Below are 56,711 nucleotides of genomic sequence, written 5' to 3' on the forward strand. Positions count from 1 at the left end.
TGGCCATCGAGGTGCTCACCGCGGCCCGGGCGCTGGACCTGCGTGCGCCGCTGCAGCCGGCCGCAGCCACCGGCGCGGTCCGGGACGCCATCCGAGCCGCCGGAGTGCCCAGCCCGGGCCCTGACCGGCACCTCGCCCCCGAGATCGAGACCGCCGTCCAGCTCGTCGCCGAGGGCGACGTGCTCACCGCCACCGACCTGCCGCTGCTCTGAGCCGGGAGCCGCTCGGTGATGTGAGTGGAAGGACTTCGTGATGACCGGATGCTCGGCACGGCAGCATCCGCTCTGAAAGGGGCTCCAGGGACACCTGAGCCCCAGCCCACCGATCGGGTGGTCATCGGACGACTCCGGGAGGTCCTGTGGGAGCGTCTCCAGCGTGAAGGGCGCAGCGGACCTGCGGAATTGGCGCCTGTGGGCCCAGCTGCTCACGATCTGGGCGGTGATCGTGGGGACTGCCTTCATCCTCGGAGGCAGCGACTACGGCTATGGCGCAGTCGTCGGTGGTCCGGCGGGGCTGCTGGGAGCCTCCGTGGCCGCCTACGCCCTCCGCCATCGCGGGTCGGTGAATGGGAGAACGGACTGATCTTCGCCTTGCTGCGATGTGCCTCGAAGCGGGCTGCTCAGGGCATCTCGGGGACCGTTCTGCAACTGCCGAGCCAGCGGCCTACCGGCCGAGCCATCGCTGAGCCCTGCCCCGAGGGCCCGCCACGGACCCGAGGATCTGATTTCGCCCAGGTGCGGCCGCGCCGTCCAGCGGGTTACGGCTGTGACCGAGCGGGCCGGGTTGATCTCACGCGTCGCATCTTCCCCCGGTGGCGCACGGTCAACATCTGACGAACCGGACCGGTTCGTCTCGTCCGTTATGACCCCGTGACATTCGTAGTTGCTCCACTACGGTCGGTAGCAGCAAAGACCTGCACCGTCGCCCAGCGCGACCAGCAGCGTCCCGTGAACCGCCTTCGTGAGGAAATCTCGTGACCTTGGCCCAGCGCTCCCCCGCTGCCACCTCCCCCGTCCGCTCGTCCGCCGCGCCTCTCCCTCGCCAGGCCGGCTACGGCCAGCAGTTCCGCACCCAGCCTGCAGGAGCCCGCCAGCCCGGCGGCGCCCCGCGCCCGCTGGCCGCGCGCCCCATGCCGGCCCAGCCGATGGCCCTGCGCCCGATGACCGAACAGCCCGCTCCGCGCGCCGCCGTCGCCTTCCTGACCGTGGCTGAAGTCGCCGCGATGATGCGGGTGTCGAAGATGACCGTCTACCGCCTCGTGCACGGCGGCGAGATGGCCGCCGTCCGCGTCGGCCGTTCCTTCCGCGTCCCCGCACCCGCCGTCCGGGCCTACCTCGACAACGCCCGCACCGACGCCGCCTGACAGCTGCACCGAGGCCACGTTCGGCATGCCCCCGCCTGGTCTCCAACGGCGACGTGCTCACCGCCGCCGGGCTGCCCTTGATCTGAGGCAGGTCGGCCGGACAGTGGAACGGACCCGTCCGGTGACCTAGCGTCGGGGCGATGAGCCGCTATGGAGCCCGGGACGTGGCCGTCGACTTCGGGTTCAACGCCGCGTTGGTGTTGCTGGGGGCGCTCATCGTCTGGCTGACGGGGTGGTCCCGGTTCGGGGTGTACGTGGTCGTGCTGACCGTTGGCTGGTCGCTGCGGGCGGCCGCGGAGTACTGGCTGAGGCGTCGACGGGTCCCGGTACCGGACCGGTCACCGACCTCGCCGAGTGAGCGCCACTAGTCCGCGAGCAGCTGGTCGCGGACCTCTCGGCGGAGCACCTTGCCGATCTGGGAGCGGGGCAGGTCGTCGACCGCCACGATTCGCCGCGGCACCTTGTAGCCGGCCAGCGACGCGCGGGTCGACTCCCGGACGGCGTCCAGGTCCAGCTCGCGTTCCACCACCACCGCGGCGACGACGTCCTCGCCGTTCTTGCCGGGCAGGCCGACGACGGCGGCGTCGGTGATGCCGTCGACCGCCTTCAGCACGTCCTCGACCTCGGAGGGGTAGACGTTGAAGCCGCCGGTGATGATCAGTTCCTTGATCCGGTCGACGATCCGGACGAACCCGTCGTCGTCCACCTCGACCACGTCGCCGGTGCGCAGCCAGCCGCCGGGCAGCAGCACGGCGTCGGTCTCCTCCGGCCGGTTCCAGTACCCGGAGAACACCTGCGGGCCCTGCACCAGCAGCTCGCCGCGCTCCCCCGGCGCTCGGTCGACGGTCGGGTCCTCGGGGTCGACCACCCGCATCCGGGTCGACGGGAACGGCAGTCCGACGGTGCCGGTCCGGCGGGTCGGCCCCACCGGGTTGCCGATCACGATGGGCGAGGCCTCGGTCATCCCGTAGCCCTCCACGACCAGCCCGCCGGTCACCCGCTCCCACAGCTCGGCGGTCTCCAGCGGCAGCGGCATCGCCCCGGAGATCGCCACCCGGGTGCCGGACAGGTCCACGCCCCGCTCCTCGGCCGCAGCGGCCAGCCGCTGGTACATCGGCGGGACCCCGGGGAAGAACGTCGGCGGTCGCTTCTTGGCCGCGGCCAGCACCTGGTCGACGTCGAAGCGCGGGAACAGCACAAGCACCGCACCCAGGCGCACGGCCGCGGCCAGGCACAGCAGCACGCCGTAGGCGTGGAACAGCGGGAGGACGCCGTAGAAGACCTCCTCGCCCGCCCGCAACTGCGGCACCCAGGCGAGGGACTGGGTCACGTTGGCGATCAGGTTCCGGTGGGTGAGCACCGCCGCCTTGGGCGCACCGGTCGTGCCGCCGGTGTACTGCAGCAGCGCCACGTCCTCGTGCGCCGGACCGGGGTGTGCGTCGTCCAGCGGGGTCGCCCCGGCCACCACGGCGTCCCAGGACGTCGTCCCGGGAGCCGGCTTCGTCATCGCCGCTCGGGTGGCCCGGGCCTTGGGCACCGGCAGCCGCAGCGCCAGCCGCTTGACCAGCGGCAGCGCCCGGCTGAGGTCGACCGCGAGGACCTCGCGCAGCTCGGGGGCGTCCAGTCCCTGGACGACGGGGGCGACCACGTTCCAGGCGATCGCGACGGTGGCCCCGTGGTCGCGGAACTGGGAGCCGAGCTCCTCGGGGGTGTACAGCGGGTTGTGCTCGACGACGACCGCACCCAGCCGCAGGACGGCGTTGAACGCGACCACGTGCTGTGGGCAGTTGGGCAGCACCAGAGCCACCCGGTCACCCGGTCGCACCCCCAGGTCGTGCAGCACCGTGGCCGCGCGGGCGACGGCGTCCCGGAGCTCGGCATAGCTGGTCGTGGCGCCGAAGAACTCCAGCGCCGGCCGGTCGGGGAACCGCTTCGCCGCCGCGGTGAGCAGGTCCGGCACGGTCTCCCGAGGGACCTCGACCTCGGCCGGGACGCCCTCGGCGTAGCTCCTCGTCCAGGCCGGTGCCTCCGGCGTCCCGCGGTCCGGCTCGGTGACCATGTGCTCCTCGTTCGCGACGGCGCACCCGGGGTCGGCGGCGGGCCGTCCGTCCCGCTGACCGCCGCGGGTGCCCGGCGGTCAGCGGGAGGGTGTCAGAGCGGCTGGACGGAGTCGGCCTGCATGCCGCGATCACCGGCGCTGGCGGTGTACTCGACCCGCTGGCCCTCGTCCAGGCTGCGGTAGCCACCGTCGTCGGCGATCGCGGAGAAGTGCACGAACACGTCGTCCCCGCCCCCGTCGGGCTCGATGAACCCGAAGCCCTTCTCGGCGTTGAAGAACCGCACCGTGCCCTGGCCGCCGGCCCCACCACCGCGGGGAGCCCGCGGAGCGCGCGCACTGCGGTCGTCCCGGCGGGGCCGGTCGTCGCGCCGGTCGTCGTACCGGGCCGGCGGGCGGCCGCCGCCCAGCGGGCGGACCGAGTCGGCCTGCATGCCGCGCTGGCCGGGGCTGGCGGTGTACTCCACCCGCTGACCCTCGTCCAGGCTGCGGTAGCCACCGTCGTCCTCGATGGCGGAGAAGTGGACGAACACGTCGTCCCCGCCCTCGTCGGGCTCGATGAACCCGAAGCCCTTGTCGGCGTTGAAGAACCGCACCGTGCCCTCGGAGCCGCCACGCCCGCCGCGCGGGGCGGGTGCGTCCCGGCGGCCGCGCTCCTCGCGCTGGGGTGCCCGGCCGCCGCCGAGCGGCTGGACCGAGTCGGCCTGCATGCCGCGCTGGCCGGGGCTGGCGGTGTACTCGACCCGCTGGCCCTCGTCCAGGCTGCGGTAGCCACCGTCGTCGGCGATGGCGGAGAAGTGCACGAACACGTCGTCCCCGCCCTCGTCGGGCTCGATGAAGCCGAAGCCCTTCTCGGCGTTGAACCAGCGGACCGTGCCCTCCGAGCCGCCGCCACCACTGCGGGGGGCCCGCGGCGCGCGGACCTGCCGGGGGTCGTCGCGGTGCCCGCGCTCCTCACGGGCGGGCCGGCCACCGCCGCCGCCCAGGGGCTGGATGGAGTCGGCCTGCATGCCCCGGTCGCCGGAGCTGGCGGTGTACTCGACCCGCTGCCCCTCGTCCAGGCTGCGGAAGCCGCCGTCGTCGGCGATCGCGGAGAAGTGCGCGAACACGTCCTGCCCACCGTCGTCGGGCTCGATGAACCCGAAGCCCTTCTCGGCGTTGAACCACTTGACCGTGCCCTGCGGCATCCTCTAGCTCCTGCACATCTCGTCGTCCCAGCTGGTACCTACCTGTACCAGGGTCCTCCAGCCTGCCTGCTCTGACGACCCGGCCTCCTCACCGGGGGTCAACCGCGGCGGTCGGCGATGAACCGGAACCGGTCGCGGGTGGCGGCGACCTCGGCGGCGTCGACGTCGGCCAGCACGATCGTCTCCACCCCGGAGGCGGTCGCCAGCAACTCGCCCATCGGGCTGATGACCCGGCTGTCCCCGGCGTGCTCGGTGCCGTCGCCGGCCGTGCCGACCCGGTTGCAGCCGACCACGTACGCCTGGTTCTCGATCGCCCGGGCCTGCAGCAGCGCCGACCAGTGGTGCCGGCGCGGGCTGGGCCAGTTCGCCGGCACAAGGTAGACGTCGGTCTCCGGGGCGGCGGCCCAGAACACGTCGGCGAAGCGCAGGTCGTAGCAGATGAACGGGGTGATCCGCAGACCGCCGACCTCGACGGTGACCGGGCCGGTGCCGGAGCGGAACCGGGTCCGCTCGTCGGCGAAGGGGTGCAGCTTGCGGTAGCGGTGGGTGGTGCCGTCCGGGCCGGCGAGGACGAAGGAGTTGTGCGGCAACTGCTCACCGGTCTCGATCTCCGGGCAGGTGCCGGCCACCCAGACGCCGTGCTCGGCGGCCTGGCTGCTCAGGAACCGGGCCGAGGGCCCACCCTCCGGCTCGCCGATCCCGGGGGTCATCGAGAAACCGGTGGAGAACGTCTCGGTGAGCAGCACCAGCTCCGCCCCGGCACCGACCGCACGGGCCACCTGCGGGGCCAGCCGCGCGAAGTTCGCGTCCCGGTCCTCCCAGACGATGTCGTGCTGCACCGCGGCGATCTTCACGTGCGCATCTCCCCCACCCGCCCCACCGACAGCCTCCTCAACCGCTGCGCCGCCTCGGCCAGCACCTCGTCCCGCTTGCAGAACGCGAACCGCACCAGGTGCCGACCGAGCTCCGCGTGCTCAGGTGAGTAGAAGACCACGGTCGGGACGGCGACCACCCCGGCGCGCCCGGGCAGTGCCCGGCAGAAGGCGATGCCGTCGCCGTCGGGCTGCCGTGGGCGGACGTCGACGGTGGCGAAGTAGGTGGCCTCGGGGCTCACCACCGGCAGCCCGGCGTCGGCCAGCCCGGTCACCAGCAGGTCCCGGCGGCGCTGGAGCTCGGCGGCCATCCCGGTGAAGTACGTGTCGGGCAGCCGGAGCCCGGCGGCGATCGCCGGTTGGAACGGCCCGCCGTTGACGAAGGTGAGGTACTGCTTCGCGGTGCGCACCGCCGACACCAGCGCCGCCGGGCCGCAGACCCAGCCGGTCTTCCAGCCGGTGGTGTTGAACGTCTTGCCACCGCTGCTGACCACCAGCGTGCGCGCGCGCATGCCGGGCAGGGTGGCGATCGAGACGTGTTCGGCACCGGCGAAGACCAGGTGCTCGTAGACCTCGTCGGTGAGCACCAACAGGTCGGCGGCGTCGGCCACCTCCGCCAGCATGGCCAGTTCGGCACGGGTGAACACCTTGCCGGTCGGGTTGTGCGGGGTGTTGAGCAGCAGCAGCCGGGCCCGCGGGGTCACCGCCGCGCGCAGCTCGGCCTCGTCGAAGGTCCACCGGCCCGTGGTGACCTCGCCGGAGGATGCCGGCGGCGGGCGGAGCGGCACCGGGCGGAGCACCCCGCCGGCCATGGCGACCGCGGCCGCGTAGCTGTCGTACATCGGCTCGAAGAGCACCACCTCGTCGCCGGGCTCGAGCAGCCCCAGCAGCGCGGCGGTCAGCGCCTCGGTCGCCCCGGCGGTGACCAGCACCTCGTCGGCCGGGTCGTAGGTCAGGCCCCGGAACCGCTGCTGGTGCTCCGCGATCGCGGCCCGCAGGTCGGGCTGACCGGGACCCGGCGGGTACTGGTCGTGCCCGGTGCCGATCGCCGCCCGGGCGACGTCGAGCACCTCGTCCGGGCCGGGCTCGTCGGGGAAGCCCTGGCCCAGGTTGATCGCACCGGTGGCGACGGCCAGCGCGCTCATCTCGGCGAAGACCGTCGTCCCGAAGCCCTGCAGCCGGGAGGCGAGGTGCGGCGCGGAGGTCACCGGCTCATCCTGCCGTGCTCATCCTGTTGTGGTCGTCATCCGCCGCAGCACCTCGGCCAGCGGGGTGGCCGGGCGGCCCAGCAGGTCGGGGACGTCGCTGCTGACCGGGGCCATCTCCCCCGCCGCGATCGCCGTGTACGTGGAGACCCAGGCGTCCACCAGCCACTCGGGTGCCTCGAACTGCGCCCGCGAGGCGTGCGCCTCGGCCACGGTCTCGAGCTGGTAGCGCACCGGCCGGCCAGTCACGGCGGTGATCGTCTCGGCGATCTCGCCGAGGGTGAGCGCCGCCGGGCCGGTGAGGTCGTAGCTCGCCCCGGCATGCGACACCGGGTCCTGCAGCACCAGGGCGGCGACGGCGGCGATGTCGTCCAGCGCCACCACCGACGCCCGGCCCTCACCGGCAGGTCCGCGGATCACGCCGTCCTCGCCGGCCATCTCCGGCATGTCCTCGGCGTAGAGACCGTCCCGGAGGAACGTCGTGGCCAGCCCCAGGGAGCGGGCGTGCTCCTCGGTGGCCCAGTGGTCGCGGGCCAGCAGGAACGTCGCGTCCGGCGCGGCGCCGAGGAAGGAGAGGTAGACCAGGTGCCCGACCCCGGCGTCGGCCGCCGCGTCGAGGAAGCTGCGGTGCTGCTCGACCCGGTCGGCGGACTCGCTGCCGGAGACCATGAAGACCGTGCCGACGCCGGCCAGCGCCTCGCGGACGGCCGCCCGGTCGCCGTAGGGCGCGGTCGCGACGGTCGTATCGGGCAGCTGCGGTGCGCGGGCCGGGTCGCGGACCAGCAGGCGCTGGCGCAGCCCGGCGTCGGCGAGCAGCCGGGCGACCCGGCCGCCGAGCCGTCCGGTCGACCCGGTCACGGCGAGGGGCGGGAGCTGGGGATCGGTCACCGGCCGATCCTCGCCGATGACGGCCCACCCTGCCGCCGGACCGGCGACCCGCAGACGCCCCGACGGCGGCCGGCGGGCCGGAGATCAGGGCGTCAGCAGTGCCTTGACCGCGCGCCGCTCGTCCATCGCGCGGTAACCCTCGGCGGCCTGGTCCAGCGGCAGGGTCAGGTCGAACACCCGGCCCGGGTCGATCGCCCCGGACCACACCCGGTCGATCAGGTCGGGCAGGAAGCGGCGCACCGGGGCGGGCCCGCCGTGCAGCCGCACCATCGTGGAGAACAGCTGCCGCCCGGTGATCTCCACGCCGTGCGGGACGCCGACGAACCCGACGCCGCCACCGGGGCGGGTGGAGCGGATCGCCTGGTCCATCGACTCAGCCGTGCCCACGCACTCGAGGACGGCGTCAGCCCCCACCCCGTCGGTGAGGTCCCGGATCCGCGCCACCCCCTCGTCGCCGCGCTCGGTCACGATGTCGGTGGCACCGAACCCGGTGGCCAGCCGCTGCCGCGGTTCGTGCCGGCTCATGGCGATGATCCGCTCGGCCCCCAGCTGAGCGGCCGACAGCACGCCGAGCAGCCCGACGGCGCCGTCCCCCACCACCGCGACGGTCATCCCCGGCTGCACCCCGGCGGCGACGGCGGCGAACCAGCCGGTGGCCATGACGTCGGAGAGGGTGAGCAGGCTGGGCAGCAGCTCGGGGGCGGGGACCTCGGGGGTGGCGACGAGGGTGCCGTCGGCGTGCGGCACCCGCAGCAGCTCGGCCTGAGCACCGGTGATCCCCACCCGGTTCACGCACGCGCTCTGGTACCCGGCCCGGCAGTGCGCGCAGGTCCCGTCCGAGGCGATGAACGGCACGATGACGAACTGGCCGGGCCGGACGGTGGTGACGTCGCTGCCGACCTCCTCGACGATCCCGCAGTACTCGTGACCGATCGGGGACGGCTCGGTCACCTCGTTGATGCCGCGGTAGGGCCAGAGGTCCGAGCCGCACACACAGGTGGCGGAGGCCCGGACCACCGCGTCGGTGGGCTCCACGACCCGCGGGTCCTCGAGCTGCTCGACGCGGACGTCGCCGGGGGCGTGCAGGACTGCTCCGCGCATGGGGGCGGTGTTCCTCTCGGGGGTCGGGTCGGACCCGTCCTCCTTGCCCGCCCCCGCCGGGACGAACCGCCGGTCAGCCCGCGCGGTCGGCCGACAGCTGTTCGACCAGCTGGTCGGCGACGGCCCGCATGCCGGCCGCGTTCGGGTGGTACGGCGCGACCCCACCGCCCAGCAGGTCGCCGAACACCCAGCCGGTGACCCACGGCTCGACCGAGCCCACGGCGTGCTCGCGGGAGGCGGCCGAGGCCGCCACCAGCTCGGCCCCGCTGTCCCGCGCGGCCGCCGCGGCCGCCGCCTCCAGCCGCCGGCCGACGTCGGCGCACAGCAGGCGGTGCTCCTCGTTCATCGGGAAGGCCGCCGTTGCCTGCTCCGGCACGACGGTGAGGTAGTCGACGAGCACCACCCTCGCCCGGGGCGCCCGCCGGCGGACCTCCTCGACCAGCCGGGCCAACCGGTCCGGCAGCGCGGCCAGTGCCGTGCTCACCGCGGCGGGGTCGATCGGGGTGCCGAAGAACGCCCGGGCCGGCAGCGGCGTGCCCTCCGGGTCGGCCTGGAAGGAGCAACGCAGCAGGGTGAGCAGGTACTCGACGTCGTTGCCACCGACGGTGACGGTCACCAGGTCGGTGTCCAGGTCGATGGCGTCGATCTGCGGCGGCACCGTCCCGCCGGCCAGCAGCGCTTGCGGTCGGGTGAGGACGTCGTCGATCGTCGCCCCGCCCGAGCTGACGTCGACCAGGTCGTACCCGAGCCGCCCGGCGACCAGCTGCGCGTAGTTGCGGCCCGACCGCGCGCAGCCGGGGTGCAGGATCGGCTCGATGCCCGGGCCGGCGGCGAAGGAGCTCCCCAGGGCGACGTAGCGGGTCACCGGGCGGCCCGGGCCGCCGCCATGAGCCGCTCGAGCTCCTCGACGGGGATCTCCGCACCGAAGTCCGCCACGAACCGGCGCATCGGCATCGACCCGATCATCTGCAGCATCCCCGCGTGCATCTCCGCGGCGCCCTCGGGCATCGTCGCCAGGAAGCCCTCCAGCAGCTGCGGGCCGGCGACCGGGTGCTCGAACCACTCGGCGACCGACGACTGCAGGGTCAGCTCCCGCACGACGACGTCCCCGGCGAGGTCGATCGTCCGCTCGTCGACGACGTCGGTGGCGCTGCGGCCGATCTGCACGGTGTGCTCCCCCGGAGCGACGACCCAGGCGTGCTCCCGGACGTCCCAGTACGCGAACGCCCGGCGGTCCAGCTCGAACGCCACCGACGTCGACTCCCCCGCCGCCAGCGAGACCTTGGTGAAGGCGCGCAGCTCGCGGGCGGGCCGCCGCACCGGTCCGGCGGTGGTCGCGACGTAGACCTGCACGACGTGCCGGCCGGCCCGCTCGCCGGTGTTGGTCACCGTCATGGTCACCGTGACCGCGTCGTCGCCGACGGCCCGCACCTGCAGGTCGCTCGTCTCGAACGTCGTGTAGCTCAACCCGTGCCCGAACGGGTACCGCACCGGGCGGTCGACGGTGACGAACTGGCGGTAGCCGACCATCACGCCCTCGCCGTACCGGACGTGGCCCTGCTCCCCCGGGAAGTCCAGGAAGCTCGGGGTGTCCGCCAGCCGCAGCGGGATGGTCTCGGCCAGCCGGCCCGACGGGTCGGCGGCGCCGGTGAGCAGGTCGGCCAGCGCGCTGCCGCCGGCCTGGCCGAGCAGGAAGCCGGCGAGCACGGCGTCGACGTCGTCGTGCCAGCCCTCCAGGGAGACCACGCCCCCCGAGGACAGGACCACGACCGTCCGCGGGCTGACCGCGGCGACGGCACGGATCAGTTCCACCTGGGCGGCGGGCAGGCCGATGTGCGTGCGGTCGAAGCCCTCGGACTCGTCGCCCTCGGCCAGCCCGGCGAAGACCACGGTGACGTCGGCGTCCCGGGCCAGGCCGACGGCCTCGTTCCGCAGCGCGGCGGCGTCCCCGGCGCCGTCGAGGGTGAAGCCGGGGGCGAACGCCAGGTCCGGGTGCGTCGCCCGCAGCGCGGTGAGGGCGTCGTCGACCCGGGTGGCGTTGACGTGCGAGCTGCCGCCGCCCTGGAACCGCGGGGTCCGGGCGAACTCGCCGACCACCGCGAGCCGCTGCCCGGGCGCCAGCGGCAGCGCGCCGCCGTCGTTCTTCAGCAGCACCGCGCAGCCGGTCGCGAGCTCGCGGGCCAGCGCGTGGTGGGCGTCGGCGTCGAAGCCGTCGGTCGGCTCGGTGACGTACCCGGCCAGCGCCGCGACCCGGCGCACGCTGCGGTCGACGACGGCCTCCTCCAGCCGGCCGCCGCGCACGGCGTCCACCACCAGGGCGTTGCCGGCGCCGGAGTCACCGGGCATCTGCAGGTCCAGGCCTGCCTCCAGGGCGGCGACCCGGTCGTCGACCGCGCCCCAGTCGGAGACGACGGCCCCGGTGAAGCCCCACTCCTCGCGCAGCACCTCGGTGAGCAGCCAGCGGTGCTGGGAGGCGTAGACCCCGTTCACCTTGTTGTAGGCGCACATCACCGTCGCCGGCTGGGCCTCGGTGACCACCCGCTCGAAGGCCGGCAGGTAGATCTCGCGCAGCGTGCGCTCGTCGACGTCGGCGCTGACCTGCATGCGCTGGGTCTCCTGGTTGTTGGCCGCGAAGTGCTTCACCGACGCGCCCACGCCCGCGCCCTGCTGGCCGCGGACGTGCGCGGCGCCGAGCACCCCGGCCAGCAGCGGGTCCTCGGAGTAGTACTCGAAGTTCCGGCCGCACAGCGGCGACCGCTTGATGTTCACCCCCGGCCCGAGGACGACGGGGACGCCGATCGCGCGGGCCTCGACCCCGATCGCCGCCCCGATCCGCTCGGCCACCTCCGGGTCCCAGCTGGACCCCACGGCGACGGCCGGCGGGAAGCAGGTGGCCGGCACGCTCTCGATGAGGCCGATCTGGTCGAGGTCGCCCACCTGTCGGCGCACGCCGTGCGGGCCGTCGGTGAGCACCACCGAGGGCAGGCCGGCCGCCTCGACCGGCGGGGTGGACCAGAAGTCCTGCCCGGAGAGGAGGGCTGCCTTCTGCTCCAGCGGCAGCGCGGTCGGGTCGGACGGGGTGGTGGCAGTCACTCCCCGATCCTGCCGAGCGCCGGCCGCCCGCGTCGCCGCGGATGCCATCCAGTGGGAGGTGGTCAGTGCAGGGCGACGTCGGCGGGGCCGGTCGCCCAGCGCCGGAAGCGGACGGCGAGACCGGCCCGGGTGGGCGCGCAGCAGTACGGGCCGGCATGCACCTCGGCGTCCGGGGGGAACCAGGCGACCCGGACCAGCCGGAACGGCTCGTCGTCCACCCGGGCCCGCACCGTCACCGCGTCGCCGTCCCGGCTCGCCCGCACGGTGACCCGGCGGCCGACCCAGTCCGACACCGGGGCCACCGACCAGTCCGAGCGGCCCAGCGTCACCACGGCACCGACCTGCGGCGTGCCGTCGGAGAACTCGACGCCGGCCTTGAGCCAGGTCTCCGCACCCGCCCGCAGCATCAGCCCGGCCTGGTCGAACTGCTGGTCGAAGTCGGCGTCGAACGTGACCTCGACCGCGCCGTCCAGCGGGCCCAGCAGCGCGTGGGCGTCGTCGTGCACGAAGCCGTAGGAGGTGTGCCGCCAGGCGTCACTGCCCTCCGCTGCGGTGACCACCAGGTCGGCCCCCTCCTCGGTCGCCGCGACCGGTGGCGTCGTCCACGTGCCCGCGCGCCACGGCTGGACCACCAGGTCGTCATCGGCCATGGAGGCACGGTAGCGGCACGTCGGACCTCCTCCCCTAGCGTGACCGCATGACCCTCGCGCCTCCCACCTCGCCGTTCATCGCCCGGCCGGAGCTCCTCGACGCCGACCCGCTGGCCCCGACCGGGCGGCCGGTCCGGTGGGGCGTGGTGGCCACCGGCGCGATCGCCGCCACCGTCACCGCCGACCTGGCGCTGCTGCCCGACGCCGTCCTGCAGGCGGTCAGCTCCCGGCACGCCGAGCGGGCGCAGGCCTTCGCCGAGCAGCTCGGCTTCGCGTCCTGGTACGCCGACGACGAGGCGCGGTCGGGGCTGGACGCCCTGCTCGCCGACCCGGCCGTCGAGGTCGTCTACGTCGCCACCCCGCACGCCCAGCACGCCGCCGTGGTCCGCGCGGCGCTCACCGCCGGGAAGTCGGTGCTCTGCGAGAAGCCGGTCACGATCAACGCCCGGGAGGCCCAGGAGCTCGTCGACCTGGCCCGGGAGCGGGGGCTGTTCCTGATGGAGGCGGTCTGGACCCGGTTCCTGCCGGCGTATCAGCGCGCCCTGCAGATCGCCGCCTCCGGGGAGATCGGCACGGTGCACTGGGTCGCCGCGGAGGTGGGCTTCCCCGCGCCGCTGGACCTCACGGCCCGGATCTGGGCCCTGGCCGACGGCGGTGGTGCGCTGCTCGACCTGGCCGTCTACCCGCTGCTGTGGGCCTGGGGCACCCTCGGGCTGCCCGACTCGGTGCGGGCCACCGGCGCGCGCACCCCCGAGGGGGTCGACGCGCAGAACGCCCTCACCCTCGGCTGGGACTCCGGCGCCCAGGCCCAGCTGACGACGTCCCTGCTGGCCCGCTCACCGCACACCGCGCTGATCTGCGGCAGCGACGGCTGGATCCGCACCGACGGCGCCGACTCGGTCTACCGGCCCACCCGGCTGGACGTGCAGGTCGGCGACGCCGCCGTCCGCACCGAGGAGTTCCCGCTGATCGGCTCGGGCTACGTGCACGAACTGCGGGAGGTCACCCGTTGCCTCCAGCAGGGGCTGACCGAGAGCCCGGTGATGCCGCTGGAGCACTCGCTGGCCACCATGCGGCTGCTCGACGGGGCCCGCGAGCAGCTCGGCGTGGTCTACCCGAACGACCGCTGAGCCGGCACGACCGACGCCACGTCGACGACGGCCGGCGGTTCGAGCTCCGCGCACCGGCGCTCGACCTCGTCGGCCACCGCCGGGACGACGGCGGCCGACACCGGCCGGGCCAGCCACCAGCCCTGGGCCAGGTCGCAGCCCCACGCGGCGAGCTGGTGCCACTGCTCGGCGGTCTCCACGCCCTCGGCCACCACGGTCAGGCTGAGGGCGTGGCCCAGATCGACGGTGCTGCGCACGATGGCCCGGGCGGCGGGCTCGGTGCCCAGCCCGGCCACGAAGCTGCGGTCGACCTTGAGCGTGTCCACCGGCAGCCGGGACAGGTGGGCCAGCGAGGCGTGCCCGGTGCCGAAGTCGTCGACGGACAGCCGGACGCCGAGCAGCCGCAGCTGCTCCAGCACGGTCATCGCCCGCTCGGGGTCCTCCATCGCGGCGGTCTCGGTGATCTCCAGCTCCAGGTCCTCCGGCGCCAACCGCCCGGCACGCAACGCGGCGGTCACCCGGGCCGGCAGCTCCGGGTCGTGCAGCAGCCGCGCGGAGACGTTGACCGCGACGGTCAGCCGCCGGCCCTGGTCGCGCCAACCCCGTGCGTCGGCCAGGGCCCGGCGCAGCACCAGGTCGGTGAGCGGGGCGATCAGGCCGGTCTGCTCGGCCAGCACGATGAACCGGTCGGGCATCAGCAGGCCCAGCTGCGGGTGCGGCCAGCGGACCAGCGCCTCCACCCCGACGACCCGCCCGTCGGCCAGGCACACCTTCGGCTGGTGGTGCACCTCCAGGGCGCCCTCGCGGATGGCGCGTCGCAGGTCACCGTGCAGGGCCAGCTGTCCCGGGTCGAAGGTGTCCAGCTCCGGGGAGTAGACCACCAGCCCGGCCGCCTGCCGCTTCGCGGTGCTGCGGGCCACGTCGGCCCGGCGGACCAGGTCGGCGCCCCCGGGTCCGAGCCCGCGGGCCAGCCCGGCGCTCAGGTCGACCTCCAGCTCCAGCTCGCCCACCGCGAAGGGCCGCCGGAGCGCCGCGACGACGTCCGAGGCGACGGCCGCCGGAGCGTCGGGCACGAGCAGGGCGAAGACGTCGCCGCCGGTCCGGGCGGCCACCCCGGCGGCGGGCATCACCTCGCGGATCCGGTCGGCCACCGCGACCAGCAGCCCGCTGCCCACGTCGTGGCCGAGCGTGTCGTTCACGGCGGTGAACCGGTCGATGTCGACCAGGACCACGGCGACGTCGTCCGCGGCGGCGCCGGACCGCTCGAGCCGGTCGAGTGCGGTCAGGAAGGCGGTGAGCGTGGCCAGCCCGGTCAGCGGGTCGTGGTCGGCCTGGTCGCGCAGCAGCGCCTCCAGCCGGCGGTGCTCGGCGGCCTCGGTCTTCAGCTGGCGGCCGCGGCGGGCGCCGAACCCCATCATCAGCAGGTGCGAGGCGGCGAGCAGGAAGACCGCGTGGTCCAGCGGCACACCGGTCTCCAGCGACCAGCCGGAGAGCCGCTGCGGCAGGTCCCAGACGACGCCGGCGGCCAGGCAGCACAGCGTGAGCGCCACGACCACGCCGGCGTCGCGGAGCACCTCGCGACGCAGCTCGCCGGGCACCCCCTCGCTGGTCGGCGGCAGCGGGCCGGCGGCCGCCGCCCCGGTCAGCCAGCTCTGCGCCATCACCCCTCCTCGCACCGCACGGACCGTCCGATCCCGGTGCATCGGCAGGACCGCCCCGGTTGCTGAGCGATGGCCGCACAGACCACCCGATCAGGCGAGGACGCCCGGAGACCCGCCCGGGGCCGCAGCTACGGTGTGGCGGTGATCACCGTCTGCGGCGAGCTCGTCATCGACCTGATCCCCTCCGGGGACCCGACTCCGGGCGCGCCGCCGCAGTACACCGCCTTCCCCGGCGGCAACGCGCTCAACGTCGCGGTGGCGGCCGCCCGGCTCGGCGCGACGACGCACCTGATGTCCCGGGTCGGCCCCGGCCCGTTCGGTGCGCTGCTGCGCGGGCACGCGGCCGGCAACGGCGTCGCCACCGACGCGATGCTCACCGCCCCCGAACCGGTGAGCCTGGCCGTGGTCGAGCTGGCCGAGCAGGGGTCGGCGAGCTACTCCTTCCACACCGTGGGCGCCGCCGACTGGCAGTGGACGGCCGCGGAGCTGGCGGCGGCCTGGCCGGCCGACACCCGGATCGTGCACATCGGGTCGATCTCCAGCTGGACCCGGCCGGGCTCACTGGCCATCGCAGACCTGGTGCGCCGGGTGCGCGGCGAGGGCACCGCACTGGTCAGCTTCGACCCCAACGTGCGCCCCACCCTCATCGACGACGACGAGGCGGTGCGCGCCCAGGTGACCGAGCTGCGCCGGGTCGCCGACGTGGTGAAGGTGAGCGCCGAGGACCTGGCGTGGCTGGAGCCCGGCGCGGACCTGGACGAGGCCGCCGCCCGCTGGGCTGCCGAGGGCCCCGCCCTGGTGGTCGTCACCGACGGCGGTGACACCCTGCGCGCGGCCCGCCCCGGCGGCGCGGTGCTGCGGGTGCAGCCCCCGTCGGTGACCGTGGTCGACACCGTGGGCGCCGGTGACAGCTTGGCCGCGGGGCTGTTCGCCGGGCTGGCCCGCACCGGCGTGCTCACCTCCGTCCAGCTGCGCGACCTGCCCGAGCCCGAGCTGACCGCCCTGCTGGACGACGCGGCGCTGGTCGCCGCCCTCGCCTGCACCCGCGCCGGCGCGAACCCGCCGACCGCCGCGGAGCTGGCGGCCGCGCGCGGCTGAGCACGGGACGCACCTCACCGCACACACCTCACCGCACGCACCTCACCGCACGCACCTCACCGCACGCGCAGAGCCCCCGTCCACCGGTTGGTGGGCGGGGGCTCTGTGCGGTCAGCCGATGGTCAGCGTCGGACGTCGATCGTGACCGTCGTCGTGCTGCTCACCGGGGCACCCCGGCTGTCGGTCATCGACATCGTGCAGTCGAAGGTCGCCTGCCCGACCTGCGTGGGGCGGGCCCGCAGGGTGAAGTTGCCGTTCTGGCCGGCCGGGTAGTCCCGGTTGCCGACCTGCCGGGCCGACCCGGGCGCCAGGTCCAGCGCCAGGGCCGGGCCTGCCGTCTGGGTGCAGGAGTACTCGAACGAGTCCCCCAGCAGCACGCCCCGGCCCCGGTTGCCGAACTGCACGACCAGCTGGACGGTCTGCTTGGCGTTCGCCCGCACGACCGGCCCGTTGTTGATCTGCTGGTACAGCTCGGTCTCCGTGGCGGGCGGGGTGACGACCACGTCGAAGGTGCTCGGGTTCGACGTGTTGCCCGCCGCGTCGGTGACCGTGCAGGTCACCTCGGTCGTGCCGATCGGGAAGAGCGTCCCCGGCGGGGGCGTGCAGGTGGCCGTCACGGCGCCGTCCCGGGTGTCCCCGGCCTCCGGCAGCGGGTACTGCACCCGGGCGCCGGCGGGGCTGGTGGAGTCGGCGGCCACGTCGTCGACGCCGGCGATCCGCGGCGGGAGCTGGTCGGCCGGACGCGGCGCCAGCTGCGACGGGTCGACGATGCCCCAGTAGGCGGGCATGACCTGCAGGTCGTCGTCGAAGGGCAGCGGCGACTCCCACGGCCGGGCCGCCGGCCAGGTGCGCAGCCAGCTGCGGCCGTTGCTGATCCCCCAGAAGGTGACCGACTCGATGGACTCCGAGTGGCCCCGCAGCATGTCGAACAGGTCCCGGTAGTAGTAGCCGAGCTCGGTCTCGGCGGCGTCCTGGTCGGCCATCGCCGGCGAGTGCTGCGGCACGGTGCCGTTGCTGACGTCGGCGCCGTTGTTCTCCTTGGAGTCGCTGACGTCCAGCTCGGTGATCGCCTGCAGCAGCGGCGTCCCGGTGCGGGCGCTGAGCTCCTCCACGGCGGTCAGCGAGTCGTCCAGCCACTCGACCGGGCGGGCGAAGTCGACGTGCGCCTGGTGGCCCACCCCGTCGATCGGCACGCCGCGCTCGACCAGGCTGGAGACCAGGTCGAGGTAGTCGACCCGCTTGGTCGGCATCTCGGTGTTGTAGTCGTTGATGAACAGCGCGGTGTCCGGGAAGTACCGGTCGGCCAGCCGGAACGCCTCGTCGACGAAGCCCTCGCCGAGGACCTGGAACCAGCGGCTGTCCCGCATGTCGTGCGGGTTGGCGGTGTCGCCGTCGGCGATGACCTCGTTGACGACGTCCATGGCCCAGATGGGGCTGTCGCCGTCCGGGTACCGGGCGTCGACGTGGTCGGCGATCGCCTTGATGTGCGCCTCCATCCGGGCACGCAGCAGGGCCTGGTCGGCCGGGCTGTTCGTCAGCGGGCGGTCGCCGTCGCGGAAGAACCAGTCCGGGGTCTGGCTGTGCCAGACCAGCACGTGCCCGTAGACGTCGGTGCCGGTGGCGTCGGCGAAGTCGAGCAGCGCGTCCAGGTCACCGAAGGTGAAGGTGCCCTCCACCGGCTGGATCTCGGCCGGCTTGCCGTCGTTCTCCGGGGTGATCGCGTCGAAGTGCCGCTGCACCAGCTGGGCGGGCCGGCCCACGGTCTCCCGCTGGTCGACTGCCACGCCGACGTGCTCGAAGCCGTCCTCGCCGAGCACGTCGGCGAGCCCGGGGACGTCCTGGAGCGGGGTCTCGGCGAAGCCGGTCAGGGCGAAGTCGTCGATCAGGAAGTCGACGCCCGCGTCGCCCTCGACGTACACCTGCGCGGTGTCGATCGCCGCACCGAGGGTGTAGGTGCCCCGCAGCTGGGTCCACTCGTCGGCGGTGACGACGGCGGAGGCGCCGGAGACGCCCTCGTAGGCGGTGGTCGCACCGGCCCGGTCCCGCTGGACGGAGACCTTGAGCGACGCCGGGGCCTGTCCCGGCGCCAGCTTCGCCCAGACCGACGCCTGCACGGTCTCGCCGACGGCCAGCCCGTCGGTGACGTCCAGGGCCGGCCCCTGCCAGGCCTGCAGCCGGTTGGTCGCCAGCAGGCTCGTGGACCCGCTGTGCGCGTCGGCCGTGGTGGTGCTGACCAGGGCGTCCCCACGGGGACCCCAGCCGCCGGTGCCGCTCTCGAAGTCGGTGGCCAGGTCGACCCGGGTGCCGGGCTCGACCGGCGCGGCCGCCTCGCCGGCGATCGTCACGTCGTCGACGAAGAAGGCCTGGGTCGCGTCGGGGCTCTCCAGGTAGAGCTCGAGACCGCTGTTGCTGGTGCCGAACTCGTAGGTGCCGCTGACCCTGGTCCAGGCGCTGTCGGAGACGGCGACCTGCCAGGCCACGGTGTCGTAGCTGGTGGAGCCGCCCGCGGGCGTCCGCGCCGCGCTCATGGTGACGACGTCGGTCTCCAGCTCCGGCGTGGTGTCGGCGAGCCGCACCCACGCCTCGACCTCCCAGCTGCCGGCCGGCAGCAGCGCGGCGGCGTCCAGCGCCGGGCCGTGCCAGGTGTCGGTGCGGCCGGTGACCGCCAGGCTCTGCGCACCGCTGCGCGCCTGGGCGGTGCTGGGAGCGACCTGCGCCGTCCCGCGGCCGGACCAGCCGCCGGTGTCCTGCTCGAAGTCGGCCGTGTGCACGGTCGCCGGCGCGGCACCGGCTGCCGGCGCCGCCACCACCCCCGCCGTGGCGACCATGCCGAGCATCGCTGCCCCGGCTCCCAGACGTCGTCGTCCCATGTGTCCCGTTCTCCTCGGGTCGGTGCGCGAGCAGCGCTGCTGCGTGACCTGACCAGTTCCGAGAATTACCGGTACTGGTCCGAGAGAGTGAACCCCAGCACGGGAGGGCCGGTCAACGGCGTCCCATCGGGTGGGATGCGACCGGTGGGTACGGCCCGGGCGAGCGACCTACGCTGATCCGGTGATCCTCATCGTGGTGAAGTGGCCCGTCCGTCCGGAGTTCGACGAGCGCTGGCCCGAGCTGGTCCGGGAGTTCACCGAGGCGGTCCGGGCGGAGCCGGGCAACGTCTTCTTCGAGTGGTCCCGCAGCGTCGAGGAGCCGCACACCTGGGTGCTCGTGGAGGGGTTCCGCGACGCCGAGGCCGGTGCGGTGCACACCGCCTCCGACCACTTCACCAAGGCGATCTCGAAGATGCCCGACTGGGTGTCGGCGACGCCGTCGATCATGTACGTCGACTCCCCCGACCTGGCCGGCTGGGGCCCGATGGGCGAGGTCCGGCCCCGCGGCTGACCCGCCCCGGCGGCCGGTGTGCGATGTTCTGGCGCATGGTGAACGTCCTGTCGATCCAGTCCCACGTCGCCTACGGGCACGCCGGCAACGCCTCGGCGGTGTTCCCGCTGCAGCGGCTGGGCGTCGAGGTCTGGCCGGTGCACACCGTCCAGTTCTCCAACCACACCGGCTACGGCGCGTGGACCGGCCGGGTGTTCGACGGCCAGGCCGTCGACGAGGTGGTGCAGGGCATCGAGGACCGCGGCGTGCTCGGCAGCTGCGACGCCGTCCTCTCGGGATACCTGGGATCGGCCGACATCGGCCACGCCGTGCTCGGCTCGGTGGCCAAGGTGCGGGCGGCCAACCCGGCGGCCGTCTGGTGCTGCGACCCGGTGATCGGCGACGTCGGGCGCGGGGTGTTCGTCCGGCCCGGCATCCCGGAGTTCATGCGTGAGGTCGCCGTCCCGGCGGCGGACATCGTCACCCCGAACCACTACGAGCTGGACCTGCTCTCCCAGTCCGAGACCCGGTCGCTGGCGTCGGTCAAGGACGCCGCCTCCGCCGTCCAGGCGCTCGGCCCGCGTGTGGTGCTGACCACCTCGCTGGTCGCCGAGGACACCCCGGACGACGCGGTCGACCTGCTGGCGTCGGAGGGCGGCCGGCACTTCCGGGTGCGCACCCCGCGCCTGGACCTGTCGGTCAACGGCGCCGGTGACGCGATCGCCGCGCTCTTCCTGGCGCACTGGCTGGACACCCGCTCGGCCGGCGATGCGCTGGCCCGGGCGGCCGCGTCGGTGTTCGGTCTGCTGCGGATGACGGCGGAGGCCGGCTCCCGGGAGATCCTGCTGGTCGCCGCCCAGGACGAGTACGTCACCCCCACCCGCACGTTCGACGTCACGGAGGTCTGACCATGAGCGACTTCCCGCCCCTGACCGAGCTCGCCGCCCAGGAGGAGGAGCTGCAGCTGCGCAGCTTCACCAACGACGACGCCTGGGCGCTGGGCGCCGCGCTGGTGGCGCGGGCCCGGGACGACGCGCTGCCGGTGGCGATCGAGATCTCGCGGCACTCCCACCAGCTCTTCCACGCGGCGATGACCGGCGCGACCCCGGACAACGACGCCTGGATCGCCCGCAAGGCCGCCACCGTGCACCGGTTCGGGCACAGCTCCCTCTACGTCGGCCAGCGCTCGCGCGAGGCCGGGACGACATTCGAGGAGCAGTTCGGGCTGGACCCGCAGCAGTACGTGGCCCACGGCGGGGGCTTCCCGTTGCTGGTGCGCGACGTGGGCCCGGTGGGCGTGGTGGTGGTCTCCGGGCTGCCCCAGGTCGAGGACCACGCGATGGTCGTCGCCGCGCTGCGCGACCTGGCCGCCCAGCAGTCGGCCTGATCCCGCTGACCGCCCGGTCCCCCAGCCGGGGAACCGGGCGAGGGCTCAGTTCTTGCCGTGCGTGAGCTTCTCCATGCCGGAACTGGTCTCCGCGGACGCCTTCTTGGCCGCCCGCTTCTCCTTGATGCTCGAGCCGGATTTCTTGGACGCGTTCTTGTCGACCATGACCACTCCTCAACGCAGAACCGGTCGGCTCCAGGGGCCGGACGCTACGCCGATCCGTCGCGGGGAGGCCGTACTCCCGCTGGGACGCGCCCTCTCCCACGGGGAGGCGAGCGCCCCGGGCTGCGCGGCGGCGTAGCGTCGGGCCCACGGTCACCTCGCCGGTCCTGGACAACCGTCCCGGACGGCGATCCCCTCCCGGGGCACCCTCGCCGCGCCGTCGGCGGAGTCAGGCTCCTGCCATGACCGCTCCTGCGTACCTCCTGCCCGCCGCTCCGGCCATGCCGGCCCCCGCCGTCCGCTCCGGCGACGAGCTCGGCTGCCCCGCCTGCGCCCACCCGATGGACGCCCACGACCCGATCGGTGCGCGGTTCTGCCGGGCCACCGCCGCCGCGGCCCTGGACCGCGGCTGCGTCTGCCGCCTCGGCTGACCTGCACAGCCGCACCCGCTGCAGAGAGGCCCCGTGTCCGACCCGCGCACCACCCTCCCCCTGCTGGCGGAGGCGCGGCGGGACCTGACCGCTGACTGCAGTCGCTGTAGCGGGCTGTGCTGCGTGGTGCCGGCCTTCGCCGCTTCCGCGGACTTCGCGATCGACAAGCCGGCCGGCACCCCGTGCCCGAACCTGCAGCCCGACGCCCGCTGCGGCGTGCACGACCAGCTGCGTGACCGCGGGTTCCCCGGCTGCGTCGTCTTCGACTGCTTCGGCGCCGGCCAGCGGGTCACCGAGGACACCTTCCCCGGCCGGGACTGGCGCACTGACCCGGCGACGGCCGCGGCGGTCTTCGCCGTCTTCCCGGTGATGCGGCAGCTCACCGAGCTGCTGTGGCACCTCACCGAGGCGCGGACCCTGCTGCCGGCCGGGTCGCTGGCCAGCGAGGTCGCGACCGCACACGCCCGCACCGAGGAGCTCACCCGGGCGGACGCCGACGAGCTGGCCGGCCTGGACGCCGCAGCGCTGCGGCGCGAGGTCGGCGAGCTGCTCGGCCGGGTCAGCGACGTGGCCCGGGCCGACGTGCCCGCCCGGGCCCGGGACCGCCGCGGCGCCGACCTGATCGGCGCCGCACTGCACGGCGCCGACCTGCACGGGGCCAGCCTGCGCGGCGCCTACCTGATCGGGGCGGACCTGCGGGGTGCGGACCTGCGCTGGGCCGACCTGCTGGGGGCCGACCTGCGCGCCGCCGACCTGCGGGGCGCCGACCTCACCGGCGCGCTCTTCCTCACCCAGCCGCAGTTGACCGCCGCCGTCGGCGACGCGGGCACGGCACTCCCCGCGTCACTGAACCGCCCCGGGCACTGGGCCACCTCGACCGGGCAGGCGGCCGGTGGCGGACGCCGCGGCCGTCGCCCCCGTCGTCGCTGACCCGCCGCCCGCCGGGCACGATCAGCTCATGGCCTACTCCGCGGAGAGCACCCGCTACGACTCGATGACCTACCGGCGCACCGGCGCCAGCGGCCTGGACCTGCCGGCGGTGAGCCTCGGTCTCTGGCACAACTTCGGGGACGACGTCCCCTTCGACCGGCAGCGGGACATCCTGCGGCGCGCCTTCGACCTGGGGATCACCCACTTCGACCTGGCCAACAACTACGGCCCGCCCTACGGCAGCGCGGAGACCAACTTCGGCCGGCACCTGGCCGACGACTTCGCCCCGTACCGCGACGAGCTGGTCCTCTCCACCAAGGCCGGCTACGACATGTGGCCCGGCCCGTACGGGCAGGGCGGCGGGTCGCGCAAGTACGTGCTGTCCAGCTTGGACCAGTCACTGCAACGAATGGGCGTCGAGTACGTCGACGTCTTCTACAGCCACCGACCCGACCCGACGACGCCGCTGGTGGAGACGATGGGCGCGCTGCACACGGCCGTCCAGTCGGGCAAGGCGCTCTACGCGGGCATCTCCTCCTACTCGCCGGAGATGACGGCACAGGCGGCGGAGATCCTGGCCGACCTGGGGACGCCGCTGCTGATCCACCAGCCCTCGTACTCGATGCTCAACCGCTGGATCGAGACCGAGGGGCTGCTGGACACCCTCGCCGACGTGGGCGCCGGGTGCATCGCCTTCTCCCCGCTGGCCCAGGGGATGCTCACCGACAAGTACCTCGACGGCGTGCCGGAGGGCTCGCGGGCCGGCCAGTCCAAGTCGCTGGACCCAGGGATGATCACCCCCGAGTACGTCACGCACGTGCGGGCGCTCAACGAGCTCGCGCAGGCCCGCGGCCAGAGCCTGCCGCAGCTCGCGCTGGCCTGGGCACTGCGCGACCCGCGGGTCACCTCGGTGCTGATCGGGGCGAGCAGCGTGCGGCAGCTGGAGCAGAACGTCGCCGCCCTGGAGAACCTGGAGTTCTCCGCCGAGGAGCTGGCCGCGATCGACCAGCACGCCGTCGACGCCGGCATCGACCTGTGGCAGGCCGCCCGGGAGGGAGCGATGTGACCCCCGCCGGGGTCCGACCGGCCGGGGAGCGGTTCAGCCCGGCCGGTCGGCCGAGGGCGCCCCGGCGCGGTGGCAGGCCGCGCAGGTGCCGAAGATCTCCAGGCTGTGCGTGACGTCGACGAAGCCGTGCTCGGCGGCGACGCGGTCGGCCCAGCGCTCGACCGTCGGGCCCTCGACCTCCTCCGTGCGGCCACAGGCGCGGCAGACGAGGTGGTGGTGGTGCCGGGCGCTGCACCGCCGGTAGATCGCCTCGCCGGCGTCGGTGCGGATCGAGTCCAGCTCGCCGTCCTCGACCAGGGCCTGCACGGCCCGGTACACCGTCGACAGCCCGATCGAGTCCCCCGCCGCCCGCATCCGGGCATGCACCTCCTGCGCGCTGTGGAAGCCCTCGAGCTCGTCGAAGACGGCGTTGACGGCGGTGCGCTGGCGGGTGTTGCGGATCATCTGGTCGTCTCCTCGTCGAGGCGGCCCGCGCCCTGCGGATGGAGCCCGGCGTTCTTCGCATGAGGATAGGAGCATGTGAGAACTGTTGTCGACTGCGGGTCCTGTGGCCGGCTGACCGCGGTCAGGTCAGCGGGGCTCGGGCACCCGGTCGTCGACCGGGTGCCCGGCGTGGGAGAGCGCCTGGCGCAGCAGCGCACCCACGTACGGATCGGCCAGCTGGTAGTAGACGAAGGTGCCCTCGCGCCGGTTGCTGACCAGACCGGCCAGCCGCAGCTTGGACAGGTGCTGGCTGACCGCGGTCGGCGAGGTGCCGGCCAGCTCGGCCAGGCAGGCGACCGACGTCTCGCCCTGCATCAGCGCCCACAGCACGTTGAGCCGGGTGGGGTCACCCAGCATGCGCAACGCCTCCGCGGCCCGCCGCACCGCGTCGCCGGACGGCATGGAGAAGCCGTCGATGCCGGTGTGTGCCATCCCTGCACCTTAGGCCGGACGTCGACTTGCGTGCCTGCGCATCTGCGCAGATAGGGTGACGCGGTGACCCTGACGCAGGCCCCTCAGCTGGCCGCCTCGAGTCCCGCTCGGCGACCCCGACTGCCTGGCTGGGGAGCGGTGCCGGAGGTGCGCTGGGCCGCCGCGGCCCTGGCGTTCTTCCTCGCCGGGGGCCTGGTGCAGCTGCTGGACGGTCCGCAGCCGCTGGCCTGGGCGCTCTACCTCTGCTGCTACGGCACCGGCGGGTGGGAGCCTGCCTGGGCCGGGATCACCGCGCTGCGCGAGCGCACCCTGGACGTCGACCTGCTCATGGTGCTGGCCGCGATCGGCGCCCTGGCGCTGGGCCAGGTCTTCGACGGCGCGCTCCTCATCGTCATCTTCGCCACCTCCGGCGCGCTGGAGACGGTGGCCACCCGCCGCACCGCCGACGCCGTCCGCGGGCTCACCGACCTCGCGCCCGAGCAGGCCACCGTGCTGGCCGGTGGGCAGGAGCGGGCGGTGCCCGCGGCCGACCTGGCCGTCGGCGACGTGGTGGTGGTCCGGCCGGGTGAGCGGGTGCCGGCCGACGGGACCGTGCTGGACGGCGGCTCGGACGTCGACCAGGCGTCCATCACCGGCGAGCCGCTGCCGGTGGACAAGGCGCCCGGCGACGAGGTCTGGGCCGGGACGTCGAACGGCACCGGGGTGCTGACCGTCCAGGTCGACCGGCCGGCGGCCGAGGCGGTCATCGCCCGGATCGCGACCCTGGTCGAGGAGGCCAGCGCCACCAAGGCCCGCACGCAGCTGTTCATCGAGAAGGTGGAGCAGCGGTACTCGATGGGCGTCGTGGTCAGCACGCTGGCCGTGTTCGGCGTCCCCCAGCTGTTCGGGGAGTCGCTGCAGGAGGCGCTGCTGCGGGCGATGACCTTCATGATCGTCGCCTCGCCGTGCGCGGTGGTGCTGTCCACCATGCCGCCGCTGCTGTCGGCGATCGCCAACGCCAGCCGGCACGGGGTGCTGATCCGCTCCGCCGTCGTGCTCGAGCAGCTGGGCGCCACCACGGTGGTGGCGCTGGACAAGACGGGCACCCTCACCGACGGCACGCCCGCAGTGGTCGCCGTCCGGCCGCTGCCGGGGACGACCGGCGACGAGCTGCTCGCCCTGGCCGCCGCGGCCGAGGGGCCCAGCGAGCACCCGATCGGCCGCGCGGTCGTCACCGCCGCCCGCGTCGCCGGGCTCTCCGTGGCCCCGGCCACCGGCTTCCGGGCCGCGGTCGGGTCGGGGGTCGCCGCCACGGTCGGGGGCCGCACGGTCACCGTCGCCGCGCCGGCGCCGGGGCAGGAGGCGGTCGCCGAGCTGGTGGCCGAGGAGCAGTCCGCCGGTCGCACCGCCGTCGTCGTCACCGTGGACGGCCGCCCGGCCGGGGTGCTGGCGCTCGCCGACCGGCTGCGCCCGGAGGCCGCCGGTGCCGTCGCCGCGCTGCGCCGGCAGACCGGCACCGAGCCGGTGCTGCTCACCGGCGACAACGCCGGTGCCGCCCGCGCGCTGGCCGCCCAGGCCGGGCTCGTCGACGTGCGGGCCGGGCTGCTGCCGGAGGACAAGGCCGCCGCGGTCGGCGAGCTGCAGCGGGCCGGGCACCGGGTCACGCTGGTCGGCGACGGGGTGAACGACGCCCCGGCCCTGGCCACCGCCGACGTGGGCGTGGCGATGGGCGGCATCGGGTCGGCCCTGGCGCTGCAGAGCGCCGACGCGATCGTCGTCCGCGACGACCTGTCCGCGCTGCCCACGGTGCTCGCGCTGGCCCGACGCGCCCGCCGGCTGGTCGTGCAGAACCTGGTGGTCGCCGGCACGGTGATCGTGGTTCTGGTGGCCTGGGACCTGATCGGCACCCTGCCGCTGGCGCTGGGCGTGGCCGGGCACGAGGGGTCGACCGTGCTGGTCGCGCTGAACGGGCTGCGGCTGCTGCGCTCCTCGGCCTGGCGGGCCGCCGCCCGCGAGGCCGGGGGCGGCCCGCCGGCTCAGCGGCCGGTGCGGACCAGCCCGGCGGCGACCCCGAGCAGCACCAGGCCCGCGGCGGGCACCGCCACCAGCCAGGGCGCCCGCTCCAGGTAGACCACCCCGTCGGCGAGGCTGCGCCCCCACTCCGGTGACTCGGCGCCGGCCCCGAGGCCGAGGAAGGACAGCCCGGCCAGCGCCAGCGCGGTCTGCGGCACCCGCAGCAGCGCGTGCCGGCCGACCGGCGGCAGGACCACCGGGAGCAGGTGGTGCCGGACCAGGTGCCAGCGACCGGCCCCGCTGGTGCGGGCCGCGAGGTGGAAGCCCGAGGCGCGCACCTCGGCGGCCAGGGTCCGGGTGTGCACCGCCAGCGGGATCCAGGCGACCAGGCTCACCGCCACGGCCGCGCCGGCCAGGCTGGGACCGGCGACGGCGGCCAACGCGATGCCCACCACCACCGCCGGCAGCGCGTTCAGCACGTCGGCCAGCCCCGCCCGCTCCCGGCCCAGCAGTCCGGCAGCGACGCCGGTGACCAGGACCACCGCGCTGATCAGCAGGGCCAGCCCCACCGAGGGCAGGGCACCGGCGCCGAACCGGGCGAGCACGTCGCGGCCGAGCGCGTCCGCGCCCAGCGGGTGCGCCCACGACGGTGCGGCCAGCCGGTCGCCGAGGTCCTGGGCGGCGGGGTCGCGCAGCACGCCGGCAAGGACCGCCAGCAGCAGCACGGCGAGCAGCCCGGCCGCCCACCGACCGGCGCCGGGCGCCGGGGGCGGGAGCTCCGGCGACAGCCCGCCGTCGGTGCCCGCCGGCCCGAGCAGCGCACGGTGCAGCAGCACCCCGGCCCCGCCGGCCGCCAGACCGAGCAGCACCAGCACCGCGACGGCGGCCTGCACGACCGGCAGGTCCTGGGCCAGTGCACCGGCCAGCGCGACCCGGCCGAGCCCGGGCACGTCGAACACCGCCTCGATCACGGCGCCGGCCCCGAGCAGCCCGACGAGGAGCAGCAGGACCTGCGGGACGACGACGGTCAACGCCCGCCGGGCGATCGCCCCCTGCACCGCGGCGCGGGAGACGCCGGCGGCCCGCCAGGTGCGCACCCAGGCCTCCCCTGCGGTCTCCCGGACGGCGCCGGCCAGCACCCGGCCGAGCAGTCCCCCGGCCGGCAGGGCGAGGGCCAGGACGGGCAGCACGAGGTGTTCCGGGCCGGTGAACCCCGACGTGGGCAGCAGCCCCCAGCCCACGGCCACCACCGCGACCCCGAGGACGGCCAGCACGAACTCCGGCAGCGCGGCGAGTGCGGCGGCCAGCACCCCCGCCGCACCGCCGCCGTCGGCGCGGCCGTCGGCGGCCCGGCGCACGGCGGGCGACGCGAACAGCACGGCGAGCACGACGGCCACTGTTGCCGCCGTCCCGGCGAGGGTCGCGGACACGCCCAGCGCCGGCGGGACGACCTCGGCGACCGGCTGCCCGCTGACCCAGGAGGTGCCGAGGTCGCCAGAGACCGCGCGTCCGAGCCAGGAGAGCGTGCCGCGGACCGGGTCGGCGGGGAGGTCCAGCTGCTCGCGCAGCGCGTCGAGCGTGGCCGGGTCCGGCTCACGCTCCACCTCCCGGGCCCGCAGCACGGTGCGCGCCGGGTCGTCCCCGGACAGCCAGGGCAGCGCCCCGACCAGCAGCCCGGTGCCGGCGACCGCACCCAGCCCGGTCAGCGCGGGGCGGAGCAGCCCCGACCGGAGCCGTCCGGGAGTGCGCCGCGGCCGGGCCGGAGCCACCGGCCGCACCCGGCCGGCGGTCATTCCCCGACCGTCGTCTGGGTGCCGAGCAGCAGCCGGTCGAACGGGTCGACGGCCAGACCGCTGACCGTCGGGGCGTACCCGGTGTGGGTGCGCTCGTGCAGCACGGGCACCACGGCGCCGGTGGAGAGCACCTGGGCCTCGATCCGCAGCGCCGCGGCCCGGCGCTGCTCGGGGTCGGTCAGGGTCGCGGCCTCGGCGACGGCGGCGTCCACCGCCGGGTCGCAGAGCCGGGCCAGGTTGTAGCTGCCCTCGCAGGTCAGGTCGGCGGAGAGGTAGCCGACCGGGTCGCCGGTGTCGCCCAGGTAGAGCCGGCTGGCGAGCACCGCGTCGTAGGTGCCGGCCAGCAGGTCGGTCTCCAGGGCGGCGTACTCGGCCACCACGACCTCCACCGTGAACCCGGCCTGCCGTAGCTGCTCGGCGAGCACCGCGGCCGCCTCGGGCAGCTCGGGCCGGTCGGAGTACGTGGCCAGCCGGATGCTCGTCCCGGCCGGGTCGGCGGCCGGGGGCAGCGTGACCGCCGGCCGGTCCAGGCCCCTGGCGGTGTCGTCGTCGAACAGCCCCTCGGCGACGTCGGCCCGGCCCTCGTACACCGCGTCCACCACCGGCTGCGGGTCGATCGCCGCGACGGCGGCCGCACGCAGGCCCGGGTCGGCGAACGGCCCGTCCGCGGTGTCCAGGGAGAGGGAGACCAACCGCGGCAACGGCACGGAGAGCACCTCGGTGTCGGTCAGCATCGGCAGCTGGGCGATGGGCAGGTTGACCGCCACGTCCAGCTCACCGGCCCGCAGACCGGCGGTGCGCGCGGCCGCGTCGGCGGGGAAGGTGACGTCCACGCCGGCCAGCTCCGGCGCGCCCGCCCAGTGGTCGGCGTCCGCGGTGAGGGTCGCACCAGACGCGCCGCGCAGCTCGGTCAGCTCGAACGGCCCGGTGCCGGCGCCCACCGGGTCCGGTGCCGCCGGGTCGGCGTAGGCCGAGGGGGCGAGGACCACCAGCCCCGGGGCCGCCAGTCGGTGGACCAGCAGCGGGTCGGGCTCGGCCACCCGGACCTCGACCGTGTCCTCGTCCACCGCACGGGCACTGAGCCCCAGGCCGTCGATCGACCGCGGGGCCGGTGCTGCGGCGGCCGCCGCCGTCAGGGCGCCGACGACCGCCTCGGCGTCCAGCGGCGTCCCGTCGTGGAACTGCACGTCGTCCCGCAGGTCGAGGGTGACGGTGCGGTCGTCGACCCGGCTCCAGCTCTCGGCCAGCAGCGGGGCGGGCTCGCCGGCCTCGTCCAGCCCCACCAGCGTCTCCCCCACGCCCATCCGGGTGATCAGCGCCGCGTCGTCGGAGAACGGGGAGAGCGCGGCGACCGGGGGGAAGGCGAGCGCCAGCGCCAGCCGCTGCCCGCTGCCGGCCGACTCCTCCGCGGCCGGGGCGAAGCAGCCGGCGAGCAGGGCGGGCAGCGCGAGCAGCACACCGGCGACGCGGACGGCGGGGCGGGACATGGTTCCTCTTCTCGATCGGCCGGTCACGGGCGCACCGGTTCCTCGGCGGGGACGGCGGGTGCCGGTGCACCCGCTGCAGGGGTGCGGGCGATCCGGCGGGTGAGCAGCGCCAGGCCGACGGCCGAGGCCGCGGGCAGGGCGGCGAGCACCAGCCACGGGACGGCGGCGGCCGGCTGCGGCCGGTCGGCGAGGTCGAGCAGGGCCCCCACCCCGGTGCTGCCGACGAGCACCGCGGCGCCGCCGGCGGAGGCGAGGAACCCGAAGTGGGCGCCCAGCCGCCGTTCCCGGGCCAGCCGGGGCACCAGGTCCTGGGCGAGGGGCACGGCGACCATCTGGCCGGTGTAGAGCAGCAGCACCATGCCGACCGCCGGCGCCAGCGCCCAGATTCCGGCGGGCGGGGCGAGCGGGGCACAGACCGCGACCAGCAGGAACGCCGCGCTCATCAGCGCGAAGCCGAACGGCAGCGCCCGCTGCACCCCGGCCCGCCGGGCGCGAGCGGTGACCCGCAGCTGGAACAGCAGCACCGATACCGCGGCCAGCACGAACAGCCAGCCCAGCGCCCCCTGGCTGCCGGTCGCCCGGGAGAGCTCGACGGGCAGCGCCAGGTAGAGCTGGTTGTAGCTGAGCAGGTAGGTGCAGTAGCAGGCGGTGAAGGCGAGGAAGGTGCGGTTGCGCAGCACGTGCCCCCACCCGGCGAGCACGCTCTCCTCCCCGCTCCCCTCGGTGCGCAGGTCGCGCGGCAGCCAGCGCAGGTGGGCGGCGAGCACCACGCCGAAGACGCCGGCGGAGATCCAGCAGGTGACGCTGAAGGGCACGGTGAGCAGGACGGCGCCGAGCGCCGGCCCGGTGACCGAGCCGAGCTTGCTGGCGATGGCGTCCAGGCCGAAGACCTCGGCCCGGGTGACGACCCCGGCGGCCTCCAGCCGGTGGCCCTGGTCGGCCAGTGCGGACTCCACGGCCGGGGAGAACAGCGCCGCCGCGAAGCCGACCAGCACCGTGCCGGCGAGCACGGCGGGCAGCGAGGTGGCGACGGCGAGCACCCCGAACCCGGCGATCCGGACGAGGCAGCCGATCACCACGACGGGCTTGACGCCGAACCGGTCGGCCAGCCCGCCGCCGAGGAAGAACAGCCCCTGCTGGCTGAAGGTGCGCACGCCGAGCACCAGGCCGACCAGCCCACCGGCCAGCGCCAGGTCCTCGGTGAGGTGCACCGCCAGGAACGGCACCACCAGGTAGAAGCCGATGTTGAACGCCAGCTGGGACAGCAGCAGCAGCCGGGGCACGGCCGGCAGCCGCCGGAACAGCACGAACGGCTCCCAGGTGATCCACCCGGTCCGGCCGGCGCCGGTCATGCCAGCACCAGCCGCGGGACGGCGGCCACCAGCGCGTGCGCCTCGCGGCTGACCGGGTCGGTCAGCACGCGGGCCACCGGCCCGGACTCCACGACCCGGCCGGCGGCCAGCACCACGACGTCGGAGCAGAGCGCGGTGACGACGCCCAGATCGTGCGAGACCACCAGCAGCGCGACGCCCTCGGCGTCGCTGACCGCCCGCAGCAGCTCCACCACCTGCAGCCGGACGGCGGCGTCCAGCGCGCTGACCGGCTCGTCGGCGATGAGCACCTCCGGGCGCGGCGCGAGCGCCCGGGCCAGCGCGATCCGCTGCCGCTGGCCGCCGGAGAACTCGTGCGGCAACCGGCCGGCGGCGTCGGGGTCCAGCCCGACGGCGCGCAGCAGCTCGGCGACGCGGGCCCGGTGGTCGCCCGGGACCTGCAGGCAGCGCAGCGGTTCGGCGACGGCCTGGCCGACGCGCATCCGCGGGTTGAGCGAGCGGCCCGGGTCCTGGGGCACCACCTGCACGGCGCGGCGGAACCAGCGCAGCGCGCTCGGCCGGCCCGGCTGCACCGGCCGGCCGCGGTAGGTGACCTCCCCGGCGTCGGGCCGCTCCAGCCCCAGCAGCAGCCGGGTCAGCGTCGACTTGCCGGCGCCGGACTCCCCCACCACCGCCAGCCGCTGCCCCGCGGTCAGGCCGAGGTCCACCCGGTCGAGCGCCGGCCCGGCGCTGCCGCGGTACCGGCGGGTCAGCCCACGGGCGGCCAGCAGCAGCTCGGCGCTCACCGGGCGCCCACCAGGGCCGGCGGGCTCAGCGCAGCGGTGGCCTCGACCAGCGCCCGCACCGCGTCGTGGGCGTGCCCGGCCAGCACCTCGCGCAGCGGCCCGTCGGCGAGCAGGTGGCCCTCCGCCAGGACCAGCACCCGGTCGCAGGTGGTGGCCGCGGCAGCCAGGTCGTGGGTGACCAGCAGCAGCCCGGCGCTGCGCTCACGGGCGGCCCGGCCGAGCACGGCGAGCACGCCGTGCTGCGCGGTCGCGTCCAGCGCCGAGGTCGGCTCGTCGGCGACCAGCAGCCGCGGACCGGCGGCCAGCGCCAGGGCGAGAGCGGCCCGCTGCCGCTGCCCGCCGGAGAGCTGGACGGGGAAGCGCCGTCCGCTGCCGGCCGGAAGTCGCATCTCGGCCAGCAGCTCGGCCGCCCGCGCGGCAGCCGCGCTGCGCGGCACCCCGGCCCGGCGCAGCGGTGCGGCGACCTGCCGGCCCACCCGGACCTGCGGGTTGAGCGACGTGCCCGGGTCCTGCGGCACCAGGGCGGTGACCGGGCCGCGCAGCGGCCGGAGCTCCCGTTCCGCGGCGCCGACCACCTCGGTGCCGTCGACCCGGACGCTGCCGGTGACGACGGCGTCCCGCGGCAGCAGCCCGAGCAGCGCCAGCGTGGTGAGCGTCTTGCCCGAGCCGGAGGCGCCGACGAGGGCGACCCGCTCGCCGGCGGCGAGGTCGAAGGAGACCCCGGCCACGACGGGACGCCCGCCGAAGCCGACGGTGAGGTCCCGCACCCGCAGCAGAGGTGGATCGTCGTTCACCAGGCGTCCGCGGTCATCACCGTCAGCACGTCGACGTCGCGCTGGCCGGTGAACGGGTCGCGGCCGTGCAGGCAGCGGTAGTTGTCGACGACCAGCACCTCGCCGGCCTCCAGCCGGAAGTGCGGCACGACGTCGACGGCCGTGGCCAGCACGTCGGCCCACAGGTCCAGCTGCGCGTCGTGCTCGGCGGCACGGGGCTCGCGCGGCACCGGGACGGCGGTCTCGCTGGCCCGGACCACCCGGCGGCCGGCCCGGGTGTGCTCGACCAGCCGGCGGACCAGCGGGGTGCGCGGCACCTCGTGCGGCGCGGTGGCCCATCCGCCGAAGTAGTCGACGTCGGTGCCGGTCAGGAAGGCGTGCAGCTCCGGGCACCCGGTGGCCAGCGCGTCGACGAGTGCGTACCCGTCGACCAGGAAGGAGTCCCCGCCCTCGGGTGCGGGCCGGACGCAGCGCTGCAGCAGCCCGTCCTCGTCCGGGTCGCGGAGGTTGACGGTCCGGCCGTGCACGTCGACGACCACGTGGGCCCCGTCGCTGTGCAGCCCGAGCAGCTCGCCGGACTGCTGGCGCAGCGGGCGGACGGCGAACAGCTGACGCAACCGGTCGCCGTAGAGCTGGGCCGCCACGACCGGCAGCGCCTCGGGGCCGGGGGTCGGCTCGGCGACGACGACCGCTCCGTCCCGGGCCAGCAGCTCCCGGGCCTCCTCGGGGGTGCTCGCCGACTGCGGGAGCACCCCGGTGCTGCGGAGCAGGTCGGACAGCTCGGGGCGGACGGCGCCCACCCGGCGGCCGGAGGGCGTGCGTGCGGCCAAGGGGTTCCTCCAGGGGGTGTGCGTCGTACCGGCGGCGGGGGGCGCCCGGCCGGGCTGCGAGTGGGTCCTCGCGCCGAGCACCGTATTGCAAGCCGTTCGCAGGAAGACGACCGGCCCGGGACGGGCAGCCGACGACCACCGGTCATCGCCAGGTAGGTTGGTGACAATGATTATCAATCCGGTGGAGCCGGAGCGTCAGGGGGCGGCCCTCGTCGTCGACGACCTCGCGGTCTCCCTCGGCGGCCTGGAGCTGGTGCGCGGCGTCCGGCTCGAGATCGCGACGACCGAGCGGGTCGCCCTGATCGGCGCGTCGGGATCGGGGAAGTCGCTCACCGCCGCAGCCATCCTCGGCACCCTCCCCGTCGGCGCCGAGGTCCGGGGCAGCGTGCGGGTGGCCGGCGCCGACGTCACCCGGCTGCCGCCTCCCCGTCGGCCCGGCACGGCGCGGGTGGCCGCGGTGGGCCAGGACCCCGCCGCCGCGCTCAACCCGCTGGTGCCGGTGGGCGCCCAGCTGGCCCTGCCGTTGCGCAACCACCGGGGACTGCACGGCGCCGCGCTGGCGAGCGAGCGCGCCCGGCTGCTGGCGGCCGTCGGTCTGGACGACGCCGACCGGGTGCGGCACAGCTACCCCGGCGAGCTGTCCGGTGGCCAGCGGCAGCGCGTCTGCATCGCCATGGCCCTCGCCTCCCGGGCGGGCCTGCTGGTGGCCGACGAGCCGACGACCGCCCTCGACCTGGTCACCCAGGCACAGGTCGTCGCCGTGCTGCGCGGGGCCAGCCGGGACGCCGCGTTGCTCTTCATCACCCACGACATCGCCGTGGCCGCCTCGCTGTGCGACCGCGCGGTGGTGCTGCACGAGGGCACCGTGGTGGAGGACGCCCCGATCACCCGGCTGCTGGCCGCTCCACAGCACGAGCAGAGCGCCGTGCTCGTGAACGCTGCCCGGGCCGGCGCGCTCCGGGCCCGGGTGGGTGCGGCCCCGTGAGCCACCCGGCCGAGAGCCCGGCGCTGACCGCCACGGGCATCGTGCGCGGTCACCGGCTGCCGCGGCGGCGGCCGTGGGGCCCGCGCGACGTCGTGCCGGCGCTGCAGGGGGTCGATCTCAAGGTCGCTCCCGGCGAGCGGGTCGGGCTGGTCGGCACCTCCGGCTCCGGCAAGTCGACGCTGCTGCGCTGCCTGCTCGGCCTGGAGAGCCCCGACCACGGCACGGTCACCTTCGCCGGTCGCCCCGTCCGCTCGGGGCCGACCGCGTCGCTGCGCTGGTACCGCCGGCTGGTGCAGTACGTGCCCCAGGACCCGGCCGGGTCGCTGGACCCGCGCTCGACCGTCCGCGAGCTGGTCACGGTGCCGCTGCGGCACCTGCAGGTGCCCGGCGACCACGCGGCCGCCGTCGCGACGGCGCTGACCCGGGTGGGACTGGACCCCGACCTGGCCGCGCGCCGGCCCGGGGAGCTCTCCGGCGGCCAGGCCCAGCGGGTCGCGCTGGCCCGGGCGCTGGCCCCGGGACCGGCGCTGCTGCTCGCCGACGAGCCGGTCAGCGGGCTGGACCTGCCGGTGCGCGACCAGGTGGTCGAGGTGCTGGCCGACCTCTCCGCCCGCCAGGGCCTCGGACTGCTCCTGGTCTCCCACGACCTCGCCGTCGTCGCCCGGCTCTGCGACCGCACGGTCGTGCTCGACGACGGGCTGGTCGTGGAGGAGGGGCCGACCTCCGCTCTCCTCGCCCGCCCCGGACACCCGCGCACCCGGGACCTGCTCGCCGCGGTCCCCACCCTCCCCGCCTGACCGCAGCACCCTCCACCCCACAGAGAACGGAACGATGTCCTCCTCCCGCACCCCCCGCCTGCTCGTGCTCGGCGCCACCGTCGCCCTGCTGACCACCGGCTGCTTCAGCAGCTCGGCCGACGGCGGCAGCAGCGACCCGGCCGCCGAGGGCCGGATCTCCCTGGCGATGCTGCAGCCGCCGCGCTCGGGCCTGAACCCGCTGACCGACGACGCGTTCAAGCTCTCCCGCTGGAGCACCGCCGAGACCCTGGTGGTGCTGGACGCCGACGGCGACGCCCAGCCCTCCCTGGCCACCGAGTGGACCCGGACCGACGACCTCACCTGGCGGTTCACCGTCCGGGAGGACGTCGAGTTCCACGACGGCACCGAGCTGACCGCGGAGCAGGCCGCCGCCGCGCTGACCGCCGCGAACGAGGCCTCCCCTCGCCCGCGGATCCTGGACGGCGTCGAGCTGACCGCTGTCGCCGACGGCTCCGACGTCGTGGTCACCACCGGCGAGCCCGACCCGCTGGTGCCGCAGCGACTGTCCAGCCCGCAGCTGGCAGTGCTCGCCGCGGCCGCCTACGGCGCGGACGGCCGGGTCGACCCGGCCGGCACCGGCACCGGCCCGTTCGAACTGGTCGCCGTGGACGGCACCTCCGGCGCGACGCTGGACCGCTTCGACGGCTACTGGGGCGACCCCGCGGCCGCGGCCGGCATCGACGTGGCCTTCGTGCCCGACGGCACCGCCCGCGCCGCGGCCCTGCGCACCGGGACGGCGGACGTCGTCGAGGCGGTGCCGGTCTCCCAGGCCGGGCTGGTCGACGAGGAGCTGGTGCACGAGGTGCCGATGCCGCGCACCAACACCCTCTACCTGAACACCGCGTCCGGGCCGTTCGCCGACCCGGCGGTGCGCGCGGCCGCCCGCGCCGCGGTCGAGCGGGCCACCATCGTGGAGACCGTCTACGAGGGCCGCGCCGACATCGCCGAGGGCCTGCTGGGCCCGGCGATCCCCTGGGCCGCCGAGCTGCGCGCGGACCAGGCGGACCCGTCCGCGGCCGCCGTGCCGGCCGGCACGACGATCACCTTGGGCACCTTCACCGACCGGGCCGAGCTGCCCGAGGTCGCCGTCCTGCTGGCGCAGCAGCTGGAGGCGGTGGGCTTCACCGTGGAGCAGGACGTCCGGGAGTACGCCTTCATCGAGGCCGACGCCCTGGCCGGGGCCTTCGACGCGTTCATCCTGTCCCGCGCCACGGTGCTCGACTCCGGCGACCCGGTCGCCTACATGTACAGCGACTTCGCCTGCGAGGGCTCGTTCAACATCTCCCAGCTGTGCGACCCGGCGGTGGACGCCGCCCTGGCCGAGGCCGCGGCCGCCACCCCCGGCCCGGAGCGCCAGCGCGCGGTGATCGATGCCGAGCGGGCGATCCTGGACACCGGCGCCGCGGTGCCGATGCTGCACGAGCGGGTCATCCAGGGCGAGGCCGCCGGCGTCTCCGGTGCCGTGCGCGACCCGCGCGAGCGGGCGCTGATCAACGCCGAGACCACCGTCGGCGAGGACTGAGCCGTGCCACGGCGGGGATGGGTGACCGCTGCCTCCCGTGCGGTCACCGTCCTCGGCGTGGTGGCGCTGATCGGGGTGCTGCCCTGGCTGTCCGGCCGCAGCCCGGAGCTGTCGATCCTGCGGGCGCGCTCGGCCGAGCAGGAGGCCACCCCCGAGGCCCTGGCCGCGATCCGGGCCGAGCTGGGCCTGGACGCCGGGCCACTCGGGCTGCTCGGGCACTGGCTCTCCGGGGTCGTGCGCGGCGACCTGGGGACCTCCTGGATCTCCGGGGCCCCGGTGGGCCCCGGTCTGCTCCGGGCCCTCGGCGTCTCGGTGACGCTGATGGGGGCGGCCCTGCTGGTCGCCCTGGTCACGGCGGCACTGCTGTGCTGGCCGCCGCTGCGCCGGGTCGCCCGGGGCAGGCGGGGGCGCACCGGCGGGGCGGCCGGCGCGGCGCTCACCGCGCTGCCGGAGTTCCTGCTCGCCTCGGTGCTGCTGCTGGTCGGCGCGGTGTGGCTGGGCTGGTTCGAGCCCTATGGCTGGACCGGCCCGTCGTCGGTGCTGCTGCCGGCGCTGGCCATGGGCCTGCCCGCCGGCGGGCTGATCGGCCGGCTGGTCGCCGACGGGCTCACCGGCACCGGCACCGAGCGCTGGGTGACCACCTGGCAGCTGGCCGGCGCGTCGGCCGGGCAGCTCTCCCGGGCCCTGGTGCGCCGCACGCTGCCCGCGCTGACCACACAGGTGGCCCTGGTGCTCGTCGGCCTCACCGGCGGGGCCGTCGCCGTCGAGCAGGTCTTCGCCGTCCCCGGGCTGGGACGCGCGGTGCTCGGCGCCGCGGAGGCCCAGGACCTGCCGACCCTGCAGGCCGGGATGCTGCTGCTGCTCGGCGTCTCCGCGGTGTTCGGCGGCGTGGCCGCGCTGACCCGGGCGCTGCTGCTGGGCCGGGCACTGCGCAGCGGCAGCGTCCCGGTGCCGGCTCGGGCCACCCCGTCCCGGCGGCGCGACTGGCTGCTGCCGGCCGGGGCGGCCGCGCTCCTGGTGGTCGTGGTGGCCGCCGGGCTCGGCCGTGACCCGCTGACCTCCGCGCACCCGCGGCTGGCCGCGCCCAGCGCGGCGCTGCCGTTCGGCGCCGACGCCAGCGGGCGTGACCTGCTGGCCCGGGTGGCGCACGGTGCGGTGCAGACGGTCGGGACGGCGTCGCTGGTCGTGCTGGTCACGCTGGTGGTCGGGATCCTGGTCGGGCTGGCGCCACGCGCCTCGGTCGGGCCGGTGGAGGTGGCCAACGCCGCGCCCCCGGTGATCGTCGGTGTGCTGGTCGCCGCAGCACTGGGGACGTCGCAGGCCGGGGCGGCACTGGCCGTCGCCCTGGTGGCCTGGGCGCCGATCGCCGCCTACGTGGCGGCGGCGTCGGAGGAGGTCCGGCGGCAGCGGCACGTCACCGTGCTGCCGGTGCTCGGCGTGGGCCCGGCCACGGTCACCTGGCGGTACGTGGTGCCCGCCGTGCTGCCGGCGGCCGCACGCAACGCCGTGCTGCGGCTGCCGGGCATCGCGCTGGCACTGGCCGCGCTGGGCTTCCTCGGGTTGGGGGCCGCCGCACCGACACCGGAGTGGGGGCTGCTGCTGGCCGAGGGCATGCCCTACGTCGAGCGGGCACCCTGGGCGGTGCTGGCCCCGACCGGGGCCCTGGTGACCGCGTCGGTGCTCGCCGTCTCGCTGTCCGGGCTGAGCCGCCGGCCGCGCCGGCCGGCGGCGCCGGTCGAACCCCCTGCCGGGACGACGGCTGCTGCGCCGGCGCAGCCCGCCGCGGTCGGGTGACCTTCGGCCGCGGTGACCTCGCTCCCCCTGTTTGACAACGATTCTCATTACGTTGATTATCGGACCATGCAGCTCCCGTCCCGACGACGTCCCGCCCGCTCGCTCTCCGCACTCTCCCTCGCCTGCGCCGGGGCAGTCGCGCTGGCCGGCTGCTCCGGCACGGCCGACGCCGACGCCGCGGGTGCCGGCGACGACGGGCTGACGATCGTGGCTGCGTTCTACCCCCTCGCGTGGCTGAGCGAGCAGGTGGCCGGGGACCTGGCGGACGTCATCTCCCTCACCCCGGACGGCGCCGAACCGCACGAGTACGAGCTCACCCCCCGGGACGTCGCCGCCACGGCCGAGGCCGACGCCGTCGTCTTCCTGCCGACGCTGCAGCCGGCCGTGGACGCCGCCGTCGAGCAGCAGGCCGCAGACCGGGCCTTCGACGCAGGGGAGGCGGCCGACCTGTCCCTCACCTACGAGGCCCACGACCACGAGCACTCCGACGGCGAGCACGCCGAGGAAGAGCACGCCGAGGAGCACGCCGACGAGCCGGTGACCGACCCGCACTTCTGGCACGACCCGATGCGGATGGCCGACGTCGGCGACGCACTGGCCGAGCACCTGGCCACCGTGGACGAGGCCAACGCCGAGCGGTACACCGCGAACGCCGCGGACCTGCGGGCGCAGCTCGCGGAGCTGGACGGGGAGTTCCGGGACGGCCTGGCCGACTGCGCAGCCCGGGAGCTGGTGACCAGCCACAGCGCCTTCGGCTACCTCGCCGACGCCTACGACCTCGAGCAGTTCGGCATCAGCGGGCTGGCGCCGGACGAGGAGCCGTCCACCGACGCGCTGACCGAGGCGACCGAGTTCGTGCGCGAGCACGGCGTGCGCACCATCTACTTCGAGACGCTGGTCAGCCCCGCCGTCGCCGACACCGTGGCCCGGGAGACCGGCGCGCAGACCCGGCAGCTCGACCCCATCGAGGGGCTCACCGACCAGTCGCAGGGCACGGACTACCTGGAGGTCATGCGGGCCAACCTGGCCGACCTGCGGACGGGGCAGCAGTGCTCCTGAGCGCCCGGCCCGGCGGTGCCGCCACCACCCTCCGCACTGCCGGGGTCAGCGCACTGACGGTGCGGGGCGGGGGGTTCGGCCATGGCCGGGACGCCGTCCTCACCGGCGTCGACCTGACGGTGCGGCCCGGGGAGGTGGTCGCGGTCCGGGGGCCCAACGGGGCCGGCAAGTCGACGCTGGTCCGGGGGGTGCTGGGCCTGTGCGACGTGCAGGCCGGCGAGGTGCGGCTGTTCGACGTGCCGCGGGCACGGTTCCGCGACTGGCACCGGGTCGGCTACGTCCCCCAGCGGCACACCGTGGCCGGCGGCGTCCCGGTGACCGTGCGCGAGCTGGTCTCCTCCGGCCGGCTGAGCCGGCTGCGGGCCTGGCAGCGGTTCGGCGAGGCCGACCGGTGCGCCGTCGACTGCGCGCTGGAGGGCGCCGGACTGGCCGGGTCCGGCCGCCGGCTGCTCGCGGAGCTGTCCGGCGGTCAGCAGCGCCGCGCGCTGCTGGCCCGCGCGCTGGCCGGCGACCCCGAGCTGCTGCTGCTGGACGAGCCGACCGCCGGCGTCGACGCGGCCAGCCAGCGGGTGGTCGCCGGCACGCTGGCCGGGCTGGCCGAGACCGGCGCCGCCGTCGTCGTCGTGCTGCACGAGCTGGGCCCGCTGGCGGAGGTGGTGACCAGGACGGTGACGCTGCCGGGCGCGGACGCCCCGTGCTGAGCTACGAGTTCATGCGGCTGGCCCTCGCGGCCGCCGTGCTCGTCGGCCTCACCGCACCCACCGTCGGCGTCCACCTGGTGCAGCGCCGGCTGTCGCTGATCGGCGACGGCCTGGGCCACGTGGCGCTGCTGGGGGTGGCGGTCGGCCTGGTCACCCGGTCCGCGCCGGTGCTCACCGCGCTGCTGGCCACGGTGGCCGGGGCTGTGGCGGTGGAGGTGCTGCGCGCCCGCCGGTCGGCCAGCGCCGACGTGGCGCTGGCCATCATGTTCTACGGCGGGCTGGCCGGGGGCGTCGTCGTCGTCACCCGGGCGCCGGCCGGCATCCCGGTCACGCTCGACGGCTACCTGTTCGGCGCGCTCACCACGACGACCCGGGGTGACCTGGTCCTCTTCGCCGTACTGGCCGCCGTCGTGCTCGCGGTGACGATCGGGTCGGGCCGCTCGCTGTTCACCGTCGCGCTGGACGAGGAGCACGCCCGGGCCAGCGGGCTGCCCGTGCTGCAGCTGAACCTGCTGCTGGCGGTGGTCACCGCGGTCACCGTGACGCTGTCGATGCGGGTGCTCGGCCTGCTGCTGATCAGCGGGCTGATGGTGCTGCCCGCCGGCTGCGCGCAGCTGGTGGCCCACAGCTTCCGGAGCAGCCTGGTGATCGCGGCGCTGATCGGGGTCACCGTGTCCGTCGGCGGCACCGCGGTCTCCTGGTACGCCGACACCCCGTCCGGCGGGACCATCGTGCTGATGGCGGTCGCCGCCTACGCCGTGCTCAGCATCGGCCGGCTGGCCCGCCGCGGCAGCCCCCGGCACGGGCCGGGGGTCGTCCCCTCCCCGGTGCGGGTGGGGTGACCGGAGGGGCAGGGACCCGACCGTCCCTGCCCCTCCCCCGGGTCACTCGTTCGCCGAGCCCGCGCTGTCCCCGGCGCGCTGTTCGCTGCTCGGGGCACCGACCCAGACGGTCTTGGCGTTCATGAACTCGCGCATGCCCAGCTCGGTGAGCTCCCGGCCGTAGCCGCTCTGCTTCACCCCGCCGAAGGGCAGCTCCGGGTAGCTGGTGGTCATCCCGTTGACGAAGGCCATCCCCGACTCGATGTCCCGGACGAACTGCGCCCGCTCGTCCTCGTCCTCGCTCCACAGGTTCGAGCCGAGCCCGTAGGGGTGGCTGTTGGCGATCTCGATCGCCTCGTCGAGGGAGTCGACGGTCCACAGCGCTGCGACCGGCCCGAACACCTCCTCGGCGTAGAGGTCCATCCCCGGGGTGACGCCGGTGAGCAGCGTGGGCTCGTAGAACCAGCCGGGCCGGTCCACCCGCGCGCCGCCGACCACGACGGTCGCGCCCTTCGCCCGGGCGTCCTCGACGTAGGCCTCCACGTCGGCCAGGCCGGACTCGGTGGCCAGCGGCCCGACGTCGGTGCCCTCGTCCATCGGGTCGCCGACCGCCAGCGCGGCGATCTTCTCCGCGAACACGCGGGTGAACTCCTCGGCGACGTCGCGGTGCACGAAGAACCGCTTGGCCGATATGCAGCTCTGCCCGTTGTTCTGGTTGCGACTGGTGACCGCCACCCCGGCCGCGGCCTCGAGGTCGGCCGAGGGCATCACGATGAACGGGTCGGAGCCACCCAGCTCCAGCACCGTGGGCTTGAGCGCGTCCCCGGCGATCGAGGCGACCGACTGGCCGGCCGGCGCGCTGCCGGTCAGCGTCGCGGCGACCACCCGGTCGTCCCGGATGACCCGCTCGATGGTGCCGGAGCCGATCAGCAGGGTCTGGAAGACGTCGTCCGGGAAGCCGGCCTTGCGGAAGACCTCCTCCAGGTACAGCGCGGTCTGCGGCACGTTGCTGGCGTGCTTGAGCAGCCCGACGTTGCCGGCCATCAGCGCCGGGGCGGCGAACCGCATCGCCTGCCACAGCGGGAAGTTCCACGGCATGACCGCCAGCACCACGCCCAGTGGCTGGTGGGTGACGTAGGCCTGCCGGGCGCCCACGGCGTCGGCGTCCAGCCGCTGGGGCTCGAGCATCGCCGGCCCGTGCTCTGCGTAGTACCGCAGCGCCTTGGCGCACTTGCCCACCTCGGCCTTCGCCGAGGACAGCGTCTTGCCCATCTCGGTGGTCATCAGCTCGGCGACCGCGTCGGTGTCGCCGTCCAGCACGTCGGCCGCCGCCCGCAGCCAGCGCACCCGGTCCTCGACCGGGGTGCGCCGGTAGCTGCGGTACGCCGCGGCCGCGCGACCGATCTTGTCCTCCAGCGCCTCGTCGGAGAGCGGCTCGTAGGTCCTCAGCGTCTCGCCGGTGGTGGGGTTGATGGTGGCGATGGCCATGGGGGCTCCCGTCGTCGTCCGTGTCGCGGGTCGGTGCCGGACGGCGGCGCTCCCCGTGGGCGCTCGGGCGGTCCGGCGCGGCTCGCCTGCACCGTGCACCTGCCCGGTGCTCCCGGAGGGGAAACGGCAGGACGTGGGACGCCGGGAGTTCACGTGGGCACCGCCAACTCGTCGCCCAGTGCAACCACAGTGCCCCCCATGCCGCTTGATGCACCCCTGTCCCGCCGCACCGTGCTGAAGGGCGGGGCCGTCACGGCCGCCGCCCTGACGTTCGGTGGGCTCACCAGCGAGGCCGCCCGCGCGGCCGTGGCCGAGACCGCCCGTTCCGGCGTCTTCGGCTTCGGCGTCGCCAGCGGCGACCCCACGGCCACCGAGCTGCTGCTCTGGACCCGGGTGACGCCCACCCCCGAGTCCCTGCCCGGCAGCCGCCGCGGGCCCGCCGTCCCGGTCCGCTGGGAGGTCGCCGCCGACGAGGCGTTCACCCGCATCGTGCGCAGCGGGAACGTCGTCGCCGACGTCAGCCGCGACCACACCGTCAAGGTCGTGGTGAACCGGCTGACCCCCTACACCCGCTACTTCTACCGGTTCACCTGCGCCGGCGAGACCTCCCCGGTCGGCCGCACCCAGACCGCACCGGACGAGCCCGGCCGGACCCACGCGCTGCGGATGGCGTTCGTCTCCTGCAGCAACTGGACCGGCGGGTACTTCACCGCCTACCGCGGGATCGCCGCCCGCGACGACCTGGACTTCGTGCTGCACCTGGGCGACTACCTCTACGAGTACGGCAACGCCCCACGGGTGGCGGGCGTGGCCGGCTCCGGCGACCGGTACGGGCCGAACGCGCTGATCGGCATCCGGGACCACGAGCCGGTCCACGAGATGGTCACGCTGGAGGACTACCGGATCCGGCACGCGCTCTACAAGACCGACCCGGACCTGCAGCGGGCGCACCAGCAGCACCCGTGGATCGTCATCTTCGACGACCACGAGATCACCAACGACGCCTACGACTTCGGCGCGGAGAACCACGAGCGGGACGACGACCCGGCCACCCCCTACACCGAGCCGGGCAAGCCCGACGGGATCAAGCCCGAGGGCGACTTCCTGTTCCGCCGGGCCAAGGCGTTCCAGGCCTACCTGGAGTGGATGCCCATCCGGGAGCCCGCGATGTGGCAGCCGCGCCCGAGCAAGGGCCGGCAGTTCTTCCGCCGCTTCGGCTTCGGCGAGCTGGCCGAGCTGTCGGTGATCGACACCCGGCAGAACCGCAGCGAGCAGGTGCCGGGCACCGTCGACGGCGAGCTCAACCCGGCGCTGACCGACCCGCGCCGGCACCTGCCCGAGCCGCCGCAGCTGGACTGGCTGACGACGGGCATCCGCACCGGGCGCACCGCCTGGCACGTGGTCGGCAACCAGACGGTGTTCGCCCGGGTGTTCGCCGTGCCCCGCCCGGGGACGGTGCCCGGCTCGGTGTTCAACACCGACCAGTGGGACGGCTACCAGGCCGACCAGCGTGCGGTGCTCGACGCGATGGCGGCTGCCGGCACCGACCCGGTGGTGCTGACCGGGGACATCCACTCCTCCTGGGCCAACGACCTGCCCACCGACCTCGCCAGCTATCCCACGGACGGCAACTCGGTGGGCGTGGAGTTCGTCTGCCCGTCGGTGACCAGCAACGGGTTCAAGGAGGCCGTCGGCTCCGCGGCCGCCGCGACCGCCACCACCGCCGCGTTCCAGGCCGCCAACCCGTGGGTGCGCTACCTGGAGGGCATCGGCCACGGCTTCGTCGTCCTGGACGTGACCCCGGAGCGGGTGCAGGCCGACTTCTGGTTCATCCGCAGCAACGGCGACAAGGGCCTGGCCGTCGACCCGCGACTGGACCCGCAGGCGACGGTCGGCTACGAGACCTCGTTCGCCACGGTGAAGGGCTCGCACAAGGTCAGCGGCCCGACGGCCGAGCTGGGCCCGCGGTCGGACTCCCCCCGGACGGCCTGAGCCCGGCAGGCACGGCTGCGGGTCCGGGTGCGCCCGGGCCCGCAGCCGGGCCCTCCGGCCTCCCCGGGCAGGACCATGGTCACGCCCGTAGCGTCGGGCCCGCGGGCCGGCGCGGCTCGCGACATCGAGGTCGGAGGACGATGGACACCGGTCGCATCCGCAACGCAGCACTGGCCCGCAAGGTCGTGCCGGCCGAGCAGGCCGCCGCGCTGATCCGGCCCGGGGACACGCTCGGCATGAGCGGGTTCACCGGCGCCGGGCACCCCAAGGCCGTGCCGGAGCTGCTGGCCCAGCGGATCACCGCGGCGCACGCCGCGGGAGAGCCCTTCCAGGTCGACCTGTGGACCGGGGCCTCCACCGCACCGGAGCTGGACGGCGCGCTCGCCGCTGCCGACGGCATCGGCCTGCGGCTGCCCTACCAGTCCGACCCGATCGCGCGGCAGAAGATCAACGCCGGCGAGATCGACTACGTCGACGTCCACCTCTCCCACGTCGCCCAGCTGGCCTGGGAGGGCTTCCTCGGCCCGTTGGACGTCGCCGTCGTCGAGGTCAGTGGGATCACCGAGGACGGCCAGCTGATCCCCTCCTCCTCGGTCGGGAACAACAAGACCTGGCTGGACCTCGCCGAGCGGGTGGTGCTGGAGGTCAACAGCTGGCAGCCGGGCGGACTGGACGGCATGCACGACGTCTACTACGGGACGGCTCTGCCGCCGAACCGGCGGCCGGTGCAGCTGACCCGGCCCGGCGACCGGATCGGGGTGCCGCACCTGCGGGTCGACCCGGACAAGGTCGTCGCCGTCGTCGAGACCCATGCCCCGGATCGGAACACCCCGTTCAGCGAGCCCGACGACACCGCCCGGGCCATCGCCGGGCACCTGATCGAGTACCTCGAGCACCAGGTCACGCTGGGCCGGCTGCCGGCCGAGCTGCTGCCGCTGCAGTCCGGCGTCGGGAACGTGGCCAACGCCGTCCTGTCCGGCCTGCAGGAGTCGCGGTTCGAGCAGCTGACCGCCTACACCGAGGTCATCCAGGACGGCATGCTCGACCTGCTGCGCTCGGGCACGCTCGCCTCCACGTCGGCGACGGCGTTCTCGCTGAGCCCCACCGCGATCGCGGACTTCAACGCCCACGTGGCCGAGTTCCGGGACCGGATCGTGCTGCGGCCGCAGGAGATCAGCAACCACCCGGAGATCGTCCGCCGGCTGGGGGTGCTGGCGATGAACGGGATGATCGAGGCCGACCTGTACGGCAACGTGAACTCCACCCACCTGATGGGCAGCCGCATCCAGAACGGGATCGGCGGCTCGGGCGACTTCGCCCGCAACGCCTACGTCTCCTTCTTCCTCACCCCGTCCACGGCCAAGGGCGGCGCGATCTCCTCGATCGTGCCGATGGTGTCCCACGTCGACCACACCGAGCACGACGTGTCGGTGATCGTCACCGAGCACGGCCTCGCCGACCTGCGGGGCCTGCCGCCGCGCAAGCGGGCGCAGCTGGTCATCGACAACTGCGCTGCTCCGGAGTACCGGCCACTGCTGGCCGACTACTACGCGCGGGCCGAGCGCAGCGCGTACGGCCGGCACACCCCGCACCTGCTGGCCGAGGCGCTCAGCTGGCACACCCGCTACCTGGAGACCGGCAGCATGCTGCCCGGCTGATCCCGGGCCGCCGGCTCAGGAACGCTGGGCGTCCAGGCGCTGCAGCAGGTCGTCGGCGGCCTTCTCGATCTCCGGGTGGTCGTTCTGGCTGGCCCGTTGCTTGGCGTGGATCAGCGCCGCCCGGTTGACCTTGGCGAAGTCGCCGTAGGGGAACCGGTAGCGGCCCTTGGTGCCCTCGCCCTTGTCCGGGTCGACGGCCAGGTGCCACTGCGCGTAGCCCTCCTGGCCCTCGTCGTCCCGCTCCTCGTTCTCCTCGTCGGTCGACGGTGCGGCGTCGGACCACTCGGTCTGGTCGTCGTACTCCCCGGCGTCGATGAGCTCCCGGGCGTGGGCCACCCCGGCCTCGTTCACGTCGTAGTCAGGCATGCGGCTCCCCTACCCGTGTCGCTCGGGGAACACGTCCGGATCGCGCATCGAGATCGGGCTGGTGGTGGTCTCCGCGGCGAGGACACCACCACCAGCCCGATCTCGGCGCGGCTCAGCGCAGGGGTGGGATCACCTTCCGCGCCGCCAGCTGGGCGAACAGCTCACCGAAGCGGTGCTCGGTGTCCAGGCAGTCGGCGAACCCGGCCTGGCGCAGCTTGATCGTGGAGCTGACGTTGTCGAAGCCGGAGGAGAAGATGAACTCGCCGAACTCCCAGCCGACCAGGTCCTCATAGGGGGTCGGGACCAGGTCGTGCCGGGCCGCCAGCCGCTCCCACACGTCGCGCCGGTCGGCCATCGCCTCGGCCAACGGCACCGGCTGCGGCTCGGCGGAGTCCATGCCGAAGGCCCGGGCGAACGCCGGGAACAGGTGCCGCCAGCGCACCTGGTCGCCGTTGGTGACGTTGTAGACCTCACCGTCGGCCACCTGCTCGCGGCCGGCCCAGACCGTGGCGCGGGCCAGCAGCTCGGCGTCGGTCACCTGGTAGAGCGCGTCGTAGGCGGCCAGGCTCCCGGGGAAGCGCAGCGGCTGGCCCAGCTCCCTGCTGATCGCGGCGTACACCGCGATGACCATCAGCAGGTTCATCGGGTTGCCGACGGCGTAGCCGATGACGCCCTCCGGCCGGAGGACGGTCAGCCGGAAGCCCCGCTCCGCCGCGACCTCGCGGAGCAGGTCCTCCTGGTCGTAGTAGAAGTTCGGCTGGACGATCCGCGGGTCGGTCTCCTTGGCCGGGGTGTTGAAGAAGCCCATGTGCGCGCCGTAGGCCTTGCCGCCCTGGTAGAGGGTCACGTGCTCCAGGGGCGCCCCGGCCGCGGCGAGCCCGTCCAGCGTGTGCCGCAGCATGCCGACGTTGACCTCGGAGAGCTCGCGCGCGGTGGGCCGCTCGGCGTACGCGCCGAACACCAGGTGGGTGACGTCGGGGGCCTCGGCCAGCCCGGCCCGCGCGGCGTCGGCGTCGCGCAGGTCCACGGCGAGGTGCTCCCAGCCGGTGTCACGCGGCGCTCGGCGGCTGAGTCCGCGCACCCGCCAGTCCGGCTGACGGGCGTACTCGGCAGCCGCGTGCGCGCCGATCACCCCGCCCGCCCCGGTCACCAGCACGCTGCCCTGCTGCGCCATCAGCTGCACTCCCTCGTCCGTCCCGGTGTCCGGGGGTCCATGCCCACCGGCGGGACGGCGAACCGGTCAGCGGCCGTGGCGCTCGACCAGTTCGGCACCGATCCAGGCCGGCCCGGCCCGCACCACCGGGAGCTGCGGGCCCGCCGGACCGCCGCAGCCCGCTGAACCGCGGAGGCGTCAGCCGAACAGCTCGCTGATCAACGACTTCTTCTTCCGCGGCTTGCCGTAGGACCCGTGCGAGGAGCCGTACCCGGAGCTGTTGCTGCGCACCTGACCCAGCACCTCGCTGACGACGGCGCCCAGCGACCCCGCCGACTGGCCCTGCGGGTGGGAGAACGGCTGGTGCGACGACGCCGGACGGGGCGGCTCGGCGTCCGGGGCGGGGCGGGCGTGCCAGGCGTTCTCCGCGTCGACCAGGCGCTCCAGCTCACCGCGGTCCAGGAAGATCCCGCGGCAGTCGGTGCACTGGTCGACGTGGACGCCGTTGCGCTCGTAGGTGCGCATCGTCCCCTGACACTTCGGGCAGACCAGGTCCATGGCCGGGCAACGGCGCCCGCCGTCCCGGGGTTCCCGGCCGGTTCAGCGCTTGCTGCGCCGCTCGGCCGCGCGGGGCCGCGCCGCCTCGTCACAGCGCTCCCGCGACCGGGTCTCGGAGAGGTAGTGCTGCACCGTCCCGAAGCTGGGCCGGGAGCCCCGGGCCGCGACGTCGTGGCGGGCCTCCCACTCGGCGATCACCTTCTCCGCCGGGGTCATGGTGAGCGGGTCGGGGTGCGGCCGACGGGCACGGCCGGCGGAGCTGTCCATGGCTGCGTCGCTCATGGCTGGGTCCCTCCAGGAGGATGCGTGCCCCTCCATGGTCACCCCGCGGAGCGGTGTTGAGAAGCCCCGTGTGCGCGCCGTCCCGGGCGTGCCAGGGTGGCCATCGTGACCATCGAGCGCACCGTCCGACTGTCCTTCACCACCGGGGCCCGGGACGCGGGCACCCACACCAACCTCTCCGCCGTCCGCAGTGACGGCCCGGTCCTCTGGGTGGCCGGTGACGAGACGGCGACGATCGAACGGCTGGTCGCCGACGACCCGCACGCACCGGGGAGCTACGCCGACCAGACCAGCTGCCGGCTCGCCGACCTGGTCGACCTCCCGGGCGAGGACGGCGACGAGGAGGCCGACATCGAGGGGATCGCCCGGGCCGGCGACTTCCTCTGGGCCGTCGGGTCGCACAGCCTGCGGCGCAAGCGGATCAAGGCCAAGCACGACGGGGACAAGGCGCTCCGCCGGCTCGCCCGGGTCACCGGGCAGGCCAACCGGCAGGTCCTGGTGCGGATCCCGGTCACCGACGTCGACGGCCTGCCCACGCCGGTGCGGGAGGCGACCGTGGCGGGCGGGACCCAGCGGGCCGCCGTCTTCGGCGCGTCCGGCCCGGACCTGCGCGACCTGCTCGCCGACGACGAGCACCTGGCTCCCTTCCTGGCCATCCCCGGCAAGGACAACGGCCTGGACGTCGAGGGCATCGCGGTGGCCGGGGAGCGGGTGTACCTGGGCCTGCGCGGGCCCGTGCTGCGCGGCTGGGCGATGGTGCTCGAGCTCCGCCCGACCGTCGACCCGGACGACGCCGGCCGACTGGTGCTCGAGCCGTTCGAGGACGGGCGCCGCTACCGCAAGCACGTGCTCGACCTCGCCGGGCTCGGGGTCCGCGACCTCTGCCCGCACGGCGCGGACCTGCTCGTGCTCGCCGGCCCGACGATGGACCTGGACGGGCCGGTGCACGTGTTCCGCTGGCACGGTGCGGTGACCGCGGACACCCCGCAGGTGGTGCGGGACGACCTGCTCACCCGCGAGCTCGACCTGCCCTTCGGCGTCGGGGTGGACCACGCCGAGGGCATCGGCCTGCTGGACGACGACCCGGCCGGCCCGCAGCTGCTGGTCGTCTACGACAGCCCGGCGCCCGAGCGGCTGCACGAGCACGGGGTGACCGCCGACGTCGTCCGGCTGCCGCCGCCGGCCACCGCCGGCTGAGTCAGGCCCCTTGACCGAGGGCGGCGATCGTCGCCCGCACCTCCGCGGCCGTGCCCGGCTCCACCGGGAGGTGCGGCAACAGCGCGGGGAGCTCCTCCGGCAGCAGGCCCTCGGCCAGCAGCACGTCCAGCAACCGGTCGGCGGCGGACACCGGGACGGGCAGCGGGAGCCCCGCCGTGCCGATCGCCGCCTCGGCGAGGAACAGCGCACCCGCCAGTTCGTCCGCCGCCGGCCCGACCTCCGGGACCTCGGCCGGCGCCGCCGCGCGGGTGACCGCCTCCGCCGCCCGCACCAGGGACAGCGGCAGGCCCTCCGCCTCCACCTCCACCAGCGGCACCGCGCCCAGCGCCGCCAGCACCAGGTGCTCGGCGTCGATCCGCAGCGGCGCCTCCCACTCCCCCACCCGGACCACCTCGACCAGGTCGCCGCCGTCCTCCCCGAGCTCGTCGAGCAGCTCGGCCCAGTCGGCGGGGCGGGTCGCCCGGGCGCGCTCGACCGCGGCGACGCAGGTGGCGAGCACGAACGGCTCGACGACCTCCCGGTCGAAGTGTTCGGCGTAGAGCGTGCCGTCGGCGGTGACCGCGTTCAGTGCGTCCTGGAAGCTGCCGGGCCGGGCGTCGCCCAGCTCGAGGCGGCCGTCCTCCTCCCCGCTGAGCGGCTGACCGGTCACCGCCCGGGCGCCGAGGGTCAGCCCGGTGGCGGTCACGCGGCCGCGGACGCGCAGGTGGTGGTCGTGGTCGGAGAGGCCGACCGACCAGGCGCAGGCCTCCGCGATCAGCGCGCCGGCGCGCTCACGGAGCACGTCCCGGCTGAGCAGGGCGATGAGGTCCGGGCCGAAGTCGCTGTCGAACACCCCTCCACCATGCCCTCCCGCCGCCGTTCCGGGTGGCCCGACGGCGTGGCGGACGACCACCTGTCCGTTGACCGAGCGGGCTCCCGGTCACCGGCCTAGCGTGCACCTACCCAGTCACGGCGGACTCGGAGGAGCCCATGCGCGTTCCCGCCCTTCCCCTGCGCCGGAGGGCCGCGGTGACCGCCGCGCTCGCCGCCGCCCTGCTGGTCCCGGCCAGCGCGACCGCTGCCGCCCCGGCAGACCCGGGCCAGCCCGGCACCGGCCCCGGTGTGGCCGATGCGGCCGGCTCCGGGACCCTGCCGATCCGCGGCCTGGACCTGGACGCGCTGACCATCCCCGAGCTGCAGGAACGGATGGACGACGGCGACCTGACCGCCGTCCAGCTCACCACGGCCTACCTGGCGCGGATCGCCGCCGTCAACGACGACCTCGGCGCCGTGCTCAGCATCAACCCCGACGCCCTGCGCGACGCGGCCGCCAGCGACCGCATGCGGCAGCGGGGCCAGGACCGGCGGCCGCTCGAGGGCATCCCGGTGCTGCTGAAGGACAACGTGGACACCGAGCAGCTGCCGACCACGGCGGGGTCCCGGGCGATGCTGGGCAGCCGCCCGGACGACGCCGTGATCACCCAGCGGCTCCGGGACGCCGGCGCGATCGTGCTGGGGAAGGCCAACCTCTCCGAGTGGGCGAACCTCCGCGGCTCCGCCTCCTCCAGCGGCTGGAGCGGCGTCGGCGGCCAGACCGCCAACCCCTACGTGCTCGACCGCAACCCCTGCGGCTCCTCCTCCGGCTCCGCGGTGGGCGTGGCCGCCTCGCTGGCCCAGGTGGCGATCGGCACCGAGACCGACGGCTCGATCGTCTGCCCGGCCGGGGCCAACGGCGTGGTCGGCGTCAAGCCGACGCTCGGCCTGGTCAGCCGCACCGGCATCGTGCCGATCTCCGCCGAGCAGGACACCGCCGGCCCGATGGCCCGGCACGCCGTCGACGCGGCGCTGGTGCTGGAGGTGCTCGCCGGCTCCGACGACGCCGACGCCGCGACCGCGGAGATCCCCGCCGACCTGGCCACCGACTTCGCCGACCTCGACCTCGACGCCCTGGAGGGGGCGCGGATCGGGGTGTGGACGCTCTCGGCCGAGGAGTCCGCGCGGGTCGACGACCGGACCGAGGAGGTGTTCGCCGCGGCGGTCAAGCAGCTGGAGGCCGCCGGCGCCACCGCCGTGCCGGTGCAGCTGGCCTACCAGGAGGAGATCGGCGCCGGTGAGCTGCCGGCGTTGCTGGCCGAGTTCAAGCGCGACCTGAACGCCTACCTGGCGGCCACGCCCGGGGACCACCCGGCCGACCTGGCGGGCATCATCGAGTTCAACGAACAGGACCCGGTGGAGCTGGCGTACTTCGGCCAGGAGCTCCTGGAGCAGGCCCAGGCGGCCACGGTGCCCGCCGACGACCCGGCGATCCGGGAGACCCGCGACCGGATCCGGGAGCTGGCCCGCGCCTCGATCGACGAAGCGCTCGCCCAGGGGGCCGGCCCGGAGGACGACCTGGCCGCGATCGTCGGGCTGACGAACACGCCGGCCTGGCTGACCGAGTACGAGTACCTGGACGGCCGGGCCGACGCGTTCGTCTACAGCACCTCCGGCCCGGCTGCGGTGGCCGGCTACCCCAACGTCACCGTCCCGGCCGGCTTCGCCGGTCCCCGGGACTCGCTGCCGGTCGGGGTCTCGTTCTTCGGGACCCGCTGGGACGACGCCCGGATCCTGGACGTCGTCGCGGACTTCGAGGACCAGGCCGCGGCCCGCGAGGCACCGGGCTACCTGCCCACGGTGGGCGCGGACCCGCAGCCGGACAACCCCGAGCCCGCCACCTGACGAAGGACCCCCTCCTCCCCACCACTCGCACGCTCGCGGCGGGCCCCTGGAGGGGGCCTGAGCGCGCTGCGCTGCTCAACCGAGCAGCGCGGCGCGCAGCTCCTCGGCGTCGGTGCGGACCTGTGCGAGCACCGGGGCGACGTCCCGCTCCCGCAGCTGACCGCAGCTGACCCGCTCGATCGGGGTGTCCTCGTGGTCGCCGTCGGTGAGCCGCCCGGTGACCTCGAAGGCAGACCGGAGCAGGGCACCCTGGAAGGAGGCGTCGTCGTCCACCTGCTTGAGCGGCAGGAGCATGCCCGCCGGGAAGCCCCACTGCTCCAGCGCCACGGAGGTCAGCCGCAGCGCCGAGATGCCGTACCGGTGCACCTCCGCCGTCCGACGGCTGACCGCGGACCGGTGGGTGCTCCACAGCTCGGCGTAGCCGTCGGGGTCGTTGTGGTGCAGCAGCGCCACGCCCATCTGCGCCAGCAGACCGAGACAGAGCGCGTCCTGCGGGCGCTCGGCGAACCGGGGCGCCAGGGTCGAGGCGGCCAGCGCCAGGGTGGTGCTGACCTCCCAGAAGTCGTCGGGCAGGAGCGACTCGTCGTCCAGGTCGGTCAGGGCGACCGTGGCCATCGTGCGCACCGTGCCGAAGCCGACGACGGTGACCGCGAACTGCAGTGAGGTCACCCGCCCGCGCATCCCGTAGAAGGCCGAGTTGGCCAGTTTCATCACCCGGCCGGCCAGCGCGACGTCGGCGCCGAGCAGGCGGGACAGCTCCTTCGCGCTCGCCCGGTCGGAGTTCGTCTCGGCGACGACCTGGGCGGCGACCGGCCGCTGGGCGGCCATGCTGTCGATGCTGCCGAGCACCCGCTCCAGGTCGAAGACCGGGGCGACGGTCAGGGACGGTGCGGCGGAGGGGGTCACGTCAGCTCCAGGTCGGGGTGCCGGACTGCTCCGGGAGTGGCGGTCGTGGTCTCGGCGAACCAGGCGGCGGCGTCCTCGCCGGACAGTGGCGCGGCCAGGCTGAAGCCCTGCAGGTAGGTGGCGCCCAGCCGGGCGAGCTCGTCGGCCTGCTCCCGGGTCTCCACGCCCTCGGCGACCGTGTCCAGGCCCAGGCTGCGGGCCAGGGCGATGACCGCGGTGGTGATCTCGGGGTGCCCGTCGGCCAGCTCGGCGACGAAGGACCGGTCGACCTTCAGGCAGTCGACCGGCAGGTGCCGCAGGTAGGCCAGCGAGGAGTAGCCGGTGCCGAAGTCGTCGATGGAGACCTGCACGCCCAGCTCGCGCAGCTGGAGCAGGACGGCGCGGGCCGAGGCGGGGTCCTTCATCAGGGCCGACTCGGTGATCTCGATGGAGAGCCGGCTGGCCTGCAGGCCGTGGCGTTGGAGCGCCGCCTGCACGTGGCCGTGCAGGTTGACGTCGAGCTGCAGGGCCGAGACGTTGACGTTGGCCCGCTGCGGGGCGCGGCTGCCCAGCCGGCGGTCCCACTCGGTCAGTTGCCGGCAGGTCTCGTCCAGCACCAGGGACCCCAGCGCCGAGACCAGGCCGCTCTCCTCGGCCAGCGGGACGAACGTGCTGGGCGGGATCGCCCCGCGTTCGGGGTGCTGCCAGCGGGCCAGTGACTCCACGGTCACCGCGCTGCCATCGGCGGTGCTGAAGATCGGCTGGTACATCAGGGTCAGCTCCCGGCGGCCGATCGCCTCGCGCAGGTCGGCCACCAGCCGCAGCTTGTCCCGGGCCTGGGCCCGGGCCTCGGAGTCCAGCACGGTGATCCGGCCCTTGCCGGCGGCCTTGGCCTGGTACATCGCGATGTCGCAGTCGCGGATCAGCTCCTCGGCGGCGGCGTGCTCGGCGGTCTGCACGGTGACCCCGACGCTGGCCCGGGGGTGCAGCTCGACCCCGGAGAGGGTGAGGGGCAGGTGCAGCGCCTCCCCGATCCGCTCGGCGAGCGCCACGGCGCCGTCCTCGGAGACCTGCTGGCAGACGACGACGAACTCGTCGCCACCGAAGCGGGCGACCAGGTCGCCCGGTCGCACCGTCGACCGCAGGCGCTGGGCCACCTCGACCAGCAGCGCGTCGCCCACGGTGTGCCCGAGCGAGTCGTTGACCACCTTGAAGTTGTCCAGGTCCAGGAAGATGCAGGCCAGGCCACCGGCGCCGGGTCTGAAGCGCTCGGCCACGTGCTCGGCCAGCAGCGTGCGGTTGGGCAGCCCGGTCAGCGGGTCGTGGTTGGCCTGGTGGGCCAGCCGCGCCTCGAAGGCCAGCCGGTCGGTGATGTCCTCGATGGTGCCGATGAAGCCGGCGCCCGCCCCCGGGGTGAACACGTGCGCGAAGCGGATGACCGTGCTGCGCTCGGTGCCGTCCTGCCGGACCAGCCGCGCCTGCGCCTCGCGGTCGCCGCCCTCGAGCACCGCGATGGCCTGTTCGACCACCGTCTCGAGGTCGTCGGGGTGCACGGCGTCCAGCCAGCCGGTGCCGAGCAGCTGTTCGGCCTGCGTGCCCACCAGGGCGCAGAACGCGTCGTTCACGTGCGCCAGCCGCATGCCCTGCTCGGACAGCAGCGTGGGCACCGGTGAGCGCTCGGTGAGGGTGGCGAAGCGCCGCTCGGAGGCGTCGGCGGTCGCCCGCAGCGCCCGTTCGGTCTCGTTGGCCGTGGAGGTCACCCGGAGGGTCCAGCGCCGTCCGGCCGGTGGCGGGACCGGCACGGCAGAGACCACGCAGTCCAGCAGGGCGCCGTTGGCGCACCGGACCGGCAGGGTCATGTGCACGGTGCGCTCCCGGCGGAGGAGCAGCTTGAGCTCCCCGCCGCCGAGCGAGGGGAGCAGCTGCTCGACGGCCACCGCGTGCAGGTCCGCCGGGCCGTAGCCGAGCAGGGTCGCGACCCGCTCGTTGCTCCAGCCGACCCGCAGCACGCCGCCCACCTGCTCGACCACGAGCACCGCGACGGCGTCGCTGACGCTCACGCCGTGGAAGACCGCCGCCACGATCTCGGGGGACGCCTGGTGCTCGCCGACCGCCCGTGTCCGTGCTGACATGCCGTCCCCTCCCCCCGCCGTCCACCCCGCGCACCGGTGCGCCCTGCCCACAGCGTCGTCCCGCCGGAGGCGGCACTCCAGCCGATCGGACGGACTTCCCTCCTTCGGGGCGGGGCGGGGCGACCGCGACCACAGCGGGTGACCCCGGGCGTCGGACCGACCCCCGGTTACTGCCCGGTAGCGGATGTGGGATCTTCGACACCCCACGTCGAGACGGCAGGGTTGCCGTCAGGAATGAGGTCCCATGCGCTTGCACCTGTCGCCGGAGGACCGGGCCTTCCGGGACGAGATGCGCACCTTCTTCACCACCTCGGTGCCGCAGTCGATCCGGGACGCGGTCGCTGCCCACCGGGAGCTGACCAAGGAGCAGTTCATCGAGGCCCAGCGCGCGCTCAACGCCGCCGGACTCGCCGTGCCGCACTGGCCGGTGGAGTGGGGCGGCCGGGACTGGACACCGCTGCAGCGCCACATCTGGCGCGAGGAGATGCAGCTGGCCGGCGTCCCCGAGCCGCTCGCCTTCAACACCAGCATGATCGGCCCGGTCATCGCCACCTTCGGCTCGCAGGAGCAGAAGGAGCGCTTCCTCCCCGCCACCGCCAACCTCGACATCTGGTGGTGCCAGGGCTTCTCCGAGCCCGACGCCGGTTCGGACCTGGCGTCGCTGCGCACCACTGCGGTGCGCGACGGCGACGACTGGGTGGTCAACGGCCAGAAGACCTGGACCACGCTCGGTCAGCACGCCGACTGGATCTTCTGCCTGGTCCGTACCGATCCCACCGCCGAGAAGCGGCAGCGCGGCATCTCGCTGCTGCTGTTCCCGATGGACACCCCCGGGGTGACGCTGCGGCCGATCGAGCTGCTCGACGGCGGCTTCGAGGTCAACGAGGTCTTCTTCGAAGACGTCCGGGTGCCGGCGGAGAACCTGGTGGGCGAGGAGAACCACGGTTGGGACTACGCCAAGTTCCTGCTCGGGAACGAGCGGGTCGGCATCGCCCGCATCGGGTCGACCAAGCGGATGCTGATCGAGGCCAAGGAGCACGCCCGCGGCATCACGGTC

General features: G+C 75.0%; 51 protein-coding genes (2 of these 51 cut by a window edge). 24 read left to right on the forward strand and 27 right to left on the reverse strand.

Translation table 11 applies throughout. The features are described from left to right. The 3 genes from hutH to O2V63_RS09495 form a co-directional block, all read left to right on the forward strand. Positions 1–212, forward strand: partial view of a histidine ammonia-lyase gene (hutH, locus tag O2V63_RS09485; RefSeq protein ID WP_269167293.1) — the end only. The gene continues 1,339 nt to the left of window position 1, outside the view; the window shows 212 of its 1,551 coding nt (coding positions 1,340–1,551); the start codon falls outside the window, past its left edge; it ends in the stop codon at positions 210–212. Positions 213–973: 761 nt separating this feature from the next. Further along, positions 974–1,363, forward strand: a complete 390-nt coding sequence (locus tag O2V63_RS20805) for an excisionase family DNA-binding protein (RefSeq protein ID WP_442929010.1) — start codon at positions 974–976, stop codon at positions 1,361–1,363. A gap of 140 nt (positions 1,364–1,503) precedes the next feature. Beyond that, positions 1,504–1,731 (forward strand): hypothetical protein, encoded by a 228-nt coding sequence (locus tag O2V63_RS09495; RefSeq protein WP_269167294.1) that lies wholly within the window; start codon positions 1,504–1,506, stop codon positions 1,729–1,731. Here O2V63_RS09495 and O2V63_RS09500 read toward each other — a convergent pair. From O2V63_RS09500 to O2V63_RS09555, 9 genes are all read right to left on the reverse strand, one after another. After that, the gene (locus O2V63_RS09500; RefSeq protein ID WP_269167295.1) at positions 1,728–3,422 is read right to left on the reverse strand and encodes a long-chain-fatty-acid--CoA ligase; all 1,695 of its coding nucleotides are present in this window, start codon (positions 3,420–3,422) and stop codon (positions 1,728–1,730) included. The genes O2V63_RS09495 and O2V63_RS09500 overlap by 4 nt on opposite strands. Positions 3,423–3,514: 92 nt before the next feature. After that, positions 3,515–4,606 (reverse strand): cold-shock protein, encoded by a 1,092-nt coding sequence (locus O2V63_RS20810; protein WP_442929011.1) that lies wholly within the window; start codon positions 4,604–4,606, stop codon positions 3,515–3,517. Positions 4,607–4,704: 98 nt separating this feature from the next. After that, entirely contained in the window at positions 4,705–5,460 is a 756-nt protein-coding gene (locus O2V63_RS09525) for a nitrilase-related carbon-nitrogen hydrolase (RefSeq protein ID WP_269167296.1), read from the reverse strand. Continuing rightward, entirely contained in the window at positions 5,457–6,686 is a 1,230-nt protein-coding gene (locus tag O2V63_RS09530; RefSeq protein WP_269167297.1) for a pyridoxal phosphate-dependent aminotransferase, read from the reverse strand. Before O2V63_RS09530 ends, O2V63_RS09525 begins: the two co-directional genes overlap by 4 nt. 18 nt (positions 6,687–6,704) lie before the next feature. Next, positions 6,705–7,571, reverse strand: coding sequence for an SDR family oxidoreductase (locus O2V63_RS09535; protein WP_269167298.1), 867 nt, complete (start codon positions 7,569–7,571; stop codon positions 6,705–6,707). Positions 7,572–7,655: 84 nt separating this feature from the next. Next, entirely contained in the window at positions 7,656–8,672 is a 1,017-nt protein-coding gene (locus O2V63_RS09540) for a zinc-dependent alcohol dehydrogenase family protein (protein WP_269167299.1), read from the reverse strand. Between the two features lie 73 nt (positions 8,673–8,745). Next, on the reverse strand, positions 8,746–9,537 hold the full coding sequence (locus O2V63_RS09545; RefSeq protein ID WP_269167300.1) for an SGNH/GDSL hydrolase family protein: 792 nt from the start codon (positions 9,535–9,537) through the stop codon (positions 8,746–8,748). Then, on the reverse strand, positions 9,534–11,765 hold the full coding sequence (locus O2V63_RS09550) for a glycoside hydrolase family 3 C-terminal domain-containing protein (protein ID WP_269167301.1): 2,232 nt from the start codon (positions 11,763–11,765) through the stop codon (positions 9,534–9,536). Before O2V63_RS09550 ends, O2V63_RS09545 begins: the two co-directional genes overlap by 4 nt. 62 nt (positions 11,766–11,827) lie before the next feature. Further along, a complete protein-coding gene (locus O2V63_RS09555) occupies positions 11,828–12,415 on the reverse strand; it encodes a DUF1349 domain-containing protein (protein WP_269167302.1) in 588 nt (195 codons plus the stop codon). Between the two features lie 47 nt (positions 12,416–12,462). On the opposite strand from O2V63_RS09555, the gene O2V63_RS09560 reads away from it, so the two are divergent. Then, positions 12,463–13,545 (forward strand): Gfo/Idh/MocA family protein, encoded by a 1,083-nt coding sequence (locus tag O2V63_RS09560; RefSeq protein WP_269167303.1) that lies wholly within the window; start codon positions 12,463–12,465, stop codon positions 13,543–13,545. Here the strand turns inward: O2V63_RS09560 and O2V63_RS09565 are convergent. After that, complete coding sequence (locus O2V63_RS09565; RefSeq protein ID WP_269167304.1) at positions 13,527–15,185, reverse strand: putative bifunctional diguanylate cyclase/phosphodiesterase; 1,659 nt, start codon at positions 15,183–15,185, stop codon at positions 13,527–13,529. The two genes, O2V63_RS09560 and O2V63_RS09565, sit on opposite strands and share 19 nt — an antisense overlap. Positions 15,186–15,326: 141 nt before the next feature. On the opposite strand from O2V63_RS09565, the gene O2V63_RS09570 reads away from it, so the two are divergent. Continuing rightward, positions 15,327–16,283, forward strand: coding sequence for a carbohydrate kinase family protein (locus O2V63_RS09570; protein ID WP_269167305.1), 957 nt, complete (start codon positions 15,327–15,329; stop codon positions 16,281–16,283). A gap of 122 nt (positions 16,284–16,405) precedes the next feature. Here O2V63_RS09570 and O2V63_RS09575 read toward each other — a convergent pair whose 3' ends face one another. Further along, positions 16,406–19,153, reverse strand: coding sequence for an endo-1,4-beta-xylanase (locus tag O2V63_RS09575; RefSeq protein ID WP_269167306.1), 2,748 nt, complete (start codon positions 19,151–19,153; stop codon positions 16,406–16,408). Between the two features lie 181 nt (positions 19,154–19,334). Here O2V63_RS09575 and O2V63_RS09580 point away from each other — a divergent pair, with 181 nt between their 5' ends. From O2V63_RS09580 to mgrA, 6 genes are all read left to right on the forward strand, one after another. Further along, positions 19,335–19,664: a putative quinol monooxygenase gene (locus O2V63_RS09580; protein ID WP_269167307.1), complete on the forward strand. Its 330-nt coding sequence runs from the start codon at positions 19,335–19,337 to the stop codon at positions 19,662–19,664. A gap of 35 nt (positions 19,665–19,699) precedes the next feature. Then, on the forward strand, positions 19,700–20,551 hold the full coding sequence (gene pdxY, locus O2V63_RS09585) for a pyridoxal kinase PdxY (protein WP_269167308.1): 852 nt from the start codon (positions 19,700–19,702) through the stop codon (positions 20,549–20,551). 2 nt (positions 20,552–20,553) lie between these two features. Beyond that, the gene (locus tag O2V63_RS09590; RefSeq protein ID WP_269167309.1) at positions 20,554–21,030 is read left to right on the forward strand and encodes a heme-degrading domain-containing protein; all 477 of its coding nucleotides are present in this window, start codon (positions 20,554–20,556) and stop codon (positions 21,028–21,030) included. A 404-nt stretch (positions 21,031–21,434) separates the two neighbouring features. Beyond that, the gene (locus tag O2V63_RS09595; protein ID WP_269167310.1) at positions 21,435–21,623 is read left to right on the forward strand and encodes an RGCVC family protein; all 189 of its coding nucleotides are present in this window, start codon (positions 21,435–21,437) and stop codon (positions 21,621–21,623) included. Between the two features lie 33 nt (positions 21,624–21,656). Continuing rightward, positions 21,657–22,553 (forward strand): pentapeptide repeat-containing protein, encoded by an 897-nt coding sequence (locus O2V63_RS09600; protein WP_269167311.1) that lies wholly within the window; start codon positions 21,657–21,659, stop codon positions 22,551–22,553. A gap of 28 nt (positions 22,554–22,581) precedes the next feature. Next, on the forward strand, positions 22,582–23,619 hold the full coding sequence (mgrA, locus tag O2V63_RS09605; RefSeq protein WP_269167312.1) for an L-glyceraldehyde 3-phosphate reductase: 1,038 nt from the start codon (positions 22,582–22,584) through the stop codon (positions 23,617–23,619). A 33-nt stretch (positions 23,620–23,652) separates the two neighbouring features. Here the strand turns inward: mgrA and O2V63_RS09610 are convergent, their stop codons facing one another. Next, positions 23,653–24,063 (reverse strand): Fur family transcriptional regulator, encoded by a 411-nt coding sequence (locus tag O2V63_RS09610; RefSeq protein ID WP_269167313.1) that lies wholly within the window; start codon positions 24,061–24,063, stop codon positions 23,653–23,655. A gap of 126 nt (positions 24,064–24,189) precedes the next feature. Beyond that, entirely contained in the window at positions 24,190–24,534 is a 345-nt protein-coding gene (locus tag O2V63_RS09615; RefSeq protein WP_269167314.1) for an ArsR/SmtB family transcription factor, read from the reverse strand. 63 nt (positions 24,535–24,597) lie between these two features. Between O2V63_RS09615 and O2V63_RS09620 the strand changes: the two genes are divergently transcribed. Continuing rightward, positions 24,598–26,643: a heavy metal translocating P-type ATPase gene (locus O2V63_RS09620; RefSeq protein ID WP_269167315.1), complete on the forward strand. Its 2,046-nt coding sequence runs from the start codon at positions 24,598–24,600 to the stop codon at positions 26,641–26,643. Here O2V63_RS09620 and O2V63_RS09625 read toward each other — a convergent pair. Genes O2V63_RS09625 through O2V63_RS09650 form a run of 6 tightly spaced genes read right to left on the reverse strand, consistent with a single transcriptional unit; the run spans position 26,550 to position 33,525 of the window. Further along, entirely contained in the window at positions 26,550–28,319 is a 1,770-nt protein-coding gene (locus O2V63_RS09625; RefSeq protein WP_269167316.1) for an ABC transporter permease subunit, read from the reverse strand. The two genes, O2V63_RS09620 and O2V63_RS09625, sit on opposite strands and share 94 nt — an antisense overlap. Beyond that, a complete protein-coding gene (locus tag O2V63_RS09630) occupies positions 28,316–29,806 on the reverse strand; it encodes an ABC transporter substrate-binding protein (RefSeq protein WP_269167317.1) in 1,491 nt (496 codons plus the stop codon). The genes O2V63_RS09625 and O2V63_RS09630 overlap by 4 nt, the downstream gene beginning before the upstream one ends. A 23-nt stretch (positions 29,807–29,829) precedes the next feature. Continuing rightward, a complete protein-coding gene (locus tag O2V63_RS09635) occupies positions 29,830–31,158 on the reverse strand; it encodes an MFS transporter (RefSeq protein WP_269167318.1) in 1,329 nt (442 codons plus the stop codon). Further along, complete coding sequence (locus O2V63_RS09640) at positions 31,155–31,922, reverse strand: ABC transporter ATP-binding protein (protein ID WP_269167319.1); 768 nt, start codon at positions 31,920–31,922, stop codon at positions 31,155–31,157. The genes O2V63_RS09635 and O2V63_RS09640 overlap by 4 nt, the downstream gene beginning before the upstream one ends. Beyond that, a complete protein-coding gene (locus tag O2V63_RS09645; protein ID WP_269167320.1) occupies positions 31,919–32,716 on the reverse strand; it encodes an ATP-binding cassette domain-containing protein in 798 nt (265 codons plus the stop codon). Before O2V63_RS09645 ends, O2V63_RS09640 begins: the two co-directional genes overlap by 4 nt. Next, positions 32,713–33,525, reverse strand: coding sequence for a TauD/TfdA family dioxygenase (locus O2V63_RS09650; protein WP_269167321.1), 813 nt, complete (start codon positions 33,523–33,525; stop codon positions 32,713–32,715). The genes O2V63_RS09645 and O2V63_RS09650 overlap by 4 nt, the downstream gene beginning before the upstream one ends. A gap of 166 nt (positions 33,526–33,691) precedes the next feature. On the opposite strand from O2V63_RS09650, the gene O2V63_RS09655 reads away from it, so the two are divergent. The 7 genes from O2V63_RS09655 (at position 33,692) to O2V63_RS09685 (ending at position 41,246) form a co-directional block, all read left to right on the forward strand. Continuing rightward, positions 33,692–34,510 carry an ATP-binding cassette domain-containing protein gene (locus O2V63_RS09655; protein WP_269167322.1) on the forward strand — a complete coding sequence of 273 codons (819 nt, stop codon included), beginning with the start codon at positions 33,692–33,694 and terminating at the stop codon, positions 34,508–34,510. Further along, positions 34,507–35,307, forward strand: a complete 801-nt coding sequence (locus tag O2V63_RS09660; protein WP_269167323.1) for an ABC transporter ATP-binding protein — start codon at positions 34,507–34,509, stop codon at positions 35,305–35,307. Before O2V63_RS09655 ends, O2V63_RS09660 begins: the two co-directional genes overlap by 4 nt. A 34-nt stretch (positions 35,308–35,341) precedes the next feature. Then, positions 35,342–36,850, forward strand: a complete 1,509-nt coding sequence (locus O2V63_RS09665; protein ID WP_269167324.1) for an ABC transporter substrate-binding protein — start codon at positions 35,342–35,344, stop codon at positions 36,848–36,850. Positions 36,851–36,871: 21 nt separating this feature from the next. Beyond that, positions 36,872–38,644: an ABC transporter permease subunit gene (locus O2V63_RS09670; protein ID WP_269167325.1), complete on the forward strand. Its 1,773-nt coding sequence runs from the start codon at positions 36,872–36,874 to the stop codon at positions 38,642–38,644. A 66-nt stretch (positions 38,645–38,710) separates the two neighbouring features. Continuing rightward, positions 38,711–39,703 (forward strand): metal ABC transporter substrate-binding protein, encoded by a 993-nt coding sequence (locus tag O2V63_RS09675; protein WP_269167326.1) that lies wholly within the window; start codon positions 38,711–38,713, stop codon positions 39,701–39,703. Beyond that, a complete protein-coding gene (locus O2V63_RS09680) occupies positions 39,694–40,404 on the forward strand; it encodes a metal ABC transporter ATP-binding protein (RefSeq protein ID WP_269167327.1) in 711 nt (236 codons plus the stop codon). The genes O2V63_RS09675 and O2V63_RS09680 overlap by 10 nt, the downstream gene beginning before the upstream one ends. After that, positions 40,398–41,246, forward strand: coding sequence for a metal ABC transporter permease (locus O2V63_RS09685; RefSeq protein ID WP_269167328.1), 849 nt, complete (start codon positions 40,398–40,400; stop codon positions 41,244–41,246). Before O2V63_RS09680 ends, O2V63_RS09685 begins: the two co-directional genes overlap by 7 nt. Before the next feature lie 42 nt (positions 41,247–41,288). Here the strand turns inward: O2V63_RS09685 and O2V63_RS09690 are convergent, their stop codons facing one another. Beyond that, positions 41,289–42,713, reverse strand: a complete 1,425-nt coding sequence (locus O2V63_RS09690) for an NADP-dependent succinic semialdehyde dehydrogenase (RefSeq protein WP_269167329.1) — start codon at positions 42,711–42,713, stop codon at positions 41,289–41,291. A 198-nt stretch (positions 42,714–42,911) separates the two neighbouring features. Between O2V63_RS09690 and O2V63_RS09695 the strand changes: the two genes are divergently transcribed. Both O2V63_RS09695 and O2V63_RS09700 read left to right on the forward strand, forming a co-directional pair. Beyond that, positions 42,912–44,705 (forward strand): alkaline phosphatase D family protein, encoded by a 1,794-nt coding sequence (locus O2V63_RS09695; RefSeq protein WP_269167330.1) that lies wholly within the window; start codon positions 42,912–42,914, stop codon positions 44,703–44,705. Positions 44,706–44,845: 140 nt separating this feature from the next. Continuing rightward, complete coding sequence (locus tag O2V63_RS09700; protein ID WP_269167331.1) at positions 44,846–46,363, forward strand: acetyl-CoA hydrolase/transferase family protein; 1,518 nt, start codon at positions 44,846–44,848, stop codon at positions 46,361–46,363. A 15-nt stretch (positions 46,364–46,378) separates the two neighbouring features. On the opposite strand, the gene O2V63_RS09705 is transcribed toward O2V63_RS09700, so the two are convergent. The 4 genes from O2V63_RS09705 to O2V63_RS09720 all read right to left on the reverse strand — a co-directional run bounded on the left by O2V63_RS09705 (position 46,379) and on the right by O2V63_RS09720 (position 48,722). Continuing rightward, positions 46,379–46,729 carry a hypothetical protein gene (locus tag O2V63_RS09705; protein ID WP_269167332.1) on the reverse strand — a complete coding sequence of 117 codons (351 nt, stop codon included), beginning with the start codon at positions 46,727–46,729 and terminating at the stop codon, positions 46,379–46,381. Between the two features lie 112 nt (positions 46,730–46,841). Beyond that, positions 46,842–47,903, reverse strand: coding sequence for an SDR family oxidoreductase (locus O2V63_RS09710; RefSeq protein WP_269167333.1), 1,062 nt, complete (start codon positions 47,901–47,903; stop codon positions 46,842–46,844). 177 nt (positions 47,904–48,080) lie between these two features. Beyond that, positions 48,081–48,407, reverse strand: a complete 327-nt coding sequence (locus O2V63_RS09715) for a TFIIB-type zinc ribbon-containing protein (RefSeq protein WP_442929013.1) — start codon at positions 48,405–48,407, stop codon at positions 48,081–48,083. A 75-nt stretch (positions 48,408–48,482) separates the two neighbouring features. Beyond that, complete coding sequence (locus O2V63_RS09720; RefSeq protein WP_269167335.1) at positions 48,483–48,722, reverse strand: hypothetical protein; 240 nt, start codon at positions 48,720–48,722, stop codon at positions 48,483–48,485. Positions 48,723–48,827: 105 nt separating this feature from the next. On the opposite strand from O2V63_RS09720, the gene O2V63_RS09725 reads away from it, so the two are divergent. Beyond that, positions 48,828–49,919, forward strand: a complete 1,092-nt coding sequence (locus O2V63_RS09725; protein WP_269167336.1) for a DUF3616 domain-containing protein — start codon at positions 48,828–48,830, stop codon at positions 49,917–49,919. A 1-nt stretch (position 49,920) separates the two neighbouring features. On the opposite strand, the gene O2V63_RS09730 is transcribed toward O2V63_RS09725, so the two are convergent. Beyond that, the gene (locus tag O2V63_RS09730; protein WP_269167337.1) at positions 49,921–50,772 is read right to left on the reverse strand and encodes a hypothetical protein; all 852 of its coding nucleotides are present in this window, start codon (positions 50,770–50,772) and stop codon (positions 49,921–49,923) included. Positions 50,773–50,909: 137 nt separating this feature from the next. Here O2V63_RS09730 and O2V63_RS09735 point away from each other — a divergent pair, with 137 nt between their 5' ends. Further along, positions 50,910–52,637: an amidase gene (locus O2V63_RS09735; RefSeq protein WP_269167338.1), complete on the forward strand. Its 1,728-nt coding sequence runs from the start codon at positions 50,910–50,912 to the stop codon at positions 52,635–52,637. 75 nt (positions 52,638–52,712) lie between these two features. Here the strand turns inward: O2V63_RS09735 and O2V63_RS09740 are convergent, their stop codons facing one another. Continuing rightward, positions 52,713–53,543, reverse strand: a complete 831-nt coding sequence (locus tag O2V63_RS09740) for an HDOD domain-containing protein (protein ID WP_269167339.1) — start codon at positions 53,541–53,543, stop codon at positions 52,713–52,715. Then, complete coding sequence (locus O2V63_RS09745) at positions 53,540–55,654, reverse strand: putative bifunctional diguanylate cyclase/phosphodiesterase (protein WP_269167340.1); 2,115 nt, start codon at positions 55,652–55,654, stop codon at positions 53,540–53,542. Before O2V63_RS09745 ends, O2V63_RS09740 begins: the two co-directional genes overlap by 4 nt. Positions 55,655–55,898: 244 nt before the next feature. Between O2V63_RS09745 and O2V63_RS09750 the strand changes: the two genes are divergently transcribed. Further along, positions 55,899–56,711, forward strand: partial view of an acyl-CoA dehydrogenase family protein gene (locus O2V63_RS09750; protein ID WP_269167341.1) — the 5' portion only. The gene runs 363 nt beyond the window's last position; the window shows 813 of its 1,176 coding nt (coding positions 1–813); the start codon lies at positions 55,899–55,901; its stop codon lies beyond the right edge, outside the window.

Origin of the sequence: Modestobacter sp. VKM Ac-2977, from assembly GCF_026968045.1 — a bacterium.
Classification (GTDB): Bacteria; Actinomycetota; Actinomycetes; order Mycobacteriales; family Geodermatophilaceae; genus Modestobacter.

What these genes read in the sequence shown, in the direction of transcription:
- O2V63_RS09495 (WP_269167294.1), top strand. Translation starts at nt 1,504, where the DNA reads ATGAGCCGCTATGGAGCCCGGGACGTGGCCGTCGACTTCGGGTTCAAC.
- O2V63_RS09500 (WP_269167295.1), bottom strand. Translation starts at nt 3,422, where the DNA reads ATGGTCACCGAGCCGGACCGCGGGACGCCGGAGGCACCGGCCTGGACG.
- O2V63_RS20810 (WP_442929011.1), bottom strand. Translation starts at nt 4,606, where the DNA reads ATGCCGCAGGGCACGGTCAAGTGGTTCAACGCCGAGAAGGGCTTCGGG.
- O2V63_RS09540 (WP_269167299.1), bottom strand. Translation starts at nt 8,672, where the DNA reads ATGCGCGGAGCAGTCCTGCACGCCCCCGGCGACGTCCGCGTCGAGCAG.
- O2V63_RS09555 (WP_269167302.1), bottom strand. Translation starts at nt 12,415, where the DNA reads ATGGCCGATGACGACCTGGTGGTCCAGCCGTGGCGCGCGGGCACGTGG.
- O2V63_RS09560 (WP_269167303.1), top strand. Translation starts at nt 12,463, where the DNA reads ATGACCCTCGCGCCTCCCACCTCGCCGTTCATCGCCCGGCCGGAGCTC.
- O2V63_RS09565 (WP_269167304.1), bottom strand. Translation starts at nt 15,185, where the DNA reads ATGGCGCAGAGCTGGCTGACCGGGGCGGCGGCCGCCGGCCCGCTGCCG.
- O2V63_RS09575 (WP_269167306.1), bottom strand. Translation starts at nt 19,153, where the DNA reads ATGGGACGACGACGTCTGGGAGCCGGGGCAGCGATGCTCGGCATGGTC.
- pdxY (WP_269167308.1), top strand. Translation starts at nt 19,700, where the DNA reads ATGGTGAACGTCCTGTCGATCCAGTCCCACGTCGCCTACGGGCACGCC.
- O2V63_RS09590 (WP_269167309.1), top strand. Translation starts at nt 20,554, where the DNA reads ATGAGCGACTTCCCGCCCCTGACCGAGCTCGCCGCCCAGGAGGAGGAG.
- O2V63_RS09595 (WP_269167310.1), top strand. Translation starts at nt 21,435, where the DNA reads ATGACCGCTCCTGCGTACCTCCTGCCCGCCGCTCCGGCCATGCCGGCC.
- mgrA (WP_269167312.1), top strand. Translation starts at nt 22,582, where the DNA reads ATGGCCTACTCCGCGGAGAGCACCCGCTACGACTCGATGACCTACCGG.
- O2V63_RS09610 (WP_269167313.1), bottom strand. Translation starts at nt 24,063, where the DNA reads ATGATCCGCAACACCCGCCAGCGCACCGCCGTCAACGCCGTCTTCGAC.
- O2V63_RS09615 (WP_269167314.1), bottom strand. Translation starts at nt 24,534, where the DNA reads ATGGCACACACCGGCATCGACGGCTTCTCCATGCCGTCCGGCGACGCG.
- O2V63_RS09625 (WP_269167316.1), bottom strand. Translation starts at nt 28,319, where the DNA reads ATGACCGCCGGCCGGGTGCGGCCGGTGGCTCCGGCCCGGCCGCGGCGC.
- O2V63_RS09630 (WP_269167317.1), bottom strand. Translation starts at nt 29,806, where the DNA reads ATGTCCCGCCCCGCCGTCCGCGTCGCCGGTGTGCTGCTCGCGCTGCCC.
- O2V63_RS09635 (WP_269167318.1), bottom strand. Translation starts at nt 31,158, where the DNA reads ATGACCGGCGCCGGCCGGACCGGGTGGATCACCTGGGAGCCGTTCGTG.
- O2V63_RS09655 (WP_269167322.1), top strand. Translation starts at nt 33,692, where the DNA reads ATGATTATCAATCCGGTGGAGCCGGAGCGTCAGGGGGCGGCCCTCGTC.
- O2V63_RS09665 (WP_269167324.1), top strand. Translation starts at nt 35,342, where the DNA reads ATGTCCTCCTCCCGCACCCCCCGCCTGCTCGTGCTCGGCGCCACCGTC.
- O2V63_RS09675 (WP_269167326.1), top strand. Translation starts at nt 38,711, where the DNA reads ATGCAGCTCCCGTCCCGACGACGTCCCGCCCGCTCGCTCTCCGCACTC.
- O2V63_RS09690 (WP_269167329.1), bottom strand. Translation starts at nt 42,713, where the DNA reads ATGGCCATCGCCACCATCAACCCCACCACCGGCGAGACGCTGAGGACC.
- O2V63_RS09695 (WP_269167330.1), top strand. Translation starts at nt 42,912, where the DNA reads ATGCCGCTTGATGCACCCCTGTCCCGCCGCACCGTGCTGAAGGGCGGG.
- O2V63_RS09700 (WP_269167331.1), top strand. Translation starts at nt 44,846, where the DNA reads ATGGACACCGGTCGCATCCGCAACGCAGCACTGGCCCGCAAGGTCGTG.
- O2V63_RS09705 (WP_269167332.1), bottom strand. Translation starts at nt 46,729, where the DNA reads ATGCCTGACTACGACGTGAACGAGGCCGGGGTGGCCCACGCCCGGGAG.
- O2V63_RS09710 (WP_269167333.1), bottom strand. Translation starts at nt 47,903, where the DNA reads ATGGCGCAGCAGGGCAGCGTGCTGGTGACCGGGGCGGGCGGGGTGATC.
- O2V63_RS09715 (WP_442929013.1), bottom strand. Translation starts at nt 48,407, where the DNA reads ATGCGCACCTACGAGCGCAACGGCGTCCACGTCGACCAGTGCACCGAC.
- O2V63_RS09720 (WP_269167335.1), bottom strand. Translation starts at nt 48,722, where the DNA reads ATGAGCGACGCAGCCATGGACAGCTCCGCCGGCCGTGCCCGTCGGCCG.
- O2V63_RS09735 (WP_269167338.1), top strand. Translation starts at nt 50,910, where the DNA reads ATGCGCGTTCCCGCCCTTCCCCTGCGCCGGAGGGCCGCGGTGACCGCC.
- O2V63_RS09745 (WP_269167340.1), bottom strand. Translation starts at nt 55,654, where the DNA reads ATGTCAGCACGGACACGGGCGGTCGGCGAGCACCAGGCGTCCCCCGAG.